Raw genomic sequence first — 55286 nt, 5'->3', positions numbered from 1 at the left:
GGCCCGGCGCGGCCGCGTGGCAACCCCCGGCGAGGGGCAATCCCCGTGCCCGGAGCGAGGGCGATGCCTGATGCGCCGCGTCGTGAGCGGGCCATGCTCGACCCGGCAGGGTTAACCGGGGCGCCTGGAACCGGTGCGCCGCCTTGCGATCCGCTGTCGCGCCGCGATCGATGCCGCTAGAATCGAAGCGTTCCCCACTATCGCGGCGCCCGCCGCCACCGACCGTGACCACCACCGTGGAACAGTTGAAAGCCGGCAAGCTCGCCGGTGCCCGGCAGTTGAAGCTCGCCGCCGGCCTCACCGAATTCCCGCGCGAGATCTTCGAGCTGGCCGACACGCTCGAGGTGCTCGACCTGTCGGGCAACGCGCTCACCAGCCTGCCCGACGACCTGCCCCGCCTGGGCCGCCTGCGCGTGCTGTTCGCCTCGAACAATCCCTTCACCGAACTGCCGCCGGTACTCGGCGAGTGCGCGCAACTGAGCATGATCGGCTTCAAGGCCAACCGGATCCGCTCGGTGCCGGGCGCGGCCCTGCCGCCGCGCCTGCGCTGGCTGATCCTGACCGACAACCAGATCGAGGCGCTGCCGCCCGAAATCGGCCGCTGCGCCGAGCTGCAGAAGCTGATGCTGGCCGGCAACCGGCTGGCCGCGCTGCCCGGGGAGATGGCGGCCTGCACGCGGCTCGAGCTGGTGCGGCTGGCGGCCAACCGCTTCGAGAGCCTGCCCGAGTGGCTGCTGCGGCTGCCGCGCCTGGCCTGGCTCGCGTATGCGGGCAACCCGTTCGCCGCGGCGCTGGAGGCCGAGGCGATGGCCGACAGCTCGGTGGCGACGATCGCCTGGCACACGCTCGCGCTCGGCCAGAAGCTCGGCGAGGGCGCCTCGGGCGTGATCTATCGCGCCACGCGCCTGTCGGCCGATCATCATCCGCAGCAGGCGGTGGCGGTGAAGCTGTTCAAGGGCGCGGTGACCAGTGACGGCCTGCCGGACCGCGAGATGGCCGCCTGCCTGCATGCCGGCATGCATGCCAGCCTGATCGGCGCGCTGGGCCGCCTCGGCGGCCATCCGATGCAGGAGCAGGGGCTGGTGATGCCGCTGGTCGAGCACGACTTCGAGAACCTGGCGGGACCGCCGAGCCTGGATAGTTGCACGCGCGACGTCTATGCCGAGGATCGACGCTTCAGCCTCGGCACCACGCTGCGGATCGCGCACGGCATCGCCTCGGCGGCCGCGCATCTGCATCGGCGCGGCATCGTGCATGGCGACCTGTATGCCCACAACATCCTGCACGACGGCGCCGGCCATGCGCTGCTCGGCGATTTCGGCGCGGCCTCGCTGTACGACACGCAGGACGAGGCGCGCCGCTTCGCCCTGCAGCGCATCGAGGTGCGGGCCTTCGGCTGCCTGCTGGAGGAGTTGCTGGAGCGTACCGAGGCGGGCCGCTCGGCCGCGCTCGACGAACTGGCGGCGCTCGCGGCCGCCTGCCTCGGTGGGGAGGTGTCCAGCCGCCCGAGTTTCGAGTCCATCGTCGAACGCTTGCGCGCGCACCTGAAATGAGCGGCCGGCCGGCCCGGCTTGCCGCTACAGCGTGCCGGGCCGCGGATCGGGCACGAAGCCGTCGCGATTCGGCATTCTGACCCGGGGCAGCGTGGTCGCGTCGAGCGTGGTGCCGTCCGGCACGATGCCGTTGCGGTTGAGCAGGTAGGCGCTGAGCGCATACACCTCGTCGGCGCTCAGCGAGCCGGGCGCGTTGTAGGGCATGGCGCGGCGGATGTAGTCGAACAGCGTGCTCGCGTAGGGCCAGTAGCTGCCGACCGTCTTCTTCGGCTCGCTGCTCGCCAGGCTGCCGATGCCGCCCACCAGCGGATCGCCGATGCCGCCTTCGCCCTTCGCGCCGTGGCACATCGCGCATTTCTGCTGGTAGATCCGGCCGCCGTGCGCAACGCTGCCCGAGCCGGGCGGCAGGCCCTGGCCATCGGGCGCGATATCGATGTTCCAGGCCGACAAGGCGGCTTCGGTCACGGGACGGCCCAGATGGTATTGATGCGCGGGCGTCGTCGCCGCCATGGCTGACGGCCCGATTCCGCCGCCGCTGCCGGTGCAGGCGCCGCCCAGCGCCGCGGCCGCCAGCGCGGCCAGCAGGGTCCGGATCGACACGCCGGGCCGGCTTGCTCCTTGGTGTTCAGGCATTGCGTACCTCGCCGCTCGCATCGACATGCCAGTTCTGGATGCCGTTGTAGTGATATTCGGAATTCAGGCCGCGCACGGCCACCAGCGCCTCGCGCGTCGGCTGCACGTAACCGGTCTCGTCGATCGCGCGGCTCTGCAGGTCGGCAGGGCCGCCGTCCCAGTTCCAGTCGGCCTCGAAGCGCGTCAGCGCGCGATCGTGCACGGCGCCGGTGAGCCGCGCCTCGCGCCATTGGCGGCCGCCGTCGGTCGACACCTCCACGCGACGAATCCGGCCGCGCCCCGACCAGGCATAACCGCTGACGGCGTAATAACCGCGCGCGCCCAGGCGATGGCCGGCCGAGGGGCGCGTGATCACCGATTTCGCATCCATCTCGAACACGAACTGGCGCGCGCAGCCGTTGGCCAGCAGGTCGGTGTACTTCGAGGTTTCCTCGCGCGTCATCTCGGGCGCCGCGATCAGCTTGAGGCGCCGCAGCCACTTGATGTTGGTATTGCCCTCGAAGCCGGGCACGATCAGCCGCAAGGGGTAGCCGTTCTCCGGGCGCAGCCGTTCGCCGTTCTGCGCGTAGACCACCAGCGCGCGATCGAGGATGCGGTCGAGCGGCAGGCTGCGCGTCATGGCCGCGCCGTCGGCGCCTTCGGCCAGCAGCCAGTGCGCCGAGGGATCGACGCCGGATTGGTCGAGCAGGGTGGCCAGCGGCACGCCGGTCCATTCGCAGCACGACAGCAGCCCGTGCGTGAACTGCACCGGCTGGCCGCTCGGGCCGCTCCATTCGCTGCGCGTGTTGCCCGAGCATTCGAGGAAGTGGATGCGCGTCTCGGAGGGAAAGCGCAGCAGGTCGTCCAGCGTGTAGAGCCGCGGCTCGCGCACCAGGCCGTGCACGGCCAGGCGATGCTGGTCGGGATCGATGGCGGGCACGCCCGCGTGATGGCGCTCGTAGACGAGGCCGTTCGGCGTCAGCGTGCCGTGCAGCTCGGCCAGCGGCGTCATCGACGAGCCGGAGCCCGGCATCGCGGCCGGCCGCGCGCTGCGCCGGATCACGTCGGCCTCGTGCCGGCTCGGCAGGCCATAAGGCGGCGTGAGCAGCGGCGCGCCCGGCTCGCGGGTCCAGGGCGCGACCTCCAGCGGCGCGGTGGCGGGCGCGGGCGGGATGGCCGTGCCGTCGCCGGCGGCGCGCGCCACGCCGGGCAGCAGGCTGGCCGTCATGGCGCCGGCGGTGGTCATGGCGAGCCGGCGCATGGCGCCGCGGCGCTCGGGCGAATCGAGCGCGCCGTTCGATGAGGCGTTCGGGTCTGGCATGTAGGGCGTCTCCGGGGCAGCGTGGGGCGGGTTTCGTGTTGTGGGTCTTGCCGATCGCAAGGCGGTGCAGGGCGTCGCTGCGTGCAGCGCTCGATTGTTATCGACGCGCCGATGCGCCGCAAACGAGGAATCGCGCTATGCAAAGCGCTTGGGGTGCGATGCCGGCGAGGTGGCATGGCGCGGCATCCGAGGCCGGCGCGCGAAGCGTGCGGCGACGGCCCGCAGCCGGCGATATGTGTTGCTGGATATGACGGACGAGGCGATTCCCATGCGATGCGGACCAGCAGCGAATGTGCCTGCGAGGCCGTGACGCGCGAGCTGGGCGACAAGGAAATGAAAGCGTGGGCGAGGTGCGCCACGTGACAGGAATTTCTGTCGATTCTCATATTTCTGTCGTTACAGAAATATGAGAATATTCGGCTCGTGTCCACCGCTTCGCACCTCGGCTGGACATCCCGTATCGAGGTGCCTGTCGACAAGGAATCCTGGTCATGACGCCCGCCGCGCTGGTGCTGTACTTCGATGGAAGCTGTCCGCTCTGCGTCGACCAGATGCGGTGCCTTCGAGGCTGGGACGCGCATCGCCGGCTGGGCTTCGTGGATATCGCCGCGGCGGGCTTCGATCCCGCGCCGCTGGGCATGGAGCTGGCTGCGATGAATCGCGAGATGCACAGCCGCACGGCCGACGGGCGCGTGCTGGTGGGGATCGACTGCATGCTGGCCGCCTATACGCTGGTCGGGCGCGGCTGGCGTGTGTGGCCCTTGCGCGTGCCGGGACTGCGCGGCGTGTTTGCGGCAATGTATCGCCTGCTGGCGCGCAATCGCCACGCCGTCTCCCGCCGCCTCGGCTATCGCCTGCCGCCCGCTTGCGACAACGGCGGTTGCGCGCTTCACGGCAATCCCTTCCTGAAGAACGAGGCGCCTGCCGGCGAGGCTTCCGGCATGGCGCCGCCTGCTGCCGTGGATCGGGGCCCGCGGCGCTCGAAACGCGATTGGATCGTGACCTGGATGTACGCCGCCGCGATCGCCCATCTGCTCGTCGGCGCGCTGCTGCCCTGGCTGGCCGGCAGCTCGCTGCTCGACGGCTACCGACAGGGCATCGAAGCGCATTTCTGGCCGGGCGCCGCGCCGGCCGAGGCGCGCCTGCAGCAGCAATGGTGGCTGGCCCTGTTCGGCGCCACCGTGCAATGCGCGGGCGTCTGGATGCTGGCGCTGGTCCATCTCGGCAACCGGCTGCGGCAGCGCGCGGCCTGGGGCTGGCTGCTGGCCGGGCTGCTGCTCTGGGCGCCGCAGGACATGCTGATCTCCTGGCAGGCGCGGGTCGGCTCGCATCTCGTGGCGGACGCGGCGGCGCTGCTGCTGATGGTGCCGCCGCTGCTATGGCTCTGGAAGGAGGACCACGCATGAACACCGTGCCCGCGCTCGACTGGGCCGTCGCCCTGCTGATCGTGCAGGGATTGATGGGCGGCTTCGATACGCTCTACCACCATGAATTCACCGAGGATCTCGCGCATCGCCCCAAGGCGCGCCTGGAGCTGGCGATCCATGCCGTGCGCGCGCTGCTGTATGGCCTGGCCTTCGCGTCGATCGCGCACCTGGCCTTCCTCGGCGCCTGGATGCTGGCGATCGCCGCGCTGGTGCTGGTCGAGGTGCTGCTGACCTTGTGGGACTTCGTGGTGGAGGACGGCAGCCGCAAGCTGCCCGCCACCGAGCGCGTGCTGCACACGCTGCTCGCGATCAACGGCGGCGCCGTGTTCGGGCTCTATGCGATGCAGCTGTGGCACTGGGCGTCCTTGCCCACGGCGTTGATGCGGCTCGAGCTGGGATGGCGAGGCTGGCTGCTGAGCCTGTTCGCGCTCGGCGTGGCCGCCTCGGGCCTGCGCGACGGGCTGGCCGCCTGGCGCATGGGGCGGCGCGCGCCGCCCGCCAATCCGTTCGCGGGGCAGGCGCATCGCAGCGTGTTGGTGACCGGCGGCACCGGCTTCATCGGCGAGGCGCTGGTCGGGCAACTGCTCGATGCCGGCCACCGCGTCACGCTGCTGACGCGCTCGCCCTTGCGTGCCGCCTATCAGTTCGGCGGGCGCGTGCGCTGCGTGACGGCGCTCGATCAGTTGCATGCGCACGAACCTGTCGACGTGGTGATCAACCTGGCCGGCGCGCCGGTGCTCGGGCCGCGCTGGAGCGCGAAACGGCAGGCGACGCTGCTGGCCAGCCGGGTGGGCGTGACCGAGGCGCTGCTGCGCTGGGTGGAGGGCGCCGCGCATCGGCCGGCGCTATGGATCCAGGCTTCGGCGATCGGTTACTACGGCGTGCGCGCGCCCGAGGAGCGGCTGGACGAGACCAGCCGGCCCGGCAGCGGTTTCATGTCGGAGCTGTGCCGGCGCTGGGAAGCCGCTGCCGCGCCGCTCGATGCCTGGCCGATCCGCAAGGTGGTGCTGCGGCTGGGGCTGGTGTTCGGGCCGGGCGGTGCCTTGCCGCCGATGTTGCTGCCCTATCGCGTCGGCCTGGGCGGGCGCCTCGGCGATGGCCGGCAGGTGATGAGCTGGATCCATCGCGACGACGTGCTGCGCCTGATCGCTGAAGCGATGCATCGCGACGCGATGCACGGCGTCTACAACGCCGTGGCGCCCGAGGCGCCGAGCCAGGCGGAATTCGCGCGCACGGCGGGGCGGGTGCTGCGACGGCCGGCGTGGTTCCGGCTACCGGCGGCGCCGCTGCGTCGGGTGGCAGGCGAGATGGCGGAGCTGCTGCTCGACGGCCAGCATGTCATGCCGGCGCGCCTGCAGCGCGAGGGTTTCGTGTTCCGTTTCGCCGGCCTGGAGGCGGCGCTGCGCGATCTCGTCGAGCGCTGATGCCGGGCCGGCTGGCCGATGCTCAGACCTTCGCGAGCAGGGCGATCAAGGCGATCGCGGCCGGCAGCGCCTGCACGAACAGGATGCGGCGGCTGGCGGTGGCCGCGCCGAACACGCCGGCGACGATCACGCAGGCCAGGAAGAAGAGCTTGAAGGCCTGCCCGTCGACGGCCGCCAGCCCGTAGATCAAACCGGCCGCGAGGAAACCGTTGTAGAGGCCCTGGTTGGCGGCGAGCACGCGCGTCTGCTGCGCGAATTCGGCCGTCAGCCCGAACACGCGCCGGCCCTTCGGCGTGGTCCAGAGGAACATCTCGAGCACCACGATATAGATGTGAATGGCGGCGACCAGGCCGATCAGGATGTTGGCGATCATTGTGTTATCGATTCGATGTTGTTGTGATTGGCGGTGAAGCGACGGCTCGCTGGCGCGGGCGTTGGCAGGGTAACACGGCGCACCCGGGCGCCGATCGACGAATCCCTCGGAAAAGCGGGCGTTCAGGACATACCCGTAAAGGGCGTGGATGGCGTTGACGGTTATTTTTGGCGGCCCTACATTCGAGCCCATGGTGATCGGGCAAGGCCCGGCCACCATCGCGGCAACGTTGCCGCGCCGAACATGGAAGGCTACGTAGCCCCCGAACTTGCGTGAGAACGCCGGTTCGGGGGCTTTTTGCTTTTGGAGAACGAATTGGACAAGCCATCACGCCTCGCCGAGGCGTCCAGCCATGCCTTGCCCCTGGTCGCCTGCGTGCAGATGGAGCCGCGCGTGGGCCATACGCGGGACAACGTCGAGGCATCGATCCGCTACATCGAGCAGGCCGACGCGCAGGGCGCCTCGCTCATCGTGCTGCCCGAGCTCGCCAACAGCGGGTACGTGTTCGCGAGCCGTGCCGAAGCCTTCGCGCTGTCCGAGCCGCTGGCCGACAGCGAGACGGTGCGCGCCTGGTCGGAGGCCGCGCGCCGGCTCGGCGTGCACCTGGTGGCCGGCATCGCCGAGCGCGAGGACCAGCGGCTCTACAACTCGGCCGTGTTCATCGGCCCGGCCGGCCTGATCGGCCGCTACCGCAAGCTGCATCTCTGGGGCCAGGAAAACCTGTTCTTCGAACCCGGCAACCTCGGCGTGCCGGTGTTCGACACCGCATTCGGGCGCGTGGCCGTCGCGATCTGCTACGACGGCTGGTTTCCCGAGGTGTTCCGGCTGGCGGCCGGGCAGGGCGCGGACCTGGTCTGCGTGCCGACCAACTGGGTGCCGATGCCGGCCCAGCCCGCCGATCGCCCGGCCATGGCCACGACGCTTGCGATGGCCGCCGCCCACAGCAATGGCCTGATGATCGCCTGCGCGGACCGGATCGGCTCGGAGCGCGGCCAGCTCTTCATCGGCCAGAGCCTGATCGTCGGTGGCGACGGCTGGCCGCTGGCGGGCCCGGCCCCGCAAGACCAGGCGACGGTCCTCTACGCGCCGCTCGACGTCGAGCGGATCCGCGCCGGCCGCGCACTCAATGCCTTCAACCACGTGCAGCGCGATCGCCGCCCCGAGGTCTACGACGCGCCGCCGTGCGCCGCGCCGGTAGCCAGCCGGCCTTGACCATCGGCGCCCCATATTCAGCAATCCGGATCAATACACGACTCATCCTCATCAAGGAGATCAGCATGTCTGCATTCACACTTCGCGGCATCGCCGCCGTGCTCACCGCTCTGGCCTGGTTCGGCAGCGCCGCGTCGGCCGCCGAGCCGATCCGCATCGGCGTGGCCGTCGGCCTGTCGGGCGCCAACAGCGTGGTGGCGCCGGCCGTCGTGCAGGCCTCGCAACTGGCCGTCGACGAGATCAATGCCGCCGGCGGCATCCTGGGGCGCAAGCTCGAACTGGAGATCGCCGACGACGCATCGGGCGCGGTAGGCGCGCAGAAGGCCTACGACACCCTGGTGTTCCAGAAGAACGTCGACGCGCTGATCTCGATGGAGACCAGCGCGGCCCGCAACGCGGCGCTGCCGGCGGTCGCCCGCGGCCGCAAGCCGCTGATCTACACTTCGTTCTACGAGGGACGCTCGTGCAGCCCCTGGATGTACGTGAACGGCTGGGTGCCCGAGCAGCAGGTCGCGCCGGTGGTGGACTACTTCATGAAGAACAAGGGCGCCAGGCAGTTCTACCTGGTCGGCAACGACTACGCGTTCGGCCGCGGCATGCTCGAGTTCACCAGGAAGACCATCGAGCAGCATGGCGGCAAGGTGGTGGGCGAGGAATACCTGCCGATCGACGGCACCGACTGGACGCCGATCCTCTCGAAGATCCGCGCCGCGCACCCCGACGCGCTGATCAGCGCCACGGCCGGCGGCGCGCCGAACGTCTCGCTCGCCAAGCAGCTGAAAAGCGCGGGGATGACGCTGCCCTACGGCAACCTGGCGATCGACGAGGCCACCGCGAAGAGCATGGGCGACGTCGCCGGCGGCATCTACATGGCGGGTTCCTATTTCACGAGCATCGATACGCCCGCCAACCACAAGTTCCTCGCGGCCCTGCAGCAGCGCTTCGGGCGCGAGCTGAAGACGCCGAACGAACTGTCGGAGCCGCAATACGAGGCGTTCTACCTGTACAAGGCGGCCGTCGAGAAGGCCGGCGGCACCGATCCGGCCAAGGTGCTGCAGGCGCTCGGCACGGTGAGCTTCGATGGTCCGCGCGGCAAGGTGAGCATGGATCGCAGCCACCACACGCCGCTCTCGATGCGGCTCGGCCAGATCCAGCCCGACGGCGGCGTGAAGATCCTGCAGACCTTCCCGAACGTCGATCCGGGCGCGCAATGCCCGAATCTCAAGCAATGACCTCCCGGAGGAAACGCTCATGGTCCTCGCTCTGGATGTCCTGACCACCGCCGCCTTGCTGTTCATCGTGACGGCGGGCCTGATGGTGATCTTCGGCGTGATGAAGATCGTCAATTTCGCGCATGGCGCGCTGCTCACGATGGGCGCCTATGCCAGCTTCATCGTCACGCAACTGAAGCTCGATCCCTGGTTCGGGGTGCCGCTGTCGCTGGCGGTCGGCGTCGCGGTGGGCATGCTGGTCGAAGCGGCGATCGTGAGGCCGCTCTACAAGCGGCCGCTCGACGCGATCCTGGCCACCTGGGGGCTCGGCATCGTGATCGGCCAGTTGATCGTGATGGGCTTCGGGCGCGAGGTGCAGTTCGTCGAGGCGCCCGTCAACGGCGCGCTGTCGGTGGCCGGCACCGCCTACTCGGCGTACCGGCTGCTGCTGGTGCCGATCGCGATCGTGCTGTGCGCCGCCTTGAGCGCGCTGCTGAACGGCACGCGCTTCGGCGTGAAGACGCGCGCCGTGATCATGAACGAGGACCTCGCGCGCGGCCTGGGGATTCACTCGGGGCGTATCCGCTTCATCACCTTCAGCCTCGGCGCCGCGCTCGGCTCGCTGGCCGGCATGCTGATCACGCCGCTGTCCAGCGTCGATCCGAACATGGGGCTGCCGTACCTGGTCAACGCCTTCATGCTGGTGATGGTGTCCGGCTATTCGATGCTCGGCCTGCTGTTGACCTGCCTGGTGTTCGGTGCCTGCCAGGTGCTGGTGAGCACCTTCGTCAGCCCGGTGCTCGGCGGCCTGACCATCGCGGTGCTGGCGGCGCTGACGCTGCGCGTCTTTCCCAAGGGGTTGTCCCATGCCTGACGTCAAGACCTGGTTTGCCGGGCGCGGCCTGGGCGAACATCGCGAACCGCCGGCGCCCGGGCGCAAGGGCGCGCTGCCGGGCGGCGCGCTGGCGCTGGCCGCGCTGGCGCTCGCGCTGCTCGCCGGCGGCCCCTTCCTGTTCGGCACCTACCTGCTCAATGTGCTGATCCAGGCCTTCTTCTTCTCGATGGTCGCGGTCACGGTCGACCTGCTGTGGGGCTACACGGGTTACCTGAGCTTCGGGCAGTCGGCCTTCTTCGGCATCGGCGCCTACGCGGCGGCCCTGGTGTTCACCCACGGCGGCTTCTCGCCGGGCTACGTACTGCTCGCGCTGGGCATCGCGATCGCGGCGGCGGCGCTGGTCGCGCTACTGCTGGGCTGGCTGTCCTTCTACCGGGGCGCCTCGCCGTTCTTCGCCACGGTCATGTCGCTGGTGCTGCCGATCGTGCTGAGCCAGCTGCTGTTGTCGGGCGGCGAGTGGACCGGCTCCAGCTCGGGCCTGACCGGCTACCCGATGTTCGACCTGTCGCTGTCGGCCTGGTACTGGATCGCGGGCCTGGGCCTGGCCGCGATCGTGCTGCTGGCCTGGGCCGTGGTGCGCAGCGACGGCGCGCGCGTGCTGCTGGCGATCCGCGATAACGAATCGCGCTGCGCCTACCTGGGCATCCGCACCTCGCGGGTCAAGATCGTGCTGCTGGTGGCGGCGGCGATCGTCGCCAGCGTGGCCGGCTTCGGCTACGCCAGCTTCAGCGGCGTGGTCGCGCCCGAGCTGACCGGCTTCGTGCTCGGCACGCAGCTGATCATCTGGGTGGCGCTGGGCGGGCGCGGCACGCTCTGGGGGCCGGTGCTGGGCGCCTTGCTGATCAACGTGGCGACCTCCTACCTGAGCGGCAGCATGCCGTTCGCCTGGCAGTTGATCCTCGGCGCGGCCTTCGTGCTGGTGATCGTGCTGCTGCCGCAGGGGCTGGTGCCGCTGCTGGCCTGGCCGTTCCGGCTCGATCGCGCCGCGCGCGCGCCGCGGCTGGTCGAGCGCGCCGCCGGCGCGGCGCGGGTGGCGGCGCCTGACGGCCCGGCCCTGCGCATGGCCGGCGTCGAGAAACGCTTCGGCAGCCTGAAGGTGTTGCAGGGGATCGATCTCGAGGCTCGCGCGGGCGAGCTGGTCGGCCTGATCGGCCCGAACGGCGCCGGCAAGACCACGCTGATGCGCTGCATGAGCGACGGCGCCGAGCGTTCGGCCGGCACCGTCGAGCTGTGCGGGCACGACATCCGGCGCCTGGCGCCCGAGCACGGCGTGCGCTTCGGGCTCGGGCGCAAGTTCCAGAACGCGAACATCTTCGAGACGCTGAGCGTGGCCGAATGCCTGCGGATCGCCGGCGCGCTGGTGGAGCGGCCGTCGCTGCTGCGCCGCGCGCCGACGCTGGCGCTGCCGGCCTATGCGCTGGAAGTGATGCGCGCCACGCAGCTGGACCGCAAGCTCGCGGTGACGGCCAGGGATCTCTCGCACGGCGAGCAACAGGCGCTCGAACTGGCGATGGTGCTGGCGCTGGAGCCGCGCATCGTGCTGCTCGACGAGCCCACCGCCGGCCTGACCAAGACCGAGCGCACCCGGATCGGCGCGGTGCTGGCCTCGCTCGCGCATCGCCATGGGCTGTGCTGCCTGCTGGTCGAGCACGATCTCGAGTTCGTCGAGGAGATCGCGACCCGCATCGTGGTGCTGCACCAGGGCCGCATCGTGATGGCGGGCAGCTTCGACGAGGTGGTCCATTCGGAGCTGGTGCGCACCATCTACGCCGGGACCGGCCAGCCGACCGGCGATGCCGGCGCGGCCACACAAGGAGATGACCGATGAGCGCCATGGCATTGCAGGTCGAGCGCGTGACCAGCGGATATCGCGCCTCGATCGTGCTGCGCGAGCTCTCGCTGTCGATCGCCGAGGGCGAGACGCTGGCGCTGCTCGGCAAGAACGGCATGGGCAAGACCACCTTGCTCAAGACGATCATGGGCTACCTGCCGAGCCAGGGCGGCGCGATCCGCCTGAACGGCAGCGAGATCACGCGGCTGCCGCCGCATCGCATCGCGCGGGCCGGGGTGGCCTACGCGCCGCAGGAGCATGCGCTGTTCCAGGACCTGTCGATTCGCGACAACCTGCGCCTTGGGCTGCCGGACCCCTCGGTGTTCGACGCGCGCTTCGAGGAAGTGGTCGAGGTGTTCCCGGTGTTTCGCACCCGGCTCGGGCAGCACGCGGGCACGCTCTCCGGCGGCGAGCAGAAGATGCTGCTGGTGGCGCGCGCCCTGATGATGCGCGCCTCGCTGATCCTGCTCGACGAGATCACCGAGGGCCTGCAGCCGTCGGTGATCGAGCGCCTGGCCGAGGCCTTGCGCTGGGAGCGGCAGCGCCACGGCACCACGCTGCTGCTGATCGAGCAGAACGTGCCGTTCGCGCTGGGGCTGGCCGATCGTTACGCAGTGCTCAAGCAGGGCGAGATCGTCGAGCAGGGCGCGGCGAGGGACCCGGGCGCGGCGGCGGCGATCTTCGAGCATCTGAGGGTGTGAGGCGATGGCGGACATGAACCCGTTCACCGGCACCGCCGACGCGCGGCAGTTGCCGGACACGCTGCCGCTGTGCGCCTGTTTCGCCACCGGCGGCACCATCGCGATGAAGCTCGATCCGGTGACGCGGGCGGCGGTTCCGGTGCTCTCCGGCGAGGACCTGCTGGCGAGCGTGCCGGCCATCGCCCGTGTCGCGCGCCTGGAGCTGAGCGAGTTGTTCAACCTGCCGTCCGACTACATGGGGCCGTCGCGCTGGCTTGCCTTGCACCAGGCGGTATCGGCGGCGCTGGCGCGCGAGGAGATCGCCGGCGCGATCGTCTCGCACGGCACCGACACGCTGGAGGAGACCGCCTGGTTCCTGGACCTGACGATCGCCTCGGCCAAGCCGGTGGTGTTGACGGGCGCCCAGCGCAATGCCTCGTTCCCCGATTCCGACGGCCCGCGCAACCTGCTGAACGCGGCGCGCGTGTGCGTGGCGCCCGAGGCGCGCGGGATGGGCACGCTGGTGGTGCTCAACGGCCAGGTCAACGCCGCGCGCGAGGCCACCAAGACCCATACGGCCGACGTAGAATCCTTCAAGTCGGGCGACCACGGCTGGCTCGGCAGCGTCGACGACGATCGCCTCGTGATGTCGCGCGCGCCGCTGCGCCGGCAGCATGTGCCGCTGGTGGCGGCCGAGCTGCCGCGCGTGGAGATCGTGCCGATGTACGCGGGCGCCGACGGCACGCTGCTGCGCGCGGCGGTGGCCGCGGGCGCGGCCGGCATCGTGGTGGCGGCGCTCGGCTTCGGCAACGTCAACCGGGAACTGTTCGTCGCGATCCGCGAGGCGCTGGCCGCCGGCGTGGCGGTGGTGATCGCCACCCAGGTGCCGAACGGGCGGGTTCGCCCCGCCTACGGTTTCGAGGGCGGCGGCGGCACGCTCGCGGCCGCCGGTGCCGTGCTCGCCGACAACCTGGGCGCCCGCAAGGCGAGAATCCTGCTGATGCTGGCCTTGCAGACCCCGAGCTGCCCGGCGGCAATCCAGGCCCTGTACGATCGATAGGACATTCGTATGACTACCAGCACCGCCTTGTCCGCCGAACCCGGCTGGCGAATCGGCGTCCTGTTCTCGCGCGCGGGCGCCACCTCGGCGACCGAAACCGAGCATTTCTACGGAACCGTGCTCGCGATCGAGGAAATCAACGCGGCCGGCGGCGTGGCGGGCGCGCCGCTCGATCCGGTGGTGCACGACCCGCGCTGCAGCCTCGACGAGTACCGGCGCCTGGCCGCCCACATGCTGCAGGAGGACGACGTCACGGTGATCTTCGGCTGCTCGACCTCGTCGAGCCGCAAGGCGGTGCTGCCGGTGATCGAGCGCAACAACGCGCTGCTCTGGTACTGCTCGATCTACGAAGGTTTCGAGTATTCGCCGAACGTCATCTACACCGGCGCGGTGCCGAACCAGAACAACATGCAGCTGGGGGCCTGGCTGCTGCGTCATCACGGTCGGCGTTTTTTTCTGGTTGGCGCCGACTACATCTATCCGCGAGAATCGAACCGGATCATGCGCGACGTGGTCGAGCAGAACGGCGGGGAGATCGTCGAGGAACTCTACCTGCCCAGCGATGCCGACGACGGCGCGCTGGCCGCGGTGGTCGACGAGATCCGCGCGCAGGCGCCCGACGTGGTGGTGTCGACGCTGATCGGCCGCGCGGCCCGCAGCTTCTACACGCTGTACCGGCAGCGCGGGCTCGATCCGCGGCAGGTTCCGATCGCCAGCCTGACCATGACGGAGGGCGAGATCGGCATGATCGGTCCCGAGCTGTGCGCCGGACATATCGTCTCCGCCAGCTACGTGAACACCCTGGAGAATCCGCGCAACCGGCGCTTTCTCGAATCCTGGCGGTCGCGCTTCGGCGACCAGCCGGCCAGCATGTGGTCCGAAATGGCATACAACCAGGTCCAGTTGTTCGCGCGTGCGCTCGAACGCACCCGCAGCCTCGACACGGCGCGTCTGGTCGAGGCGGTGCGCGAGGTCGAATTCGACTCGCCGGAAGGCCTGCTGCGGATCGACCGCGAGAACAATCACGCGATCGTCACGCCGCGCATCGCGGTCTGCCAGCCGGACGGGCGCTTCAAGGTGGTCTGGGAGAGCCGCCGGCCGGTGCGGCCCGATCCCTATCTCACCGCCTATGGCTTCGCGGATTTCTGGCTCGATGGAGAAACGTCATGAGCGCGGGGGCGCGCCGGCTGTTCGACGATCTGCGCACGCTGCGCGTGGTGGTGATCCATCCGCCCGGCGAGGATCGCGGCATCCTCGAGGAGCAACTGCATCGCATCGGCTGCCCGGTGCGGCCGGTCTGGCCGTTTCCCGCGCGGCTGCCGGCCGACGCGGACGTGATCCTGTTCCTGGTCGGGCCGGAATTGCGCAGCGCCGGCAACTGGTGCGCGGCCGATACCGACGCGACGCTGATCGCCCTGTCCGACTACGAGAACCCGACCGCGCTGAAGATGCTGGTCGATACCCAGGCGCACGGCGTCATCACCAAGCCGTATCGATCCTCCGGCATCCTCAGCACGCTGGTGCTGGCGCGCGCATCCTGCGGCTACCAGCAGCGCCTGCACGGCAAGATCGCCAAGCTCGAGGAGGCGATCAAGGCGCGCCGCCAGATCGAGAAGGCGATGCGCATCCTGATGGAGGCCCATCGCCTGAGCGAGAACGACGCCTACGAGCACATGCGCTCGAAGGCGACCAGCCTGCGCGTGACGGTGGGCGACATCGCGACCATGGTGATCGACGCGCACGAGGCGATGGACAAGCTCGGGCTCGGCAAGCTGACGAAATCGTAAGGCGGCCGGGCCGCTTCGAAGCAGGAACCACGCGGATCGGGGATCATGCCGGATTGGCCGGCGCGAGACCGAAGCTCGCCGTCGGCGCTCACCCACGAAACCGATCAGCGAGGTAGCAATGGAATACGTCAAGTTCGGGGCCACCGGCCTCGAGGTCTCGAAACTGGTGCTCGGCTGCATGACCTACGGCGATCCGGCGCGCGGCAACCACGCCTGGACGCTGCCCGAGGACCAGAGCCGCCCGTTGATCCGCCAGGCGATCGAGGCCGGCATCAACTTCTTCGACACCGCGAATACCTATTCGGACGGCAGCTCGGAAGAGATCGTCGGCCGCGCGCTGCGCGAGTACGCGCAACGCGACGAGGTGGTGATCGCCACCAAGGTGTTCAATCGCATGCGGCCCGGCGCGAACGGCGCGGGCCTGTCGCGCAAGGCGATCTTCTCGGAGATCGACCACAGCCTGAAGCGGCTCGGCACCGACTACGTCGATCTCTACCAGATCCATCGCTGGGACCCGGGCACGCCGATCGAGGAAACGCTGGAAGCGCTGCACGACGTGGTGAAGGCGGGCAAGGCGCGTTACATCGGCGCTTCGTCGATGGCGGCCTGGCAGTTCTCCAAGGCGCTCTACACCTCGCGCGAGCACGGCTGGACCGAATTCGTCAGCATGCAGAACCACCTGAACCTGCTGTACCGCGAGGAGGAACGCGAAATGCTGCCGCTCTGCGCGGACCAGGGCATCGCCGTGATTCCGTGGAGCCCGCTCGCGCGCGGCCGTCTCACGCGCAACTGGGACGAGAGCTCGGAACGCCAGGAAAGCGACAAGGTCGGCACGCGGCTCTACCAGGCCACCGCCGATGCGGACAAGGCCGTGGTGGAGGCGGTCGCCAAGGTGGCCGAGGCGCGCAAGCTGCCGCGTGCCCAGGTCGCGCTGGCCTGGGTGGCGCAGAAGAGCACGGTGACGGCGCCGATCGTGGGCATCTCGAAGCCGCATCATCTGAGCGACGCGGTGGCCGCGCTCGAGCTGAAGCTGAGCGAGGAGGAGATTGCCACGCTGGAGGCGCCTTACGTGCCGCACCGGGTGGCGGGCTTCACGGCCTGAGGAGGAGGACGGCTCCCGGGCGAGCGCTTCGCTGGCCGCTCGGGAGCCGGAGGTGACGTCAGCGCGAGATCAGGCCGACAGTTCTCTGCGGACGATTTCCGCGCCTGCGCTGAGCGCGTTCAGCTTGCCTCTCGCCACCTGGCGAGACAAGGGTGCCATGCCGCAGTTGGTGCAGGGGTAGAGCTTGTCGGCATCCACGAAGCGCAGCGCCTTGCGCAGGGTGTCGGCGACTTCCTCCGGTGTCTCGATGGTGTTGCTTGCCACGTCGATGGCGCCCACCATCACTTTCTTGCCGCGAACCAGCTCGATCAGGTCGATCGGGACATGGGAGTTGTGGCATTCCAGCGAGATCATGTCGATGCTGGATTGCTGCAGCTTCGGGAACGACTCCTCGTATTGGCGCCATTCCGATCCCAGCGTCTTCTTCCAGTCGGTATTGGCCTTGATGCCGTAGCCGTAGCAGATATGCACGGCGGTTTCGCACTTGAGCCCCTCGATCGCCCGCTCCAGGGTGGCCACCCCCCAATCGTTCACCTCGTCGAAGAACACGTTGAAGGCAGGCTCGTCGAACTGGATGATGTCGACGCCGGCCGCCTCCAGTTCCTTCGCTTCCTGGTTGAGGATCTTGGCGAATTCCCAGGCCAGCTTTTCCCGGCTCCTGTAATGGGCGTCGTAGAGCGTGTCGATCATCGTCATCGGGCCGGGCAGGGCCCACTTGATGGGCTGCCGGGTTTGCTGACGCAGGAACCTGGCGTCTTCCACGAATACCGGCTTCTGGCGACTCACCTCGCCGACCACGGTCGGCACGCTCGCATCGTAGCGATCGCGAATCCTGACCGTCTCGCGCTTTTCAAAATCGACCCCGTCGAGGTGCTCGATGAAGGTGGTGACAAAATGCTGGCGCGTCTGCTCCCCGTCGCTGACGATATCGATGCCCGCGTGCTGTTGCTCCTGCAGCGACAGACGCAGGGCATCGCGCTTGCCTTCGGACAATTCCTCGTCTTGCAGTTTCCAGGGCGACCAGAGCTTTTCGGGTTGCGCGAGCCAGGACGGCTTGGGCAGGCTGCCGGCAGTGGAAGTCGGGAGTCGTTTTTTCATGTCGAATGATTCCGTGAAGCTTGGTTGATCAGAGAGCGCAGCTGGAAGCCCATTGCTCGAGAATGTGCTTGTACGGCTTGATGAAGTGTTCTTCCGTGAATTTCCCCTGCTTGACGGCCAATTGGCTACGTTCTTCCCGGTCGTAGACAATCCGGGTCAGTGAATAATCGCGATGCTTCAGGCTTGGCTGATAACACTTCCCCGCCGCGGAATTGGCGTTGTAGATTTCCGGGCGGTAGATTTTCTGGAATGTTTCCATCGCGCTGATGGTGCCGATCAGCTCGAGATTGGTGTAATCCTCCAGCAGGTCGCCGAGAAAATAAAAGGCCAGCGGCGCGACGCTGTTCGGCGGCATGAAGTAGCGAACCTGCAGGCCCATCTTCCCGAAATACTGGTCGGTCGACGAAAGTTCGCTTTGTCGATACTCGACGCCCAGGATCGGGTGCTGATTCTCGGTTCGGTGATAGGTCTTGCTGGTCGAGGCGCTGATGCAGATCACCGGCGGCTTGCCGGAGATTTCCCGGTAAGCGCTCGAGTTCAGGAAGTGCTTGAACAGCTTGCCGTGCAGATCGCCGAAATCGTCCGGGATGCCGAATTCGGATTTGTCGTGGTTGTGCTCGGGCAGCAGCACGCTGAAGTCGTAATCGCGCACATAGGACGAGAAATTGTTCCCGGCAATCCCCTCGATGCGCTTGCCGTTCTTCTTGTCGATGATCTTCGTCTTCAGGATCTCGATCAGCGGAAACGCATCGATGCCGTGCCCGGCATCGATCTTCATCTCGACGGAAATGATCTCGAGATCGACGGAATAGCGATCCCCTTTCGGGTTGTCCCAATGCGCCAGTTCATTGAAGCGACTGTCGATCATCTTCAGGGTATTGCGCAGGTTCTCCTGGCGGCGCGTTCCCCGAGCCAGATTGGCGAAATTGGTGGTGATGCGCGTATTGTCCGATGGCTGATAGTTTTCATCGAAACAAATGCGCTTGATTTCAAATGTGAAATTGTTTTCCATGATGATCCGGCGAATGGATTGTCGAAAGGAAGGCTGAATCTCTTGGGCGGGTTCAGGCCGCGAGGACTTCCTCGGCGGCGGGTCTCGCGTGGCGGCTCAATTCGACCAGGGGCAAGGCCCGTTGCACCGCCAATCCGGCTCGCTCGATCAGGGCGTCGTCTTGCAGGCGGTAGTCGGCGAAATCCTTGTCGGTCGCGTAGACGCCCAGCGGCAAGGTGCGCGCCTGGAAGAAGCTGAACAGCGGCCGCAACTGGTGGTCGATCATCAGGGCGTGGCGCTCGCTGCCGCCGGTGGCCGCCAGCAGGACGGGCTTGTCGACCAGGGCGTCCTGGTGAATGAAGTCGAAGAAGTGCTTGAACAGTCCTGTGTAGGCGCCGCGATAGACGGGGGTCGCCACGACCAGGACGTCGGCTTGCTCGACCGCCGCGAGTTCCCGCTCCACCGCGTCGGGCAGCTGGGAGCGCCAGACCGCTCCGGCGAGCTGCGGCGCGAGCTGTCCCAGCTCGATGAGGCGCGGCTCGCACGACGCTTCATCGGCGATCAGGTCCAGCAGGTGGGTGGCCAGCGCTGCTGTCTTGGACGGGCGTTGCAGTCCGCCGGAAACCGCTACTACACGGAGTGGACGTGTCATGTTGGTTTTCAGATGGATGAAGGTGCGCGGCGCCGTGAAGCCCGCTTCGAAAAATACATACGAACAATGGAGCCGATGCTATCGATGGGAATCAATGAAGTAAAATGGTTTTATTTCACGATTCCATGAAAGCGGTTCATACATATGCTTGAGCGCATCCATCTGAGCATCGTCCAGCAGGTCGAGAAGCAAGGGTCCTTGACGGCCGCCGCGGGCGTGCTGAACCTGACCCAATCTGCCCTGAGCCACAGCATGAAGAAGCTGGAGCAGCAACTGGGCACGGACATCTGGCTGCGCGAAGGGCGCAGCCTGCGCCTGACGCAGGCCGGCCAGTACCTGCTGGCGGTGGCGAACCGGGTGCTGCCGCAACTGGACCTGGCCGAGGAACGGCTGGGCCAGTTCGCGCTGGGCGAGCGCGGCGCGCTGCGCATCGGCATGGAATGCCATCCTTGCTACCAGTGGCTGCTCAAGGTGGTGTCGCCGTATCTGGCGGCATGGCCCGACGTGGATGTGGACGTGAAGCAGAAATTCCAGTTCGGCGGGATCGGCGCGCTGTTCGGTTACGAGATCGACCTGCTGGTCACGCCCGATCCGCTGTTCAAGCCGGGGCTGAAGTTCGAGCCGGTGTTCGACTACGAGCAGGTGCTCGTGGTGGCCAAGGGCCATGCGCTGGCCTCCGCGACCTACGTGAAGCCGCAGCAGTTGACCCCGGAAGTGCTGATCAGCTACCCCGTGGACATCGAGCGCCTGGACATCTACAACCAGTTCCTGCTGCCGGCCGGCGTGACGCCCCGGCGCCACAAGGCCATCGAGACCACCGACATCATGCTGCAGATGGTGGCCAGCGGCCGCGGCGTGGCCGCCTTGCCGCGCTGGCTGGTCGAGGAGTACGCGGCCAGGATGGACGTGCTGCCCGTGCGGCTGGGCGCGCGCGGCATCGCCAAGCAGATCTTCCTGGGCGCGCGCGAGACGGACACCGCCATCGACTACGTGCGGGCCTTCATCGAACTGGCTCGCGAGCCCCGGGCGGTCTCGACGCTGGCGAGGGATTGAGGCCGGCGCGCCCGCCTCGCCGGATATCGCGCGCCGCCATATCCTTTCCATCCCCGCCTCATAACCTTCCGCGTATCCGTTATTGGATCGGCGCCGGGCCGGTTTTTATACTGGCTTCTGTCAGCACTCGCCCGATGCGAGTGCCAGATACCACGCCAACCATCACCAGAGGAACGCCCCGATGAGCCTTCGTCCGCTGCACGATCGCGTGATCGTCAAACGACTCGACCAGGAAACCAAGACGGCCTCCGGCATCGTGCTGCCTGACAGCGCGGCCGAGAAGCCCGACCAGGGCGAAGTGATCGCCGTCGGCCCGGGCCGGCGCGACAACGACGGCAAGCGGATCGAGCCCGACCTGAAGGTCGGCGACCGCGTGCTGTTCGGCAAGTACGCCGGCCAGACCGTCAAGGTCGACAGCAACGAGCTGCTGGTACTGCGCGAGGAAGATGTCGTCGCGGTCGTCAACGTCTGAACCTGAGAGAGTCCAACATGGCTGCAAAAGATATCGTTTTCGGCGACGTCAACCGCGCGAAGCTGATCGAAGGCGTCAACATCCTGGCCGACGCGGTGAAGGTCACGCTGGGCCCGAAGGGCCGCAACGTGGTGCTGGAGCGCAGCTTCGGCGCGCCGATCGTGACCAAGGACGGCGTGTCGGTCGCCAAGGAGATCGAGCTGGCCGACAAGCTGCAGAACATCGGCGCGCAACTGGTCAAGGAAGTGGCCTCGAAGACCAGCGACACGGCCGGCGACGGCACCACCACGGCCACCGTGCTGGCCCAGGCGATCGTGCGCGAAGGGCAGAAATACGTGGCGGCGGGCCTCAATCCGCTGGACCTGAAGCGCGGCATCGACAAGGCGGTGGTGGCCGCGATCGAGGCGCTGAAGAAGATCAGCAAGCCGACCACCACCAGCAAGGAGATCGCCCAGGTCGCGACGATCTCGGCCAACGGCGAGGAGTCGATCGGCCAGCGCATCGCCGAGGCGATCGACCGCGTCGGCAAGGAAGGCGTGATCACCGTCGAGGACGGCAAGTCGCTGGCCGACGAGCTCGACGTGGTGGAGGGCCTGCAATTCGACCGCGGTTATCTCTCGCCGTACTTCGTCAACAACCCCGATCGCCAGGTCGCGGTGCTCGACAGCCCCTACGTGCTGCTGCACGACAAGAAGGTGTCGAACATCCGCGATTTGCTGCCGGTGCTCGAGCAGGTGGCCAAGGCCGGCCGGCCGCTGCTGATCATCGCCGAGGACGTCGAGGGCGAGGCGCTGGCCACCCTGGTGGTCAACAACATCCGCGGCATCCTCAAGACGGTCGCGGTCAAGGCGCCCGGCTTCGGCGATCGCCGCAAGGCGCTGCTGGAGGACATCGCGATCCTGACGGGCGGCCAGGTGATCGCCGAGGAAACCGGCCTCACGCTGGAGAAGGCGACGCTGGCCGAGCTGGGCCAGGCCAAGCGCATCGAGGTGGGCAAGGAAAACACCACGGTGATCGACGGCGCCGGCGACAAGGCCTCGATCGAGGCACGCGTCAAGCAGATCCGCGTGCAGATCGAGGATGCGAGCTCCGACTACGACCGCGAGAAGCTGCAGGAGCGGGTCGCCAAGCTGGCGGGCGGCGTGGCGGTGATCAAGGTGGGCGGCGCGACCGAGATCGAGGTCAAGGAGAAGAAGGATCGCGTCGACGATGCGCTGCACGCCACGCGCGCGGCCGTCGAGGAAGGCATCGTGCCGGGCGGCGGCGTGGCCCTGATCCGCGTGAAGCAGGCGATCCGCGAGGTGCGCGGCGCGAACCCGGACCAGGACGCGGGCGTGAAGATCGTGCTGCGCGCGCTCGAGGAGCCGCTGCGGCAGATCGTGAGCAATGCCGGCGAGGAAGCCAGTGTGGTGGTGGCCAAGGTGGCCGAGGGCAGCGGCAATTTCGGCTACAACGCGGCGAGCGGCGAATATGGCGACCTGGTGGAATCGGGCGTGCTCGATCCGACCAAGGTCACGCGCACCGCGCTGCAGAACGCGGCATCGGTGGCGGGCCTGCTGCTGACCACCGATGCGACCGTGCACGAGCAGCCGAAGCCGGCCGCGGCCGGGGCACCGGCGGGCGCGCCGGGCGGCCCGGACCTGGGCTTCTGATGGAGGTTGGCGCGCAAGGGCGCCGACTGGGCCGCCAGTCGGCCCGGTGAACGGCTTGCAAGGCACCAGGCCCGGCGATTGCCGGGCCTTGTGTTTTTCAAGCATCCGGCGCGGCCGGCTTGTCAGGGCCGGCAGGCCTGGTCGAGATTGACGGGCGCGTCGAGCAGATGGGGCAGGCTGCGTTCGACGATTTCCAGCACCACGGCCCTGGGCTGCGCCCGGCGGACCAGCGCGCCGTCGACGCGGGTTCCGCGTTGCGTATACAGCCGATGGACGTCCTCGCCGAGGAAGGGAATCAGTTCGCCCGCGAACGAATCGCGATACAGCAGCAGGCTGCCCGTGGCGCCCGGGTTCTCGATGACGTTGTGGGCATCGACCGGGTCCGTCGGCCAGCCGGGCACCGTCACGCCATGCGCCTGGCGCGGCACGCGCGGCGTGAGCGACACGATGTAGTCGAGGAAGTAGCCCGGCAGGTCGAGCAGGTTCACCGCGATGTCGCCGCCCTCGAAGCGGGTCCGGCTGATCGCGTAGGCCTGGCGCTCGGCGCGCGGTGCAGCGGCCAGCACGCCGTCGTGCACCAGGCGCGAGGCGATGGCCTGGTAGCCGATGAAGGCGCCCAGGGTGTTCCAGTGGCTGTCGGTGCGCTTGTACAGGTCGTATTGCTCGGACGAGCGGGCGGCCTCGAGCGGCGCGCGCAGGTCGATGAAGGCCAGTTTCGGCGCCGCCCGGCCAAGCTCGGTGGCGAACTGGTCGGCCTGGGTGACCGTGCCGGCCGGCGGCGGCGATTGCAGCTTGTCGGCATAGACGCTCTGCTTGTCGGGCGCCAGCACCACGTAGAAGCCGATGCCGCAGGCGGCGAGATGCGTGCGCACGGCATCCAGGTTGCCGTTGATGGTTCGCAGGTCGGAGGCGGAGAAGGGCGCCTTTCCGTACAGGGAGGCGAAGTGCGGCTGGCCCGGCGTGTAGTACTCGTCGTAGAACAGCCAGCCGTCGCGACCGATCACGACGTTCGGGTTGCTGGGCGTGCCGGTGCGCGCCATCTGCAGGCGCGATCCGTAATACAGCAGCGCGTCGCGCATGCCGTAGCGGTCGCTGAACCAGCGCTCGAAGTTCTGGAACCAGAACAGCGAATAGCGCGGGAAGGGTTCCAGCCGGCGGTTTTCCTGCGCGGCCGGCACGAAGCCGGGGCGCCCGAACCACAGGATCGGCAGCGCCAGGATGGCGAAGAAGACGATGGCCACGGCCGCGCGGTTCAAGCCGCGGGCCAGCGAGCTGCCGGGGCGGTTGGAGGCGGCCTGGGGATCGGAGTGCTGCGTGCTCATGCCGTCAGAAGCGGAAATAGATGAAGGGGTTGTATTGGCCGAGCGCGATCGACATGGCGCTCAGGATCAGCGCGGGCGCGACCAGCGCGGCGCGCAGCCAGCCGTCGAGCGACAGCGCGGCGAGGCGCGCCCACATCGGCTGGAGACGGCGCTGCAGGAGCGGATACGCGCCGAGCGCGAGCAGCACCGCCACCACCAGCAGCACCAGCGTCTGCGTCGACCACAGCGATGGCAGCGTCACGCTCTGCTGCGCGGCGGGCCAGTGGCCGAGCAGCGCCAGCAGGTAATGCCTCGCCTGGGGCAGGGATTCCGTGCGGAAGAATACCCAGGCGAGCATCACCACCAGCATCGCGTAGAGCTGGGCGAGCGGCCTGGGCACCGGCAGCCCGGCGTTGCGCCCGAAGCGCTCCAGCATCAGGAAGAAGCCGTGCAGCGCGCCCCACACCACGAAGTTCCAGCTCGCGCCGTGCCAGATCCCCGTCAGCAGGAACACGATCCACAGGTTCAGCAGCGTGCGGCCCTCGCCGCGGCGGTTGCCGCCGAGCGGGATGTAGACGTAGTCGCGGAACCAGGTCGACAGCGAGATGTGCCAGCGCCGCCAGAAATCCTGGATCGAGCGTGCGCTGTAGGGATAGTTGAAGTTCTCCGGGAAGCGGAAGCCGAACAGGCGGCCCAGGCCGATCGCCATGTCGCTGTAGCCGGAGAAGTCGAAGTAGATCTGCAGCGTGTAGCACAGCAGGCAGAACCAGGCCGCCGCCGCGCCGAGCTGGTCGGCCGGCGCGTTGAAGCCGGTATCGGCGATCAGGCCGAGCTGGTTGGCGATCAGCACCTTCTTGGCCAGCCCCATGGTGAAGCGCAGGATGCCGGCGGTGATGTCGTCGAGCGTGCTGTCGCGGCGCGCCAGCTGCGTGTGGATGTCCTTGTAGCGGATGATCGGGCCGGCCACCAGTTGCGGGAACAACATGATGTAGAGGCTGTAGTCGACGATATTGCGGTTCGGCGTGGCGTTGCGCCGGTAGATGTCGACCAGGTAGGAGATCGCGTGGAAGGTGTAGAACGAGATGCCGATCGGCAGCGCGACGGCCTTGATCGAGATCGCCGACAGGCCTGCCGGCACCAGCAGCGCGTTGAGGTTGTCGAGCGCGAAATTGGCGTACTTGAAGATGCCGAGCAGCAGCAGGTTGAGGCCCACCAGGCCGCCCAGCACGCGCCGGCGCGCCCGGGTCCGGTCCAGCAGCCGGGCGCCCCAGAAGTTCATGGCGACCGAGCCCAGCATCAGGATCACGAAACGCGGCTCGCCCCAGGCGTAGAACACGATGCTGGCCAGCGCCAGCAGGGCATTGCGAAATCGGACGGGGGCCAGGTAGTAGGCGACGAAGGTCACCGGCAGGAACAGGCCCAGGAACACGATGCTGCTGAATACCACGAGATACCCTCGTCGACGTTGTGATTATGCGTGGCCATGGCGGCATGCCGGCCGTGAAGGGGCGGCGCGCCGGGCAGATGAATGCGTACGGGAGGGCTGGGCCGAAAGGCGCGTCGGCGGCGTGGCGCGACGTACCGCGGCGCGGCGGCCGTCGGCCGCGCGAGGCGCTGCCAGGCGGCGTGGCCCGCGCGCGGGTTGGTCAGTCCCGCGCGCGGGCCGGCCCGGGGCGCGTCGCCCCGGCCGTTCCCGCGGGCGACATTGTAGGCGGCAACGGGATTTGTCGATACCCGCGTGCGGCGGGCATCTTTGCGCGATCGCGGCGACCGGGGAGAGAATCGGGCTGCGCGGCCCCGGCGGCGCACCCGGCAAGCCGCGCCGGCCGGGGCTCAGCCCGGCTGGGCGAGCAGCCGGGCGATCTCGGCGTCGGTCTGCTCGTAGTCGCCCTCGCCGAAGTGCCGGTAGACGATCCTGCCCGTCTTGTCGATCAGGTAGACGGCCGGCCAATACTGGTTGTCGTAGGCGCGCCAGGTGGCGTAGTCGTTGTCCTGCGCGACCGGGTAGGTCAGGCCGAAGCGCTTGATCGCGTCGCGCACGTTCGAGGTGCTGTGCTCGAACGGGTATTCAGGCGTGTGCACGCCCACCACGGTCAGGCCTTGCGACTTGTATTTGTCGTACCAGCCCTGGACATGGGGCAGCGTGTGGATGCAGTTGATGCAGGTGTAGGTCCAGAAATCGACCAGCACCACCTTGCCGCGCAGCTTGTCGAGCGATTGCGGCGGGCCGTTCAGCCACTGGTTGATGCCGGTGAAGTCGGGCGCGGTGGTCGGGGCGCTCGCCTGGGCGGCGCCGGCGATGCCGGGCGGCTGGGTGGCGGCGATCACGGCGGCGCAGGCGGCAATGGTGCCGGCGGCGGCAAGCAGACGATAGAGCGGGCGCATGGTGGAGTGTCCATCGGTTTCGGTTGAGGGCCGCCGGCAAGCGCGGTGGGCGCCGCTGGCGTGCCGTCGGTCGGCGGGGCGGGATCGGCGGTGCGGGGCGCGCGAGGCGCGCCGGCCGGGCCGATCCGCCGGGCCGACCGGCGATGGAGGTATTGGAGCCCGCGCCCGTATCGCGGATGTTTCGGGCCGCCCGTGGGTGTGCAATGTTGTGTATCGACGGCGAATTCAGATACATTGCGACACAAATCAGGGACTGCAATCGGCTATAAAACCGTCATTCCATGACGACCACGGAGGGGCGCACGATGAACGCCGAGTCTTTTCAAGGTTCCTGCCATTGCGGAGCCGTCCGTTTCGAGGTACGCACGCCGCTCGTGCCCGCCGCGCGCTGCAACTGCAGCCTGTGCCGCCGCAAGGGCGCGCTGATGACGCCGGCCTTCGCCCGCGAGAACCTGACGATCCTGGCCGGCGAGGACGCGCTGACCGAATACCAGTTCAATACCCGCGTCGCGAAGCATTTCTTCTGCCGCCATTGCGGGATCTATCCGTTTCACCAGACTCGCGTGGACCCGCTGCGCTGGCGCGTGAACATCGGCTGCCTCGATGGCGTCGATCCCTACGCGCTGGAAGCGGCGGTGGCCAACGGCGCGAGCCTGTCCGTGGTGGAGGACGCATGAAGCCCGAATCGAAGCCGCGCCGCGGCCCGCTGCAGCGCCTGCTGGCGATCCTCGCCTTCCTGGCGGGCGGCGTGGCCAGCGAGCTGAGCCATCCCTTCGCCTGCACCACGGTGCCCTCGCGCGGCCCGTCGGCCGTGCGTCGCCGCGAGGAGCGTGCCTGATGAACAGCGAGCGTCCGGACCACGTGCTGATCGTCGACGACGATCGCGGCATCCGCGAACTGGTGGGCCAGTACCTGGAGAAGAACGGCATTCGCGTCTCGTTGGCCGCCAATGGCCGCGAGATGCGCGCCACGCTGGAATACGGCGCGCCGGACCTGATCGTGCTCGACGTGATGATGCCCGGCGACGACGGCCTGGTGCTGTGCCGCGAGCTGCGCGCCGGCAAGTTCCGCTCGGTGCCGGTGGTGATGCTGACCGCGCGCGACGAGGAAACCGATCGCATCGTCGGCCTGGAGATGGGCGCCGACGACTACCTGACCAAGCCCTTCGCGGTACGCGAGCTGTATGCGCGGATCCGCGCCGTGCTGCGCCGCGCGCGCATGCTGCCGCCCGGCATGCAGGTGACCGAGGCCGCGCAATGGCTGGCCTTCGGCGACTGGCGGCTCGATACCACCGGGCGCCACCTGCTCGACGAGGACGGCACCATGGTGGCGTTGAGCGGTGCCGAATATCGGCTGCTGCGCGTGTTCGTCGACCATCCGCAGCGCGTGCTGACGCGCGACCAGTTGCTGAACCTGACGCAAGGGCGCCAGGCCGATCCGTTCGACCGCTCGATCGACCTGCTGGTCAGCCGGCTGCGCCAGCGGCTGCGCGACACCGCGCGCGAGCCGCGCTACATCAAGACGCTGCGCAGCGAGGGCTATGTGTTCTCGGCGGCGGTTACCGTGATCGACGAGCCCACATGAGCGACAAGTCTCTCGCGCACTGGCCGCGCTCGCTGTTCGCGCGCCTGGCGTTGATCCTGTGCGTGGGCCTGGCGGCCGCGCAGATGCTGTCGTTCTGGCTGACGCTGACCGAGCGCGACCAGGCCACCACCACGCTGATGATGGGCTACATCGAGCGCGAGGTGGTGGCCTCCGTCGCGCTGCTCGACCACCTGCCGCCGAACGAGCGCGAGGCCTGGCTGCCCAAGCTGGCGCGCCGCAGCTACCGCTTCGAGCTGGGGCCGGGGCTGCCGGGCGGGCCGGTCGACGCGGAGCTGTCGGCCCGCGTCGAACGCTCGATCACCGACGGCATCGGCCGCGCCTACCCGGTCACGGCCAACGCGATTCCCGGCGACGCCGAGCATCTGCAGGTGCACCTGAAGCTGTCGGACGGCTCGCCGCTGACGATCGACCTGCATCCGATGTCGAGCGTGCCGCTGTCGGGCTGGCTGCCGGCGGTGCTGGTGGTGCAGCTCGCCTTGCTGGCGTTCTGCTGCTGGCTGGCGGTGCGCCTCGCCACGCGGCCGCTGCACGACCTGGCTCGCGCGGCCGATGCGCTCGGGCCGGACCTGAAGGGCGAGCGGCTGCCCGAGACGGGACCTTCCGAGGTGGCGCGCGCGGCGCGGGCCTTCAATGCCATGCAGGACCGGATCGCCACCTACACGGCCGAGCGCATGCAGATCCTGGCCGCGATCTCGCACGACCTGCAGACGCCGATCACGCGCATGCGGCTGCGCGTCGACGTGATGGACGACGACGCGCAGGCCGCCAAGCTGCGCCAGGACCTGACCGAGATGGGGCAACTGGTGAAGGAGGGCGTGGCCTACGCGCGGACCGTGCACAGCACCTCCGAGGCGCCGTGCCGGATCGATCTCGACGCGATGCTCGACAGCATCGTCTGCGACTACCTCGACGCCGAGCAGAACGTGACCTTCGCCAGGCGCGTCGACATCGCCGTGACGGCGCGGCCGCAGGCGCTGCGGCGCGTGGTCGGCAACCTGGTGGACAACGCGCTGAAGTTCAGCGGCGCGGCCGAGCTGGAGGTGACGCTCACCCCCGAAGGAGATGCCGAGGTGGCCGTGCTCGATCGCGGGCCGGGGATTCCCGAGGAATCGCTGGAGGCGGTGTTCGAGCCCTTCGTGCGGATCGAGACCTCGCGCAATCGTGGCACCGGCGGCACGGGGCTGGGGCTGGCGATCGCGCGGCAACTGACGCAGGCGATGGACTCCACGCTGGTGCTGCGCAATCGTGCCGGCGGCGGGCTGGAGGCGAGGTTGACGCTGAAGGTGCCGGGGGGGAGGAAGTAGGGCGGCGATCCGGCCGGGCTGCCGAATCGCGCCAGGCCGCGCCTGCCCGACGCGTCGATCTTGCGGCGGGAATTATTTTTTTGACGTCCAAACCGGTTTGATTTAGCATCCAAACCGGTTTGGACGTTTGTTTTTTCAAAAAGAATTTTTACGTTTCACGTGTGGCGATGATTGCCCTCGCCGGCGCGGCGGCGGGAACGGCCAGGGGAGGCGCAGGCGTGAAGGTGAGTTTGAAGGCGCTGTCGGAGGCGCTCGGACTGTCGCGCACCACGGTCAGCCGCGCCTTGAACGGTTATGACGATGTCAGCGAGGCCACTCGTGCACGTGTGGCGGCGGCTGCACGGGAGATGGGCTACGTTGCCGACTCGGCCGCGCGGCGACTCGCGACAGGCCGCGCCGACGTGATCGGAATGATCTATCCGTTTGGCGGAGAGGATCTCGGCGATGCGCGCTTCGGCGAGGTGGTGGCGGGGGTGACCGAGCGGCTCGCCGAGCACGAACTGGACTTCATCGTCGCAGCGGCACGCCCCGGTGCCGAACTCGAGACGTACCGGCGCCTGGTGGACGGCAAGCGGATCGATGGGCTGATCGTGGCGCGCACCCTGGTCGACGATCCTCGCATCGCCTATCTTCGCTCGCGGGCCTTTCCCTTCGTCGCATACGGCCGAACGAATATCGCGCAGCCGTATGCCTGCTTCGACTTCGACAACGAGGCAGGCGCCAGGCTCGCGGTGGGTCGATTGCTCGGTTTCGGCCATCGGCGAATCGCGATGATCAGCGCACCGCTTTCGTTTAGCTTCGCGGCGCAGCGGCGCGCGGGCTTTCTTGCCGGCTTGTCCGAAGCCGGCGTGCCGGCCGAGCCGGAACTGCTTGTCCAGTCCGCCTTGAGTCACGACGGCGGCATGCGGGCCGCACAATCGCTGCTCGCTCGCGAACCTCGGCCGACCGCGCTGCTGGTCGACAACAATATCGCGGGCGCGGGCGCGTTTCGGGCACTCGTCGACAGCCGGCTCGGCGTGGGCAGCGACATCTCCCTGATCGTCTACGACGGTGTGTCGAGCGATGCCGCGTTGCCTCGTCGTGTCACCGCCGTGATACAGCCGACGGGGCAGGAGACCGGCCGGCAGCTTGCCGAACTGATGCTCGAACGCCTCGTCGACGGGACGCTTTCGCAACGAATCAGGATGCCGCGAATCGAAGCCGGCGACACCGACGGCCCCGTGGCGAGCCGCGCATGACATCCTCGGTTCGCGACGAGACGGCGTCGAAAGACATTTCGTTCGGTGTGCGGAAAGATCGTCCTCGAGCGTAGTCGCGCATGGGCGGCGCGCCTCCCCTCGGCAGGGTGCGACAACCCGCCTCATCGCAAGGCGGCTCGCGCCGGCGATGCGACTTTGTTCGTTAAAAATGGCGCGTTACCATCCGCACACATCGGACCACGACGGGTTTATCCATGAAATACGAAAATGCGCTGCAGAAGGTGTTGAAGACGCGGCTCGAGCGAGCCATGGAGTTCGCCGAACTGTTCGGTCTGCTCGTCATCGGGATCGGCACGGCAATCGCGATGGGGCACCTGGTCTGGAAAATCGCCTATTCGGACGGGGTGACCCTGACCGATCTGCTGCTGATGTTCCTCTATCTGGAAGTGTTCGCGATGGTCGGGCAATACCTCAAGTCCGGTCAGTTGCCCGTGCGTTTTCCCCTGTATATCGCCATCGTTTCCATCGCGCGTGACGTGATCCTGCGTTCAGGTTCGAACACGGAGCTGCATCTGCTGGCATCGGCCGGCGCGATCGTGCTGATCGCGGTCGGCGTGCTGCTGATCCGCTATGGCCAATACCGATATCCCAGCGACCGGGACGACGCCGGGCAGGCCAGAACCCCGGGGCAATGAGCTCGTTGCGGGAGCGTCGGCAATCGCAGCGTCGTGGGGGACGGGAGCCTCGGGGAGCGAGCGTGGACAAGGGCATGATTCGATGCGGCATGGACGAGGGATGGCGTTGCGGTTTCTAGGAAGTCCGACATGCGCGCGTTCCGTTCGGCAAGCATAGGCAGGCGGCTGTGGTGGCGGGCGATCCTGGCTATCCTGCTCGTTGCCGCCCTCGCGATACTGGCGCTGGGCCAGGTCTACGAGGCGTTTTCCCAGGCACGTCACCACGCCAGGCTACTGCGCGAGTTGCGCGTCTTGCTCGATGTCGCCAACGACATCTCCTCCGAACGGGCCCCGTCGAATGTCGTCATGACGGACTCCGGCCATGCCTCGTCGGCCGCCGTCGCCTGGCTGGCGCGAGGTCGCGCGAAGACGGATCGCGACCTCGACGCGGCAAGTGCCCGATATCTCTCCTCGTCGCAAGCAGCCCGGGTGAAGCGCCGGCTCGCCGAGGCGCGTCGGCTGGTTGATCTGCGCGCCCGGCAGGTCGATCCGCCAGGCGTGGACGTGCAGGACTCGATCGACGCCATGTTCGCGGCTTACGACGCGATGCACGACGTGGTGGCGGCCCACGCAGCGAACACGATCACCTCGACGCCGTCTCTTCAAGGCGCCGTCTTGCAGGCCATGGCGCTGGCGGAGGTGCGTGACGCGGCCGGGCGGCTGGGTTCCTGTCTCGTGGCCTCGATGGCGACGCACACGCCGCTGTCGGAACGCAACCTCGAGAACATTGATCGACTGTCGGAACGGATCAGGGTGTTCTGGTGGCAGTCCGGCCTGGACGAACGATCCGCGGAGATCGCGCGGCGTCGCGCCGAGGCATGGGGCGCATTCGCGAGAGACGGCTTGCCCCTGATCGACAGCCTGACCCATGCCGGGCGCCGCGCTCGCCTCGACACGATGACGGTGGCCGACTTCACTGCGCGTTATGTCCAGGCGCTGCGTCCGCTCGAAGACATGCGTCGTCACTACCTCGAGACATTGGTCGATGCCTATGTCGAGCAGGAGCGAGACCGGCTGGTGCTGCTGGTCGTCGCGGCGCTTCTCGCGCTTGTCGTCGTCGCGCTGGTCGCCGGACTGATGTCGATCATGCACTTTCGCGTGCTGCGGCCGCTGCTCGAGGTCAGCGAAGCCGTCATCACGCTGGCCGACGAGACGAGGATGCCCAAGGGATTGCGGCGCAACAGCGCCAGGGAACTGCAGGTGTTGTTCGATGCATTCGATATTCTCGAGTCCAGGATGCGCGAGCGAGCCAGCCTGGCCGAAAAACTGAAACGGCAGGCGCAGACGGATGCGTTGACGAAGTTGTTCAATCGACGCGCATTCGAGACATTCGGCCAGATCAAGCTGAGGGGGGCGGACGCGGCCGGGCAGCCGTTTCTCATCCTGCTGGACCTGGACCACTTCAAGTCGATCAACGACCGGTTCGGACATCCCGTGGGCGACGGCGTGCTCGTGAAGGTGGCCGATGCCCTGGCGAGCCAGGTCCGCCCGGGGGACCTGGTGGCCCGAATCGGCGGCGAGGAGTTCGTGGTCCTGCTTCATGCGGCCGACGTCGCGGCCGCGCTGTCGCTGGCGGAGCGCCTGCTCGCGGCAATCCGGGCCGTGGCGGTGTTCGCGGCCGATGGGACCGCGGTGCCGGTCACCGCCAGCCTGGGCGTGGCCAGCGGATCCCAGCTGAGCTTGCGCCAACTGCTGTCCCATGCCGACCTGGCCCTGTATGAAGCCAAGCGTCTGGGCCGCGACCGCATCCGGATGTTCGGCCTGCCCGCGCCGGCCTGAGGGCGGCGCGGACCAGGTCCCTGCGGGATTGCCGGACTTGCGTTAAGTTAATGGCCCGGCGCCGACGCGACGCGTCACCGCCGCTGTTTCGCGAATGGATCGATACAGGCATCGACGCATGCATGCGAGGCGTCCATCGCGTCGTCGGTGCGGCGGCCGCGGTGCCGGCGATCGCGTTCGCGACCCTCCACCTTCTTTCGGGAATTGGCATGGAATATCGACATCTCGGCGCATCAGGTTTCAAGGTCCCGGTACTGAGCTTCGGCACCGGCACGTTCGGCGGCAAGGGCGAGCTGTTCCAGGCATGGGGCGAGACCGACGTCGCCGAGGCACGCAAGCTGGTCGACATCTGCCTGGATTCGGGGCTGACCATGTTCGACAGCGCCGACATCTATTCGGGCGGCGCCTCGGAATCGATCCTCGGCGAGGCGCTCAAGGGGCGCCGCGACAAGGCGCTGATCTCGACCAAGGCGACCTTCCGCTTCGACGACGGCCCCAACAACGTGGGCTCGTCGCGTTTCCACCTGATCCGCGCCGTCGACAGCGCGCTCAAGCGCCTGCAGACCGACTACATCGACCTGTTCCAGCTGCATGGCTTCGACGCCAGGACGCCGGTACAGGAAGTGCTCTCGACGCTCGACGACCTGGTGCGCGCCGGCAAGATCCGCTACACCGGCGTGTCGAACTTCTCGGGCTGGCACCTGATGAAGTCGCTCGACGTGGCCGACCGCTACGGTTATCCGCGCTACGTGGCGAACCAGACCTACTACTCGCTGATCGGCCGCGACTACGAATGGGAGCTGATGCCGCTGGGCATCGACCAGGGCGTGGGCGCGGTGGTCTGGAGCCCGCTGGGCTGGGGGCGCCTGACCGGCAAGATCCGTCGCGGCCAGCCGCTTCCGGAACTCAGCCGCCTGCACAAGACGGCCGATTACGGCCCGCCGGTGCCGGACGAGTACCTGTATCGCGTGGTCGACGCGCTGGACGAAGTCGCCGCCGAAACCGGCAAGACCATCCCGCAGATCGCGTTGAACTGGCTGCTGCAGCGCCCGACCGTGGCGACCGTGCTGATCGGCGCGCGCAACGAGGAGCAGTTGCGGCAGAACCTCGGCGCGGTGGGCTGGAACCTCACGCCCGAGCAGGTCGCCAGGCTGGACGAGGCGAGCCGCGTGCGGCCGGTGTATCCCTATTGGCACCAGGAAGGGTTCTCGGAGCGCAATCCGTCGCCGGTTTGAGCCTGCGTGTCACGCCGATGCAAGGCGGCAAAGCCGCCGCGCATCGGCACGCAAGGGATCAAGCCGCCGCCGAGGCGCGGCGCGATTGGCAGAAGTGCTCGGTGATGGTGGCCAGTTCGCGCACGAACAGCCTGAACGGCCGGCAGATCGCCGAGAGATTGATCGGCTGGCCGACGCGGATGATGGTGTCGCAGAAGTGGAAATTGGTGCGGGCGAAGCTCGTGTCGGGTTCGCCGCTGTCCGCGAAGTGGTCGTGGCGGAGAAAGCCGCCTTCCTCGTAGCTCTTGTAGACGCGGGCGGTGGTGATGCCCAGCCGGTGGACGTGCTGGTTCCTGAGGATATGGCAGAAGGCGATGAACTTCAGCGCATCTTCCTCGAACAGCGCGAAACAGCGCAGGATGCGCGGATCGATCTGGTCCAGCGCGAAGCCGAGCACCTCCTGCAAGCCCTTGTCGCGGATCATCTTGAAGGCTGCCAGCTTGCTCAGCCCGACGACTTCCGTCAGCAGGCTCTCGACATAGGCCTCGAGATAGGAGAACACCGAGATGAATTCGAGCTTGTAGAGCTGGCCCGCCACGAAGGACATGTCCTTCGAGAAATTCAGCCGCGCTTTCGTTTCGTTCACGGCCTGCCTGATCTCGTCGGCTTCCTCCTTGCCCATCGGCATGGAATCATCGAGGCCCGGGTGCCGGAAATAACGTTCCGGGATCGTGGTCTGGAACGCGTCGTAGCCGGTCGTTTCCAGGCGGCGGTCCTCGCCGTGCATCAGGTTCTCGAAGACGTGCGCGGCCAGCAGGGTCGAATTGAACTGCTCGGCGAACAAGGCATAGGACTCGGTGTCGATATCGGGCCGGGTCGGCAGCCTGCCGGTGTTCATCGATTCCAGCAGGGTCAGCTTCGTGTCGCCCAAGCGGTCGCCCGAGATCGATTCATAACGATCGCGCAGCGCACGCGGTACCTCATCCCAATTCATTGATCAGCCCCGTCGATTCAATTGTTTTCATGCCGCCCGCGTTGTGCGGCGCAAAACATTATATCGACGCGAGGCCTGGCCGGAACACGCAAACCGCCCGTGGCAGGCACGCTGGAATAATCCTCGGCCCCGGTTTGTTTACACGAAGACGAAAAACGCGCGGCGCCGCCGAAAGCCGGCGAAACCGCGTCGTCGCGAATCTGTCAAATACGCGCAAGCCGAGATGCAGGTCCATCGCCCCGGCCCGAAGCGATCCGCCACGATCCGAATCCGCCATGAAAACCATCCGCCAAACCCTGATTCGCACCCTGCTGGTTTCGGCGCTGGCCGCCTCGGCCAGTCCCGCGTTCGCGTTCAACGAGGAGGCCAACTACAACGCCTGCATCCTGCGCTCGCTCTCGAACACCTGGAACCGCAACGTGGTGGAGATACTGCGGGCCTCCTGCGATCGGCTCTATCGGCAATGGAGCATGCTGTCGCCGTCGGACAAGGCCTTCAACGAATGCCTGTTGCAGAACCTGCCCGGCGTGCAGAGCTCGGCCGCGATCGGGCCGGTGATGTCGGCCTGCCGGCGCCAGAGCGCCGATTCCATGCATTTCGATTGAGCTGCCCCGGCGCCCGGCTCGTCAGGCTTCGAAATCGCTGCCGGCCTCGCGCAGCCGACGCAGCGCGCTGGCCAGATGCGCCCGCGCGCTGTCCTCGTCGCCGAGCCGCATCTGCTCGTAGGCGCGCTGCGCGATCTCGTGCGGCACCGGCTTGAGCGGCCGGCCGCTCTGCATCGCCTTCAACTGCACCTCGGCCGCGCGTTCGAGGTAGTAGAGATCGTCCCAGGCTTCGGCGATGCTGGCACCCGCCACCATCACGCCGTGATTCTTCAGGAACAGCACGTCGGCATCGCCCATCGCGCGCGCGATCCGGTCGCCTTCGGCGCCGTCCAGCGCGAGCCCGTTGTACTGCTCGTCGACGGCCGTGCGCCCGTAGAACTTCAATGCCGTCTGCCCCAGCCACAGCAGGGGCGGCCCTTCGAGCAGGCACAGCGCGGTGGCGTTCGGCATGTGCGTGTGGAAGGCCGCCTTCACGCGCGGCATGGCCTGGTGCAGGCGCGCGTGGATGTGGAAGGCGGTTGCCTCGGGCTGCCCCTCGCCGTCGATCACGCGGCCTTCGTAGTCGCAGATCAGCAGGCGCGATGCGGTGATCTCCGAGAACGCGTAGCCATAGGGATTGACCAGGAACAGGTCCTCATGCCCCGGCACCACCGCCGAGAAGTGATTGCAGATGCCTTCCCCCAGGCCGTGCAGCGCGGCCAGCCGGAAGCAGGCGGCCAGTTCGACGCGGGCGGCCTGCACCGCATCGGCGTCGAGCCCCGCGCGTCGCGCGCGCCCGGTCGATGCGAAATCGAGTTGATGTGCCATGTGGGTGGTCTCCGTGGATGCGTTCGCGTTTCGCCACCTTACCAGCCCAGCGCGGCGAACAGCGCCGGCACCTGGTCGAGCGTGGCAAGCGTCGCGTCGGGGCGATAGTCGGGCAGCAGCGCGCGGCCGGTGCCGCGATCGATCCACACGCAGCGAAAGCCGAGCTCGCGCGCGGCGGCGTGGTCCAGGTGCGGGCTGGCGCAGATGTGCACCACCTGCTCGCGTGTCACGCCGAGCTCGCGATGCGCATGCTCGAAGATCCGCCGGCTCGGCTTGTAGGCGCCGGCCTGCTGGGCGGTGACCACGCGATCGATGGTGCCGCCGAGCTGGGCGACGTTGCCGGCGATCACGTCGTCGTCGGTGTTCGAGACGATGCAGAGCCGGTAGCCGGCCGCCTTCAGCGCGCGCAGCGCCTCGACCACTTCCGGGAACGGCGGCATCGCCGAGATGCTGTCGGTCAGGCGTCGCGCGTCGGCGTCGTCGGCGTCCAGCCGCCATTCCCGCAGCGCGAGCTTCAGCGCCTCGCCCGACAACTCGCGGAACGAGCGATGCGGCGGGGTCTGCTCGAGCGCGTGTTCGTGGCGGTCGTAGACGGCGATCAGCTCGGCGCTCGACACGGCATGCGCGCCCTTGCCGGCGAGGATGTCGCCGACCGCGGCCTGCAGGCCTTCGTCCCACTGGATCAGCGTGCCGTAGCAGTCGAAGGTGAGCCATTGGGGGCGGGGCGTATGGGAAAGCGACATGGTGGGTCCTGGCGGGATCGTGGTTCGAATCGATAGCCTAGGGCCCGCTTGCTCATTGGGGAAATTAAATTAAAATCTCTTCCTCAGTTGAGAATCGAATAACGGGAGCCGATCATGCTCGACCTCGAACTGCTCAATTCGCTGATCTGCGTGGTCGACGAAGGCAGCTTCACGCGCGCGGCCGAGCGCGTGCATCGCACGCAATCCACCGTCAGCCAGCAGGTCAGGCGCCTGGAGGAGATGGTCGGCCATACCTTGCTGCTGCGCGATCGCACCGGCAACCAGGTGACGCCGACCGAGCATGGCGAGCTGCTCGCGCAATACGCGCGGCGCCTGCTGGCGCTCTCGCAGGAGGCGCAGGACGCGCTCGCCAGCGGGGTGCGCCGCACGCCGATCCGGCTCGGCGTGCCCGAGGATTTCGATGCGCGGCGCATGGCGGCGATCCTGTCGGGCTTCGTGGCGGCGCGCCCCGATGCGCGGCTGGAGACGGTGGCGGGGATGAGCACGGAGCTGCGCCGCAAGCTGGCCGCCGAGGAGATCGAGATCGCGCTGATCAAGCGCGAGCCGGACAGCGGCGATTGCCTGGCCGCCTGGCCGGAGCGGCTGGTCTGGGTGCAAGGCCGGCACGCGGTGCCGCCGGAGGCGGGGAGCGGGGAGCCGATTCCGCTCGCGCTGTTTCCGCAGGGCTGCCTGTACCGGCAGCGGGCGATCCGCGCGCTCGACCAGGCGCAGCGGCGCTGGCGCGTGGCCTTCGGCAGCCACAGCCTGACGGGCATCCAGGCGGCCGTGGCCTCGGGCTTGGGCCTGACGGTGCTGCCGAGCACGGCCTTGCTGCCGGAGCACGAGGTCGGCGATGCGCTGCCGGCCTTGCCGCCGACCGAGCTCGCGCTGGTCAGCAACGGCCAGGCCCTGAACGACACGCAAACGGCCCTGGTGGATTTCCTGCGCGAGGTGCTGGCCGAGTGACGGCGGCCTGGGGCGATCAGCCGTGCCCCGCGCCCTCGATCGGCCCGGCCAGCGAGAGCAGGTCGGCCGGCACGCGAAACACCGCTTGCGGCTGCGTGCCGAGCAGCGCCTCCAACTGCGTGTAACCCCAGGCGACGGCGCCATAGGCCAGGCCGACGCCGCGCGCCGCTTGCGCGTCGCGGATCTCGTCGCCGACATAGATCGCCTGCTCGGCGGGTATGCCGGTCTTGCGCAGGATGCCGCGCAGGCGATGCGACTTGCCGAACAGCGACGAGCTGCATTCGATGGCAGCGAAGCGCGCGATCAGGCTGTCGCCGAGCACGGCGCACACGTTCTCGGGCGAATTCGAGGTGGCGACGGCCACCGCCACGCCGCGATCGATCAGCGCATGCAGCGTCTCGACGATGCCGGCGAACGGCGCCACCTCGTCGATCCGCTCGCGCATCAGCTTGCGCGCGTCGCCGAGCACGGCCGGCACCTTCCACAGCGGCAAGGCCAGTTCGCGCAGCACCTCGGTGGCGCTCAGGCCGCGCAAGCGCTGCTGCGTATCGGCGTCGGTGTGCCGGAAGCCGTGGCGCGCGGCCAGCTCGTTCAGCGCATCGGCGAACAGCGGATAGGAGTCGGCAAGCGTGCCGTCGAAATCGAACAGGGCGAGTCGGGGTGTCATCGGAAGCGGGCGAGGGCGGCGCGCCCTGCGCGGGAAGGCGAGGGCAGGGGCGAAAGGCAGCATCTTCGATGGCCCGCCGACCAGCGTCAAGCCCGTGGCCGCGCGCGAACGCTGGCCGGGCGCGGGCAAATCCGCGACAATCGGCGCTCCGGCGCGGGCGGACCCGCGCGGCACCGCGTGCCGCCGGCGGCCCGGGCCCCGTCTTCCCCGGAGGTTCCTTGGATTCATCGCGCCGCAGCGCAGGCGTCGACCTGCTGCGCGGCATTGCCATCCTGGCGGTGCTGTTGCTGCATTTCCACCTGACTTACCGGCTCGACGTGCTGCCCGTCGAGCTGCCCTGGCTGTCGAACGCGATCCGCGCCGTGTCCCGCAACGGCAACTACGGCGTGACGATGTTCTTCGTCGTGTCGGGCTACCTGATCACCGCCACCTCGCTGCGCCGTTTCGGCTCGCTCGGCGCGATCCGTCCCGCCGCCTTCTACCGGATCCGCGCGGCGCGCATCCTGCCCTGCCTGCTGTTGCTGCTGGTGATCATCGTGATGCTCGGCGCGCTCGGGCTGCGCTCCTTCGTCAACAAGCCCGATACCGCGAGCATGCCGCTCGCCGTGCTGTCGGTGCTGACGTTCTGGCACAACCTGCTGATGGCGCGCGTCGGTTACTTCAACTACAGCATGAACATCCTCTGGTCGCTGTCGGTGGAGGAGGTGTTCTACCTGGCGTTTCCGCTGCTGTGCCTACTGCTGAAACGGCGCCGCCTGATCCTGCCGCTGCTCGCGGTGCCGGTGCTGCTCGCGCCGGTTTGGCGCTACCTGCATGCGAACGACGAGATCGTCGCGCTCTACGGCTATCTGTCGTGCTTCGATGCGATCGCGATCGGCTGCGGCGTGGCGCTGCTGCCGGCGCGGCCGATCTCGCGCGAGGCGTTCCGCGCGCTCGCCTGGGGCGCCGGGCTCGCGATCGCGGCCACCTGGCTGGCCGGGCCGATCATGCGCAACGTGGTGTGGAGCGTGTCGGTGGTCGCGCTGGGCACCGGCGCGCTGTTGCATGGCATCGCGAACCGCGAGCCGGTTTCGCCGCCCGCCGTGTCACGCACGGGGCTGCGCCCGTTCATCGCTTTCTTCGGTGAACGCAGCTACGAGCTCTACCTGTTCCATATCGTCGTGCTGGGCCTGCTGCGCGAGTACCTGACGCGCGAGAACATCATCGCGGCCTGGAAGCCGGTCTGGCTGGTGCTCTATCTCGCCGTCGCGGCGGTGGTGGCGCAGGTCGTCTACCGGCACATCTCGACGCCGCTGAATACGGTCCTGCGCCAGGGCCGCAAACGCGTCGCGACGCGCTGAACGGGGTCGCCCGCCGCTTCGTCGCGCGCGTTCGCGCCGTGCCTCACACCGCGCCGGATACGCGCGTCGAATACACCGGCGTGAGGCCCTGGATCGGATCGCGCATCGCCGCGTCGAACGGGTTCATCTGCGGCCCGATCAGCTCGGCCTGCCGCTTGAGCAGTTGCACCACGGTCGGCAGGCGCTCCTCGGTGAGCCGCGTCGAGAGCGTGCCCACGCTCAGCGCCGCCACCGCCACCTGGTTGCGATCGAGGATCGGCACCGCCACCCCGGCCATGTCCTCCAGCACGCCGCTGTTGCGGCCGGCATAACCGAGCGCGCGCACGCGGTCGATCTCGGTGCGCAGGTAGACCTCGTCGAGCACGCCCTGGCCGCGCATGCGCGGCACGTTGAAACGGATGATCTCCTCGCGCTCGTCCTCGGGCTGGAAGGCCAGGATCGCCAGGCTGCCCTGGCCGACGCCCAGCGCCACGCGCCCGCCGATATTGCCGGTGAAGGAGCGGATCGGGAACGGCCCCTCGCAGATGTCGAGGCAGACCGCGTCGAAGCTGCTTTTCACCATCAGGAAGATGGTGTCGCCCAGGCTCGCGCACAGCCGCAGCAGCGCCGGGCGGCACAGCGTGCGCATCCCGTTGGGATTGCCCGCCTGGGCCGCCATCGCGAAGAAGGCCACGCTGAGCCGGTAGCGCTTGGTGCGCTCGTCCTGCTCGACCACCTGCTCGGCGATCAGCCCCTGCAGCAGCCGATGCACGGTCGCCTGGGTCAGCCCGACCGCCTTGGCCAGCATCGTCACGCGGCTGCCCTCGGCCTGGTTCTCGCCCAGCGCGCGGATCAGCGCGAAGGAGCGCTGCAGCACGCCGGGGCCGCAAGGGTTGTCGCCGGGCTGCTCGCCGGACATTCCGTTTTCCTGTTTTTTACCCGCCACTTTTCCTCTCGGTATTCCATTCAACGGAATCTTGGCCCGGCCGCGCCGGGACGCCCTCGACTCTACCGCGCCGCGCTCCGGCGCGCATCCCTCTGCACTATCAGGGAAGTCCCTGAATCCGGTGGGCGAAACGAGATCGACTCAATCGATGCCTGAGATTCTATTCAACGGAATAACTGAAAAATTAATGTCGCTCTCCGGAATTGCGCGTTGACGTCGAAAAATTTGGCCGGATAGAGTCGGCGCATCGGAAACAGGAAGGCCACAGCATGACGTTCCTCACGTTGACGGATGTGTCGAAATCCTTCGGTGACCTGCACGCCGTCACCGGCATCAACCTGTCGGTCGAGAAGGGCGAGTTCGTCTCGCTGCTCGGTCCCTCGGGCTGCGGCAAGACCACCACGCTGCAGATGATCGCGGGCTTCGTGGAGGCCACGCGCGGCAGCATCACGCTGGACGGCCGCGATATCACGCGCATGGCGCCCAACAAGCGCGGCCTGGGCATCGTGTTCCAGAGCTACGCGCTGTTCCCGCACATGAGCGTGGAGCAGAACGTCGGCTTCGGCCTCGAAATGCGCGGCGTGGGCAAGGCGGAGCGCGCCCGGCGCGTCGGCGATGCACTCTCGCTGGTGCGGCTCGACGCCTATGCGCAGCGCTTTCCGCGCGAGCTGTCGGGCGGCCAGCGTCAGCGCGTTGCGATCGCACGCGCGGTGGTGATCGCGCCGCCGGTGCTGCTGCTCGACGAGCCGATGTCGAACCTCGACGCCAAGCTGCGCGAGGAGATGCAGTTCGAGCTGCGCGAGATCCAGCGCAAGCTCGGCACCACCACCGTGATGGTCACGCACGACCAGGCCGAGGCGCTGTCGATCAGCGATCGCGTGGTGGTGATGGAGGCCGGCCGCATCACCCAGGTGGACACGCCGTATCGCGCCTACGAACATCCGGGCAGCAGCTTCGTCTCGCAGTTCATCGGCAAGACCAACCTGCTCGACGGCAAGGTGGTGACGCTCGAGGGCGGGCGCATCCAGGTCGATCTCGGTGCCCGGCTGCACGAGGCGGGCGCGACCGGCCAGCTCGACATGCAGACGCTGCGCGCGGGCGACGCCGTCACGCTCTGCATCCGCCCCGAGAAGCTCACGCTCGGCGCGCCCGGCACCGGGCGCCTGGCCGGCCGCGTGACCAGCCGCTTCTTCCTCGGCAGCCAGTGGCTGTACCGGCTCGACAGCGAGGCCGGCGAGATGCTGGCCTGCTGCCAGAATGAGGGCGGCGAGCCGCTGGTGGAGGGCGCGCCGGTCGGGATCGACTGGCGCAGCGAGGCGATGCGCGTGATGCCGCGGGAGGCCGCCCGTGGATGAGGTCCTGAAAGCGGCGGGCGGCGAGGCGGGTGGAGCCGCAGGCGGACAAGCGCGCGACACCGGCGGCGCGCCGCGGCCGGCCTCGCGCCCACGCTGGCGCGCCTGGCTGCCCTTGTGGCTGATGAGCGCGCCGGCCGCGCTGCTGTTCAGCGCGCTGGTGCTGGTGCCGCTGGCCATGACGCTGGCGCTGTCGTTCTATCGCTTCGATCCCTCGGTCGGCCCGATCGCCGCCTTCGACGCGCATTACTACCTCGAGGTGCTGAGCGAGTCGTACTTCCATACCATCTTCCTGCGCACCTTCGGCATCGCCGCGCTGACCACCCTGCTGTGCATCGCGATCGGCACGCCCGAGGCCTACATCCTGTCGCGCATGCGCGATCCGTGGCGCTCGTCCTTCCTGCTGGTGATCCTCGCGCCGCTGCTGGTCTCGGTGGTGGTGCGCGCCTTCGGCTGGAGCATGCTGCTCAACACCAACGGCCTGGTGAACCAGTTGTTCGGCCTGTTCGGGCTGGGCCCGTTCAAGCTCGAATACACCACCTTCGCCATCGTGATCGCGCTGGTCCACGTGATGCTGCCGTTCATGGTGATCCCCGTCTGGACCACCCTGCAGCGGCTCGATCCGCAGACCGAGAACGCCGCGCTGTCGCTGATGGCCTCGCCGGCCACGGTGCTGCGCCGCATCGTCCTGCCGCAACTGATGCCGGGCATCCTGTCGGGCAGCCTGATGGTGTTCGGCCTGTCGGCCAGCGCCTTCGCGATTCCCGGCCTGCTGGGCGGGCGCCGGCTCAAGGTGGCCGCCACCGCCGTCTACGACCAGTTCCTCAGCTCGATGAACTGGCCGCTGGGCGCCGCCATCGCGATCCTGCTGCTGGTCGCCAACCTGGTCGTGATGCTCACCTACTACCGCGTGCTCGAACGGCGCTACACGCGCAGCCTCGGCTGAGGCCGGCCTCAGCCGCCATTCGCTGCCATTCGCTGTCATTCGCCACGATCCCAGCCGCCCACGAACCCCCAGCCCGCCACCTCGTCATGCGCAAAAACGGCCCGCTCGCCCTCGCTTTCCACACGCTCGTGATCCTGTTCATGCTCGCGCCGCTGGCGATCGTGGTGCTGGTCGCGTTCACGCCCGACGAAACCCTCACGCTGCCCACGCACGGCGTGTCGCTGCGCTGGTTCCGCGCGATCCTCGACTATCCCGACTTCATCTCGGCGTTCGCCAACAGCCTGAAGCTGGCGGTGCTGTCGGCCAGCTTCTCGCTGGTCGTCGCGCTGCCGGCGGGGCTGGCGATCGGCCGCGCGCGCTTCCCCGGCCGGGAGTTCCTCAACGCACTGCTGCTCTCGCCGCTGGTGATCCCGGGCCTGGTGCTGGGCATCGCGCTGCTGCGCTTCTTCGCGCTGATCGGCGCGACCGGCTCGTTCGCCTGGCTGGTGGTGGCGCACATGATCATCGTCACGCCCTTCGTGATGCGCCTGGTGCTGGCCTCGGTGGCAGGGCTCGACCGCAGCGTCGAGCACGCCGCCGCCTCGCTCGGCGCGAGCGTGTGGACCACCTTCCGCCGCGTCACGCTGCCGATGATCGTGCCCGGCATCACCGGCGGCTGGCTGCTGGCCTTCATCAACAGCTTCGACGAACTGACCATGTCGATCTTCGTCACCTCGCCGCAGACCGTCACGCTGCCGGTGCGCATGTACATGTACGCCACCGAATCGATCGATCCGATGATGGCCTCGGTCTCGACCCTGGTGATCGCGATCACGGCCGGCGCGATGCTGATCCTCGATCGCGTCTACGGCCTGAACCGGATCCTGATCGGTCAGCACTGACGCGAGCCTTCGCCGCCCGTTCGTCGTCTTGTCCAACTTCATGCCCACCGCGCCCCGCGCCCGATTTCGATGACCCATCGTTTTCCGCTTTCCCCGCCGCAACTGATCCGCGTCGCCGAGACCCGGCGCGCCAGCCTGTCCTTCGTGCTCGACGGCGTCGCGGTCGAGGCGCTGGCCGGCGACACGCTGCTGACCGCGATCCTCACGCAGCAACGGCACCTGCGCGTCAGCGAGTTCGGCGACGGCCCGCGCGCGGGTTTCTGCCTGATCGGCGCCTGCCAGGATTGCTGGGTGCGCGACGAGGGCGGCGCGCGGCTGCGCGCCTGCTCGACGCCCGTGCGCGAGGGAATGCGGGTGGTGACGGGCAAGCCTCATCCGACTGCGGCTGCCTGCTGCGCCAACCCGGGAGGCGAGGCATGAGCGAGGCAGGCAAGGCCGCCGTCGATGTCCAACGGGACGAGGACGGCACGCGCGTGGTGATCGTCGGCGCCGGGCCGGCGGGGATCCGCGCCGCGCAGACCCTGGTCGCCGCCGGCCTGCGGCCGATGGTGATCGACGAGAACGCGCGCTGGGGCGGCCAGATCTACCGGCAGCCGCCCGAAGGCGCCGGTTTCGTGCGCGAGAAATCGGCCTTGTACGGCTTCGAGGCGGGCAAGGCCGATGCGCTGCACCGCTGCATGGCCGAGCTGCTGCCAGGGCTCGACTACCGGCCCGACACGCTGGTCTGGTCCTGCGAGCCGGGCACGCTCGACGTGCTGCGCGCCGGACGCGAGGCACGCCTGCGCTGGAGCCACCTGATCATCGCCAGCGGCGCGACCGATCGCGTGATGCCGGTGCCGGGCTGGACCCGGCCCGGCGTCTACACGCTCGGCGGCGCCCAGGTCGCGCTGAAGGCGCAGGGCTGCGCGATCGGCCGGCGCACAGTGTTCGCGGGCACCGGGCCCTTGCTCTACCTGGTCGCCTATCAATACGCGCGGGCCGGCGCCGAGGTGGCCGCGGTGCTCGATACCAGCCCCTACGCACGGCAGGTGGCGGCCACGCCCAAGCTGCTGCGACAGCCGGGCACCTTCGCCAAGGGCCTCTATTACCTCGGCTGGCTGCGCTCGCACGGCGTGCGCGTCGAGCGCGGCGTGACGCTGGACGGCGTCGATGGCGGGCCGGCCGTGCAGGCGGTGCGCTGGCGCTCGGCCGACGGCGCCCAGCATCGGATCGATTGCGATGCGCTCGGCCTGGGTTTCGGCCTGCGCCCCGAAACGCAGCTGGCCGACCTGGCCGGCTGCCGCTTCCGCTTCGACACGCTGAACCGCTGCTGGCTGCCGGAGCGCGACGCGGCCGGGCGCAGCTCGGTGCCCGGCGTGTACCTGGCCGGCGACGGCGCCGGCATCGCCGGTGCCGATGCGGCCGAGCTGGCCGGCCGGCGCGCCGCGCTGGCGCTGCTGGAGGAACTCGGCCTGAAGGCCGGGCGCGACGACGCGGGCCCCGACGCGGCCGCGATCGAGCAGCGCCTGGCGCGCATCGGCGTGTTCCGCGCCGGCATCGAGCAGGCCTTCGCGCCACCGCCGACCGAGGCGGCCCGGCACTGGCCCGACGACATGATCGTGTGCCGCTGCGAGGCCGTGACGGTGGGCCAGTTGCGCGGCTGCATCCGCTCCGGCATGGCGAGCGAGGTCAACCGCCTCAAGGCGCTGACGCGGATCGGCATGGGCCGCTGCCAGGGCCGCATGTGCGGCGAGGCGGCGACGGTGCTGCTGGCCGCGGAAACCGGGCGCGCGCTCGACCAGGTGGGCCGCCCGCGCGGGCAGGCGCCGATCAAGCCGATCCCGATCTCGCCGATGCTGTTCGAGGACGGCGTCAGCGTGCTCGAGGAGGAGGCCCATGATGAGTGAGATCCGGCATGTGACGGTGGCGATCGTCGGCGGCGGGCTGGTGGGGGCTTCGGCGGCGCTGGCGCTGGCGCGGCAGGGCGTGGACGTGGCCCTGTTCGAGCGGCGCTGGTGCGGTGCCCAGGCCAGCGGCGTGAACTACGGCGGCGTGCGCACCCACGGCCGGCCCGAGGTGCAACTGCCGCTGGCGATGCGCGCGCGGCGGATCTGGAACCGGCTGCCCCAACTGATCGGCTGCGACGGCGAGTTCGTCGTGTCGGGGCACCTGCGGCTCGCGCGGCGCGACAGCGACATGGAGGTGCTCGACGCCTGGGCGGCGATGGCGCGCGGCCACGGCGCCAGCTCGACGCTGATCTGGGGCGAGGCGTTCCGCCGTCGTTATCCCTGGCTCGGCGCGGCGGCGATCGGCGGCGCGCTGTGCGAGAGCGACGGCCATGCCAATCCGCGGCTGGTCTCGCCGGCCTTCGCGGCGGCCGCCCGGCGCGAGGGCGCGCAGGTGTTCGAGCAGACCGAGCTGAGCGAGATCGATTACGACGGCCGGCGCTACCAATTGCGCGCCGGCGAACGCCGCTTCAGCGCCGACTGGCTGATCAACTCGGCCGGCGCCTGGGGCAATACGCTGGCCGGCCGCTTCGGCGAGGCGGTGCCGCTGCGCGCGATCTACCCGAACATGTGGGTCACCGAACCCTTGCCGCCCTTCATCGAGCACAACCTCGGGGTGGTCGGCGGCGGCATCTATGCGCGGCAGGTGGCGCGCGGCAACTGCGTGATCGGCGGCGGGCGCGGCCATGGCGACGGCGAATACGCCCAGCCCTCGACCGAAACCACGCGCGCGGTGATGCGCGATGCCTGCGCGCTGCTGCCGGCGCTGCGCGAGGCGCTGCTGATCCGCACCTGGAGCGGCGTGGAGGGCGAGACGCCCGACAACCATCCCGTGATCGGGCCGAGCGGGACCACGCCGCAACTGCTGCACGCCTTCGGCTTCTCGGGCGGCGGTTTCCTGCTCGCGCCGGGCGTGGGCGAGGTGCTGGCCGACCTGGTGCTGCGCGGCGAGACCGAGACGCCGATCGAGGCGTTCTCGATCGCGCGCTTCGCCGCGCAGGCCGGATCCACGCAAGCGGTCGCGTCACCCAGTTCCGGCGGCTCGCTTGCTTCGTCGGGTTCGCCTGATTCCGCCGCCGCCGCATCGGCGCGGGCTTCCGCCTGAGCACGGCCTCGCATCGATATCGATTCCCATCCCCAGTCCAATACCCGGAAAGCCACAAGGAAGATCCACGATGAAACTGTCACGCACCCTCGTTTCGCTCGCGGCGCTGTTCGCCGTCGGCCTTGCCTCGCCCGCCTGGTCGCAGACCAAGACCCTCTACATCGGCATGAACGGCGGGCCGATGGAGAAGGCCTACACCAGCCAGGTGCTGCCCGATTTCGAGAAGGCCAACAACGTGCACGTGGTGGTGGTGCCGGGCACCTCGTCGGACGTGCTGGCCAAGCTGCTGGCCAATCGCAACAATCCGCAGATGCACGTGGTGTTCCTCGACGACGGCGTGATGGCGCGCGCGGTCAGCCTGGGCGTGTGCGAGAAGCTCGACGACGCGCCGGTGCTCAAGGAGCTCTATCCGTTCGCGCGCATGAAGGGCGATATCGGCGCGGGCGTGCAGCTCGGCATGACGGGCATCGGCTACAACACCAAGCTGTTCGCCGCCAAGGGCTGGGCGCCGCCGACCTCCTGGATGGATTTCGCCGATCCGAAATACAAGGGCAAGGTGGTGTTCCAGTCGGCCTCGAGCAGCACCTTCGGCCTGCACGGCTTCCTGGCCATCAACCGCATCCTCGGCGGCAGCGAGACCAATGTCGAGCCCGGCTTCACGAAGTGGGCCAGCACGGTGGGACCGAACGTGGTCGAGTACATCCCGAACTCGGCCAAGCTCTCGGAGATGGTGCAGACCGGCGAGGCGGCGATCTTCCCGCTCACGCCCACCGCCGTGGGCGACCTGAAGGACAAGGGGCTGCCGGTGGCCTATGCCTCGCCCAAGGAGGGCGCGGTGCTGCTGCTGGTGGACGTCTGCGTGGTGAAGAACAACCCCGATCCGCAACTGGCGCAGAAGCTCGCGCAGTTCCTGCTCTCGGCGCCGGCGCAGACCAAGGCCGCGGTGGCCGGCAAGCAGATTCCGACCAACCGTCAGGCCAGCATGCCCGCCGACATGCAGAAGAGCCTCGGCGATCTGGACCAGCTCGTGAAGAAGGTCACGGTGGTGGACTGGGATGCGATCAATGCGCGTCGCGCGCAATGGGATTCGCGCTGGAACCGCCAGATCGAGCAATGAAGGACGGCGAGCCGGCGCGTGTCGCCTCCGGCTCGCTCAACCCGGGTCAGGCGCCGCGGTTCGGTTCCACCAGGAATTTCTCGCCGGTCGCGCGCCGGGTGTAGCGCCGGATCGTCTCGGGCTCGACCAGTTGCGCCAGCGTGATCCGCTCGCCGTAGCGGCTGGCGAAGGTGGTGTCCAGCTCGGCGACGATCCGTTCGCGCATGCGTGCCGCCGCGGCCTCGCCGAATTGGCGCAGGCGCCAGGTCAGCAGCCAGCCGCCCACGCCCCAGGCCAGGCCCGAGCGCCGGGTCAGGATCGTCGGGCTCGGATCGAGCGTGCCGTAGAGATAGACCTGGCGATGCGTCGACGAGCCGTAGCGGTCGTAACGCGTCATGCGGCGCGTGGTGACCACGCCCATCGCCGTCAGCAGGCGCTCGGCCATGTCGCCGCCGCCGATCGCGTCGAACGCCAGCGTCGCGCCGGTGGCCTCGATCGCCTCGACCAGCGCGCTATCGAAATCGGCGGCGCTGCTGTCCAGCACGTATTGCGCGCCGAGTTCGCGCAGCAGGGCCACCTGCGAGGCGTTGCGCACCACGTTGACCAGCGGCACGCCGTCGGCCGCGCAGATCTTCACCAGCATCTGGCCGAGATTCGAGGCGGCCGCCGTGTGGATCAGCGCCGTGTGGCCTTCCACGCGCATCGTCTCCAGCATCGACAGCGCCGTCATCGGATTGATCTGCGCCGAGGCGCCCGCTTCGGGCGCCGTGCCTTCGGGCAGCACCAGCACCTCGGCGGCGGCCACCGCGCGGTATTGCGCGTAGGCGCCGAGCGGGCTGCGCAGCGCCACCGCGCGGCCGAGCAGGTGGCGCGCCCGGTCGCCCGCGGCCACCACGATGCCGGCGCCCTCGTTGCCGAGGCTGAGCGGCAGGTCGTGGCGCGCGGCCGTCGAGGCCAGCAGTTCGGCCGGCACGTCGGCGGTGGTGACGGGCGGCTGCGCGGCCGCATCGCGGGCCAGCGTGGCGATATCGGCCGGCCCGAGCAGGCCGAGGATGTCGGAGGGATTGACGGGCGCGGCCTCGATGCGCACCAGGATTGCGTCGTCGGCCGGCGCCGGCACGGGCGCCGTTTCGAGCCAGAGGCGCAACTGGCCCTGCGAGGTGATCAGCGAGCGGAGTTCGAGTGCGGAGGTCGGGACCTGGGTCATGTCGGCGTGTATCCATGGGCAGCATCGGATCCGCCAGTGTCCGCGCTCGACCCGCAAAGAACAACGGGGAAAATGCCGTCGATTGATCTGGAAATCCGATCGATCGGCGCATCGATGCGCGACGTCCGCCGCGGCGTCAATCGCGCGGTTTCGGCAGCGTGCAATAAGTGCGCGCCAGGCGCAGCAGCAGCGCGTTGAGCTCGCCGATCAGCGGGCGGTGGTCGTCGCGGCGCCAGACCAGGGCCGAGGCGATCGGCGGCAGGTCGATCTCGGCGAAGCTGATGCCGGGCGTGGCGTAATAGCAGGCGGCCCGGCGCGTCAGCATCATCAGGCCCTGGTGCGCGGCGACCGCGGCCATCGCCTCGCGCAGCGTGCGGATCACCGGGCCGTCGCCGATCGGCGCGCCTCGCGGCGTGAAGCGAGGCAGATGGAAGTCGAGCCATTCCTCGCTGGCCACGCCGGGCACCATCCGCACCAGCGGCTCGCCGGCCAGCGCCTCGCCCGACACGCGCTCGCGCCGGGCCAGCGGATGATCGTTCGGCACGCACAGCATGCGCCGATCCTCCATCAGCACCGGGCCGTGCATCAGGCTCGGCGCGCCGAGCGGCAGCCGGCAGATCGCCACGTCCACCTCGCCGCGCGCCACGGCCAGGAAATGATCGAGGAAGGACAGCTCGACGAATTCGAGCTCGATGCCGGGAAAGCAGCTACCGAATTCGGCGACCAGCGGGCGATGCAGCTCGTAGAGGCCGCCGCCCAGGAAGCCGAAGCGCAGCTTGCGCGCCTCGCCGGCCGCCGTGCGCCGGCAATCGGCGAGGGTGGTCTTGAGCGACATGTAGGCGGCCTCGGCGCCTTCGCGCAATGCCTGGCCGAGCGGCGTGAGCGCCACGCGGCGGCTGGTGCGATCGAACAGCGGGGCGCCGACGGTTTTCTCCAGCGCGCGGATCGATTCCGATACGGATGACTGGCCCATGTGCAGGCGCTCGGCCGCGCGGCCGAAATGCAGCTCCTGGGCGAGCACGAAGAAGCATTCGAGATGACGGAAATCCATGCGGGCCTCGGGCGGTGAAGGACACGACCGGGGCGCGACCGGGCGCGATGGCCATGCCTCGATCGATCGACGATGCCGATGGATTCTACGGAAAGCCGGGGCCGCTTGCCGGCGGTGCGCGCGTGCCGGATGCGCCGCCGTGCAGCCTGTACGCGCGACGAGGAATTGCGGCCGATCGATGATGGGCAAGGCGCGCGCGATGCCCGACCATCTCCTGAGCGAGCCGGCCATGTCGACCGGCTCCGCCAGCACACAGGAGAAATGCCCATGTCATCCCAGCAGACCCCGATCGATTCCGGTTTCGATGCGAACCACGCCGCGCGCGAGGTGATCGCCGGCATCGACCTGAGCGGCAGCACCGCGATCGTGACGGGCGGCCATTCGGGCATCGGCCTGGAGACCACGCGCGCGCTGGCCGGCGCCGGCGCCACGGTGATCGTGCCGGCCCGCGATCCGGCCAAGGCGCGCGAGGTGTTGCGCGAGGTGCCGCGCACCGAGGTGGCCCGGCTCGACCTGCTCGATCCGGCGTCGATCGATGCCTTCGCCGCGCAGTTCCTGGCCAGCGATCGCGCGCTGCATCGCCTGGTCAACAACGCCGGCATCATGGCCACGCCCTTGCAGCGCGACGCGCGCGGCTACGAAGGCCAGCTCGCGGCGAACCATCTCGGCCCGTTCCAGCTGACCGCGCGTCTGTGGCCGGCGCTTGCGCGCTCGGGCAAGGCGCGGGTCGTCAACCTGTCCTCGGGCGCGCATCGCCGCGCGCGCTTCGATTTCGACGATCCGAACTTCGAGCGGCGCGACTACGACAAGTGGATCGCCTACGGCCAATCGAAGACGGCCAACGTGCTGTTTACGGTGGAGCTCGACCGGCTGGCCAGGGCGCATGGCGTGCGCGCCTTCGCCGTGCATCCAGGGCGGATCGAGACCAACCTGCAGCGCTCGCTGACGATCGAGGAACTGCAGCGTGCCGGCTTTCGCGACGAACACGGGCAGATTCCCGCATCGCAGCGCGGCCTGTACAAGACGCCGGAGCAGGGCGCCTCGACCACCGTCTGGTGCGCGACCAGCCCGGCGCTCGACGGCATCGGCGGCGTGTATTGCGAGAACAACGAGGTGGCGCGGGCGGTGCCGGCCGACCACCAGCCGCTCGACGGGGTGCTGCCCTGGGCGATCGACGAGGCCGAGGCGGGCAGGCTGTGGACGCTGAGCGAGCGGATGACGGGCCTGAGGTTCGCGATCTGAGGGGCGCGATCTGAGGTTCGCGACGGGCAGCAAGCCGACGGGGAGAGGATGTGCGGGCCGCCGCGCCGGCCCTTCCAGGACGGCGCGGCGGCCGCGAGCCTCAGTGGCCGGCCGCAGCTGCCGCCGCCACCGCATCGGCGCCGGCGGGGATCCGCATCGGCGCGGCCGGATCGGTCACCGCGCGCCAGACCGCCTCGGCCACGTCGCTCGCCTGCGTGGTCGGCGTGCTGGTGTCGCGCACCGAGGCGAACACGCGATCGCGAAACGCCGCATACGGCGCCGGCACGTCGTCGCCCATCAGGCGGCGCGCATTGTCGCCGAAGCGCGTGGTGGGCGCGCGCCCGGGCAGTACCAGGCGCACGCGCACCTCGAAGGGCGCCAGCTCCAGCGCCAGCGATTCGGTGAAGGCGTTGATCGCGGCCTTGCTGCCCGTGTAGACGGCCAGCAGCGGCAGCGGGCGCAGCGTCACGGTGGACGTGACGTTGACGATCACGCCGGCGCGCCGCTCGCGAAACTGCGGCAGCACCGCCTGCGTCATCGCGATGGTGCCGAGCACATTGGTCTCGAACACCTCGCGCACGCTGGCCGGATCGGTGCCTTCGAGCGGCGCGAGCAGGCCCACGCCGGCATTGTTGACGAGCGCGTCGATCGGGCCGGCCGCCGCGAGGCAGCGCGCGATGCTGTCCGCGTCGGTGATGTCGAGCGGCAGCACGCGCAGCCGCTCGGAGGCGGGCAGCAGGTCCTCGCGCGGGGTGCGCATGGTGGCCACCACGCGCCAGCCCTGCGCGAGGAAGTGGCGCGCGATATCGAGGCCGAAGCCCGACGAGCAGCCGGTGACGAGAACGGTGGAAGCTTGGGACATCGTGAACTCCAGCGGGTTGGGATGCCCTCCACGATAGGCGCCTATTCGCGGACGAACTATACTTCCGAATCCATGAATTTGTAGAGATCGTCCGGAATGTCTGTCGACCCGCTCGCCGAAGTCGTGTCCTTGCTACAGCCTCGCGCGGCCTTCTCCAAGCAGGTGATCGCCTCGGCGCCCTGGGCGGTGCGCCGCGCCGAGACGGGGCGTCCGGTCTATTTCGTGGTGCTGGAAGGGCGTTGCCGGCTGCGCGTGGACGGCCCTGGCCAGGACGAGACGATCACGCTGGAGGAAGGCGATTTCGCCATGATTCCCGCCGCGCGCGGTTTCGCCACCTCGAGCCTCGATCGCGAGCCGCCGCGCGAGGGCGAGCCCATCACCACGCCGATCGTGCCGATGCCGGGCGGCGCGCGCGTGGGCGATCCGCACGGCGCGGTGGATGTGCGGATGCTGGTGGGCGTGTGCCTGTTCGGCTCGCCGGACGCGGCGCTGCTGGTGTCCCTGCTGCCGCGATGGATCTGCGTGCGCGGCGAGCGCCGGCTCTCGACCCTGGTGCAGATGATCGGCGACGAGTCGCGCGCCGAGCGGCCCGCGCGCGAGATCGTGCTGGAGCGGCTGCTGGAGGTGCTGCTGATCGAGGCGCTGCGCTCGACCTCGGGCACGGCCGCCTCGCCGGGGCTGGTGCGCGGGCTCGGCGATCCGAAGCTGGCCGCCGCGCTGCGGCGCCTGCACGAGCAGCCGGCCTCGCGCTGGAGCGTGGCCGAGCTGGCGCGCGAGGCGGCCATGTCGCGTTCGGCCTTCTTCGAGCGCTTCAGCCGCGAGATCGGCATGGCGCCGATGGAATACCTGCAGGCCTGGCGCATGGCGCTGGCCAAGCAGTGGTTGCGGCAGGGGGAGCTGTCGATGGCCGAGATCGCCGAGCGTAGCGGTTACGGCTCGGTCAGCGCGTTCGGGGCGGCCTTCACGCGGCTGGCCGGGATGTCGCCGGGGCGGTATGCGCGCGGGGAGGGGGAGGCGGCGGCGGGCCCGGCGTAAGCGACACTCAAGCGGCGAGCGCCCCCTCCCGCCTGCGTCGCGCGTTGCGATAACGCCCCGGGCTTTCCCCCGTGCTGCGCTTGAACGCGATGCTGAAGGCCGTATCCGACAGATAACCGACGCGCTCGGCGATCCGCGCGAGCGGTTCGTCGGTGTCGGCCAGCGCCGTCATCGCCAGCGACATCCGCCAGGCCTGCAGGTATTCGAGCGGCGCGCTGCCCACGCGCTGGCGGAACCGTTGCGCGAAGGCAGTGCGCGACATGCCGACCTCGCCGGCCAGCGTGTCGACGGTCCAGCGCTCGCCGGGCGCCGCGTGCATGCGCGACAGCGCGCGGCCGATGCGCGCGTCGGCCAGCGCGCCGAGCCAGCCGGCCGGCGCCTCGCTGGTGGCCAGGTAGGTGCGCAGCGCGTGCACCAGCACCAGGGTGGCCAGGCTGCCCTTGGCGACATCCGAGCCCGGCATCTCTCCCTCCGTTTCGGCGCGCATCAGCGCGAGCACGTGGCCGAGCGCGTGCGAGGCCACGTCGGCCGCGCGCAGATGGATCAGCGGCGGCAGGTGCGCGAGCAGCAGCGCCGACAATTCGTTCTCGAAGGTGAAACGCCCGCTCGCGAGGCTGACCAGCGGCAGCTCGCCCGGGCCTTGCCAGCGCACCACGCCATCGGGGCCGCGCGCGGCGCGATAGTGGAGCGGGCCGTCGAGGGTCTCGCGGCTCGGGTCGCTGGCCGCGCAGAAGCTCGCGCCGTCGGTCAGCAGGTAGAAATCGCCTTCCTCCATGCGGTAGCGCCGCGTCTCGCCGACCATCCACAGATGAAGGCTGCCCTGCAGCACCGAGCCGAATTTCACGTGCTGGTAAGCAGGGAAATGAAAGGCCCAGGCGCCGCGTCCCTCGAAACGCGAGGACAGCGCACTGGAGACGCGCAGCATCGACAGCACTTCCGACAAGGCATCCATGAATGTACGAATGAATAGGAATATCGACCGGAGGATTATACAAACAACCGTTTGAGGCGGGGATCATGGTGTCTGTCCATTCAGCCGTCAAAAGGAGAAACCCATGAAAGCCTGGCAACTCGACCGCCTCGGCGGCGCCCTCGCGCTCGTCGATCGTCCCGTGCCCGAGGCGCGGCCCGGCAGCGTGGTGGTGCGCATGCAGTGTTCGGTGCTGATGTCCTACATGCGCGATTACGTCGAGGGCAGGCTGCCCGTCTACCGGGCGCCGGCGCGGCCCTTCGTGCCGGGCGGCAACGGCGTCGGCACGATCCACGCGGTGGGTGCCGGGGTCTGGCATCTGCAGGCGGGGCAGCGCGTGGTGATCTCGCCGCATCTGGTCGCGCCGGAGAACGTCGTCGATCCGGCGCAGATGCTGCTCGGCGTCACGACCGTGAACGAGGCCGGCCTGCGCATGCAGCAGGACTGGCCCGACGGCACGCTGGCGGAATATGCGCTGCTGCCCGCATCGGCGGTGACGCCGGCCGATGCGGTGCCCGATCTGGACGCCCGCGCGCTCGCCACCAGCATGCGCTACACGGTGCCTTACGGCGGCCTGCTC

Annotated in this window: 54 protein-coding genes (1 of these 54 running past the window's edge); 36 read left to right on the top strand and 18 right to left on the bottom strand. The window is 68.9% G+C overall.

Annotated features, from left to right (window positions below; all coding sequences use genetic code 11):
* The first annotated feature begins 224 nt into the window (after positions 1-224).
* Complete coding sequence (locus FB600_RS01175; RefSeq protein ID WP_145756087.1) at positions 225-1553, top strand: leucine-rich repeat-containing protein kinase family protein; 1329 nt, start codon at positions 225-227, stop codon at positions 1551-1553.
* Positions 1554-1577: 24 nt separating this feature from the next.
* Here FB600_RS01175 and FB600_RS01170 read toward each other — a convergent pair whose 3' ends face one another.
* The gene (locus FB600_RS01170; RefSeq protein ID WP_374941978.1) at positions 1578-2147 is read right to left on the bottom strand and encodes a c-type cytochrome; all 570 of its coding nucleotides are present in this window, start codon (positions 2145-2147) and stop codon (positions 1578-1580) included.
* A 31-nt stretch (positions 2148-2178) separates the two neighbouring features.
* Complete coding sequence (gene soxC / locus FB600_RS01165) at positions 2179-3486, bottom strand: sulfite dehydrogenase (RefSeq protein ID WP_145756086.1); 1308 nt, start codon at positions 3484-3486, stop codon at positions 2179-2181.
* A 491-nt stretch (positions 3487-3977) separates the two neighbouring features.
* Between soxC and FB600_RS01160 the strand changes: the two genes are divergently transcribed.
* Positions 3978-4892 carry a thiol-disulfide oxidoreductase DCC family protein gene (locus FB600_RS01160; RefSeq protein ID WP_145756085.1) on the top strand — a complete coding sequence of 305 codons (915 nt, stop codon included), beginning with the start codon at positions 3978-3980 and terminating at the stop codon, positions 4890-4892.
* Positions 4889-6337 carry a TIGR01777 family oxidoreductase gene (locus tag FB600_RS01155; protein ID WP_145756084.1) on the top strand — a complete coding sequence of 483 codons (1449 nt, stop codon included), beginning with the start codon at positions 4889-4891 and terminating at the stop codon, positions 6335-6337. The genes FB600_RS01160 and FB600_RS01155 overlap by 4 nt, the downstream gene beginning before the upstream one ends.
* A 22-nt stretch (positions 6338-6359) precedes the next feature.
* On the opposite strand, the gene FB600_RS01150 is transcribed toward FB600_RS01155, so the two are convergent.
* On the bottom strand, positions 6360-6710 hold the full coding sequence (locus FB600_RS01150) for a DUF1304 domain-containing protein (protein WP_013690396.1): 351 nt from the start codon (positions 6708-6710) through the stop codon (positions 6360-6362).
* A gap of 381 nt (positions 6711-7091) precedes the next feature.
* On the opposite strand from FB600_RS01150, the gene FB600_RS01145 reads away from it, so the two are divergent.
* From FB600_RS01145 to FB600_RS01105, 9 genes are all read left to right on the top strand, one after another.
* The gene (locus FB600_RS01145) at positions 7092-7922 is read left to right on the top strand and encodes a nitrilase family protein (protein WP_145756232.1); all 831 of its coding nucleotides are present in this window, start codon (positions 7092-7094) and stop codon (positions 7920-7922) included.
* A 65-nt stretch (positions 7923-7987) separates the two neighbouring features.
* Positions 7988-9154 (top strand): substrate-binding protein, encoded by a 1167-nt coding sequence (locus tag FB600_RS01140; RefSeq protein WP_096752862.1) that lies wholly within the window; start codon positions 7988-7990, stop codon positions 9152-9154.
* Between the two features lie 19 nt (positions 9155-9173).
* Positions 9174-10007 (top strand): branched-chain amino acid ABC transporter permease, encoded by an 834-nt coding sequence (locus FB600_RS01135; RefSeq protein ID WP_017918249.1) that lies wholly within the window; start codon positions 9174-9176, stop codon positions 10005-10007.
* Entirely contained in the window at positions 10000-11856 is a 1857-nt protein-coding gene (locus FB600_RS01130) for an ABC transporter permease subunit (RefSeq protein WP_098152470.1), read from the top strand. Before FB600_RS01135 ends, FB600_RS01130 begins: the two co-directional genes overlap by 8 nt.
* Positions 11853-12560, top strand: coding sequence for an ABC transporter ATP-binding protein (locus FB600_RS01125; RefSeq protein ID WP_025101304.1), 708 nt, complete (start codon positions 11853-11855; stop codon positions 12558-12560). The genes FB600_RS01130 and FB600_RS01125 overlap by 4 nt, the downstream gene beginning before the upstream one ends.
* A 13-nt stretch (positions 12561-12573) precedes the next feature.
* The gene (locus tag FB600_RS01120) at positions 12574-13599 is read left to right on the top strand and encodes an asparaginase (protein ID WP_051078695.1); all 1026 of its coding nucleotides are present in this window, start codon (positions 12574-12576) and stop codon (positions 13597-13599) included.
* Positions 13600-13608: 9 nt separating this feature from the next.
* A complete protein-coding gene (locus FB600_RS01115) occupies positions 13609-14769 on the top strand; it encodes a transporter substrate-binding domain-containing protein (RefSeq protein WP_098152468.1) in 1161 nt (386 codons plus the stop codon).
* On the top strand, positions 14766-15386 hold the full coding sequence (locus FB600_RS01110) for an ANTAR domain-containing response regulator (RefSeq protein WP_017918254.1): 621 nt from the start codon (positions 14766-14768) through the stop codon (positions 15384-15386). Before FB600_RS01115 ends, FB600_RS01110 begins: the two co-directional genes overlap by 4 nt.
* A 118-nt stretch (positions 15387-15504) precedes the next feature.
* Entirely contained in the window at positions 15505-16488 is a 984-nt protein-coding gene (locus FB600_RS01105) for an aldo/keto reductase (protein ID WP_098152465.1), read from the top strand.
* A gap of 69 nt (positions 16489-16557) precedes the next feature.
* Here the strand turns inward: FB600_RS01105 and FB600_RS01100 are convergent, their stop codons facing one another.
* The 3 genes from FB600_RS01100 to msuE are packed head-to-tail and all read right to left on the bottom strand — an operon-like array spanning position 16558 to position 19229.
* The gene (locus tag FB600_RS01100) at positions 16558-17586 is read right to left on the bottom strand and encodes a methionine synthase (protein WP_145756083.1); all 1029 of its coding nucleotides are present in this window, start codon (positions 17584-17586) and stop codon (positions 16558-16560) included.
* A gap of 28 nt (positions 17587-17614) precedes the next feature.
* A complete protein-coding gene (locus FB600_RS01095; protein WP_145756082.1) occupies positions 17615-18598 on the bottom strand; it encodes a DUF1852 domain-containing protein in 984 nt (327 codons plus the stop codon).
* Between the two features lie 52 nt (positions 18599-18650).
* Entirely contained in the window at positions 18651-19229 is a 579-nt protein-coding gene (gene msuE / locus FB600_RS01090) for an FMN reductase (protein WP_145756081.1), read from the bottom strand.
* A gap of 144 nt (positions 19230-19373) precedes the next feature.
* Between msuE and FB600_RS01085 the strand changes: the two genes are divergently transcribed.
* The 3 genes from FB600_RS01085 to groL all read left to right on the top strand — a co-directional run bounded on the left by FB600_RS01085 (position 19374) and on the right by groL (position 22406).
* Positions 19374-20282 (top strand): LysR family transcriptional regulator, encoded by a 909-nt coding sequence (locus FB600_RS01085; RefSeq protein WP_145756080.1) that lies wholly within the window; start codon positions 19374-19376, stop codon positions 20280-20282.
* Between the two features lie 181 nt (positions 20283-20463).
* Positions 20464-20754 (top strand): co-chaperone GroES, encoded by a 291-nt coding sequence (gene groES, locus FB600_RS01080; protein ID WP_013690384.1) that lies wholly within the window; start codon positions 20464-20466, stop codon positions 20752-20754.
* A 17-nt stretch (positions 20755-20771) separates the two neighbouring features.
* Complete coding sequence (gene groL, locus FB600_RS01075) at positions 20772-22406, top strand: chaperonin GroEL (RefSeq protein ID WP_036029253.1); 1635 nt, start codon at positions 20772-20774, stop codon at positions 22404-22406.
* Between the two features lie 122 nt (positions 22407-22528).
* On the opposite strand, the gene FB600_RS01070 is transcribed toward groL, so the two are convergent.
* The 3 genes from FB600_RS01070 to FB600_RS01060 all read right to left on the bottom strand — a co-directional run bounded on the left by FB600_RS01070 (position 22529) and on the right by FB600_RS01060 (position 26092).
* A complete protein-coding gene (locus tag FB600_RS01070) occupies positions 22529-23728 on the bottom strand; it encodes an alginate O-acetyltransferase AlgX-related protein (protein WP_145756079.1) in 1200 nt (399 codons plus the stop codon).
* 4 nt (positions 23729-23732) lie between these two features.
* The gene (locus tag FB600_RS01065) at positions 23733-25154 is read right to left on the bottom strand and encodes an MBOAT family O-acyltransferase (RefSeq protein WP_145756078.1); all 1422 of its coding nucleotides are present in this window, start codon (positions 25152-25154) and stop codon (positions 23733-23735) included.
* Positions 25155-25540: 386 nt separating this feature from the next.
* Positions 25541-26092, bottom strand: coding sequence for a thioredoxin family protein (locus FB600_RS01060; protein WP_046581023.1), 552 nt, complete (start codon positions 26090-26092; stop codon positions 25541-25543).
* 305 nt (positions 26093-26397) lie between these two features.
* On the opposite strand from FB600_RS01060, the gene FB600_RS01055 reads away from it, so the two are divergent.
* The 8 genes from FB600_RS01055 to FB600_RS01025 all read left to right on the top strand — a co-directional run bounded on the left by FB600_RS01055 (position 26398) and on the right by FB600_RS01025 (position 33948).
* Positions 26398-26769 carry a GFA family protein gene (locus FB600_RS01055; protein WP_036056147.1) on the top strand — a complete coding sequence of 124 codons (372 nt, stop codon included), beginning with the start codon at positions 26398-26400 and terminating at the stop codon, positions 26767-26769.
* Positions 26766-26930, top strand: a complete 165-nt coding sequence (locus tag FB600_RS37040; protein WP_017918263.1) for a hypothetical protein — start codon at positions 26766-26768, stop codon at positions 26928-26930. Before FB600_RS01055 ends, FB600_RS37040 begins: the two co-directional genes overlap by 4 nt.
* Positions 26930-27676 carry a response regulator gene (locus FB600_RS01050; RefSeq protein ID WP_017918264.1) on the top strand — a complete coding sequence of 249 codons (747 nt, stop codon included), beginning with the start codon at positions 26930-26932 and terminating at the stop codon, positions 27674-27676. Before FB600_RS37040 ends, FB600_RS01050 begins: the two co-directional genes overlap by 1 nt.
* Positions 27673-29001 (top strand): ATP-binding protein, encoded by a 1329-nt coding sequence (locus tag FB600_RS01045; RefSeq protein ID WP_096751208.1) that lies wholly within the window; start codon positions 27673-27675, stop codon positions 28999-29001. Before FB600_RS01050 ends, FB600_RS01045 begins: the two co-directional genes overlap by 4 nt.
* A 167-nt stretch (positions 29002-29168) precedes the next feature.
* Entirely contained in the window at positions 29169-30239 is a 1071-nt protein-coding gene (locus FB600_RS01040; protein ID WP_145756077.1) for a substrate-binding domain-containing protein, read from the top strand.
* 215 nt (positions 30240-30454) lie between these two features.
* A complete protein-coding gene (locus tag FB600_RS01035; protein WP_013690375.1) occupies positions 30455-30895 on the top strand; it encodes a phosphate-starvation-inducible protein PsiE in 441 nt (146 codons plus the stop codon).
* A 129-nt stretch (positions 30896-31024) separates the two neighbouring features.
* Positions 31025-32713: a sensor domain-containing diguanylate cyclase gene (locus FB600_RS01030; protein ID WP_145756076.1), complete on the top strand. Its 1689-nt coding sequence runs from the start codon at positions 31025-31027 to the stop codon at positions 32711-32713.
* 209 nt (positions 32714-32922) lie between these two features.
* Entirely contained in the window at positions 32923-33948 is a 1026-nt protein-coding gene (locus tag FB600_RS01025; protein WP_043216221.1) for an aldo/keto reductase, read from the top strand.
* A gap of 58 nt (positions 33949-34006) precedes the next feature.
* Here the strand turns inward: FB600_RS01025 and FB600_RS01020 are convergent, their stop codons facing one another.
* Entirely contained in the window at positions 34007-34921 is a 915-nt protein-coding gene (locus tag FB600_RS01020) for a hypothetical protein (RefSeq protein ID WP_098152448.1), read from the bottom strand.
* A 275-nt stretch (positions 34922-35196) separates the two neighbouring features.
* Between FB600_RS01020 and FB600_RS01015 the strand changes: the two genes are divergently transcribed.
* Complete coding sequence (locus FB600_RS01015) at positions 35197-35526, top strand: VF_A0006 family four-cysteine protein (protein WP_096751203.1); 330 nt, start codon at positions 35197-35199, stop codon at positions 35524-35526.
* Between the two features lie 21 nt (positions 35527-35547).
* On the opposite strand, the gene FB600_RS01010 is transcribed toward FB600_RS01015, so the two are convergent.
* The gene (locus tag FB600_RS01010; RefSeq protein WP_145756075.1) at positions 35548-36333 is read right to left on the bottom strand and encodes an aldolase; all 786 of its coding nucleotides are present in this window, start codon (positions 36331-36333) and stop codon (positions 35548-35550) included.
* Between the two features lie 38 nt (positions 36334-36371).
* The gene (locus FB600_RS01005; protein ID WP_096751201.1) at positions 36372-37076 is read right to left on the bottom strand and encodes a haloacid dehalogenase type II; all 705 of its coding nucleotides are present in this window, start codon (positions 37074-37076) and stop codon (positions 36372-36374) included.
* A 114-nt stretch (positions 37077-37190) separates the two neighbouring features.
* Here FB600_RS01005 and FB600_RS01000 point away from each other — a divergent pair, with 114 nt between their 5' ends.
* Complete coding sequence (locus FB600_RS01000) at positions 37191-38042, top strand: LysR family transcriptional regulator (protein WP_145756074.1); 852 nt, start codon at positions 37191-37193, stop codon at positions 38040-38042.
* Between the two features lie 16 nt (positions 38043-38058).
* Here FB600_RS01000 and FB600_RS00995 read toward each other — a convergent pair whose 3' ends face one another.
* A complete protein-coding gene (locus tag FB600_RS00995; protein ID WP_145756073.1) occupies positions 38059-38709 on the bottom strand; it encodes an HAD hydrolase-like protein in 651 nt (216 codons plus the stop codon).
* A gap of 218 nt (positions 38710-38927) precedes the next feature.
* Here FB600_RS00995 and FB600_RS00990 point away from each other — a divergent pair, with 218 nt between their 5' ends.
* Positions 38928-40049 (top strand): acyltransferase family protein, encoded by a 1122-nt coding sequence (locus FB600_RS00990; RefSeq protein ID WP_096751199.1) that lies wholly within the window; start codon positions 38928-38930, stop codon positions 40047-40049.
* Between the two features lie 43 nt (positions 40050-40092).
* On the opposite strand, the gene FB600_RS00985 is transcribed toward FB600_RS00990, so the two are convergent.
* Positions 40093-40947 (bottom strand): IclR family transcriptional regulator, encoded by an 855-nt coding sequence (locus FB600_RS00985; protein ID WP_025098563.1) that lies wholly within the window; start codon positions 40945-40947, stop codon positions 40093-40095.
* 296 nt (positions 40948-41243) lie between these two features.
* Between FB600_RS00985 and FB600_RS00980 the strand changes: the two genes are divergently transcribed.
* From FB600_RS00980 to FB600_RS00950, 7 genes are all read left to right on the top strand, one after another.
* Positions 41244-42329 carry an ABC transporter ATP-binding protein gene (locus tag FB600_RS00980; protein WP_105857890.1) on the top strand — a complete coding sequence of 362 codons (1086 nt, stop codon included), beginning with the start codon at positions 41244-41246 and terminating at the stop codon, positions 42327-42329.
* A 121-nt stretch (positions 42330-42450) separates the two neighbouring features.
* On the top strand, positions 42451-43272 hold the full coding sequence (locus FB600_RS00975) for an ABC transporter permease (protein ID WP_230676468.1): 822 nt from the start codon (positions 42451-42453) through the stop codon (positions 43270-43272).
* An 86-nt stretch (positions 43273-43358) separates the two neighbouring features.
* Positions 43359-44153: an ABC transporter permease gene (locus tag FB600_RS00970; protein WP_036029209.1), complete on the top strand. Its 795-nt coding sequence runs from the start codon at positions 43359-43361 to the stop codon at positions 44151-44153.
* A gap of 69 nt (positions 44154-44222) precedes the next feature.
* On the top strand, positions 44223-44573 hold the full coding sequence (locus FB600_RS00965; RefSeq protein ID WP_013690361.1) for a (2Fe-2S)-binding protein: 351 nt from the start codon (positions 44223-44225) through the stop codon (positions 44571-44573).
* Complete coding sequence (locus FB600_RS00960; RefSeq protein ID WP_145756072.1) at positions 44570-46039, top strand: NAD(P)/FAD-dependent oxidoreductase; 1470 nt, start codon at positions 44570-44572, stop codon at positions 46037-46039. Before FB600_RS00965 ends, FB600_RS00960 begins: the two co-directional genes overlap by 4 nt.
* The gene (locus tag FB600_RS00955) at positions 46032-47243 is read left to right on the top strand and encodes an NAD(P)/FAD-dependent oxidoreductase (RefSeq protein ID WP_254227804.1); all 1212 of its coding nucleotides are present in this window, start codon (positions 46032-46034) and stop codon (positions 47241-47243) included. Before FB600_RS00960 ends, FB600_RS00955 begins: the two co-directional genes overlap by 8 nt.
* 70 nt (positions 47244-47313) lie before the next feature.
* Positions 47314-48360: an ABC transporter substrate-binding protein gene (locus FB600_RS00950; protein ID WP_098152437.1), complete on the top strand. Its 1047-nt coding sequence runs from the start codon at positions 47314-47316 to the stop codon at positions 48358-48360.
* A 46-nt stretch (positions 48361-48406) separates the two neighbouring features.
* On the opposite strand, the gene FB600_RS00945 is transcribed toward FB600_RS00950, so the two are convergent.
* Positions 48407-49546 carry a zinc-binding dehydrogenase gene (locus tag FB600_RS00945; RefSeq protein ID WP_145756070.1) on the bottom strand — a complete coding sequence of 380 codons (1140 nt, stop codon included), beginning with the start codon at positions 49544-49546 and terminating at the stop codon, positions 48407-48409.
* Positions 49547-49682: 136 nt separating this feature from the next.
* Complete coding sequence (locus tag FB600_RS00940) at positions 49683-50597, bottom strand: LysR family transcriptional regulator (RefSeq protein ID WP_145756069.1); 915 nt, start codon at positions 50595-50597, stop codon at positions 49683-49685.
* 267 nt (positions 50598-50864) lie between these two features.
* Here FB600_RS00940 and FB600_RS00935 point away from each other — a divergent pair, with 267 nt between their 5' ends.
* Positions 50865-51839, top strand: coding sequence for an oxidoreductase (locus FB600_RS00935; RefSeq protein WP_145756068.1), 975 nt, complete (start codon positions 50865-50867; stop codon positions 51837-51839).
* Between the two features lie 100 nt (positions 51840-51939).
* On the opposite strand, the gene FB600_RS00930 is transcribed toward FB600_RS00935, so the two are convergent.
* Positions 51940-52701 carry an SDR family oxidoreductase gene (locus FB600_RS00930; protein WP_096751190.1) on the bottom strand — a complete coding sequence of 254 codons (762 nt, stop codon included), beginning with the start codon at positions 52699-52701 and terminating at the stop codon, positions 51940-51942.
* A gap of 96 nt (positions 52702-52797) precedes the next feature.
* Between FB600_RS00930 and FB600_RS00925 the strand changes: the two genes are divergently transcribed.
* The gene (locus tag FB600_RS00925; protein ID WP_060002993.1) at positions 52798-53736 is read left to right on the top strand and encodes an AraC family transcriptional regulator; all 939 of its coding nucleotides are present in this window, start codon (positions 52798-52800) and stop codon (positions 53734-53736) included.
* A 7-nt stretch (positions 53737-53743) separates the two neighbouring features.
* Here the strand turns inward: FB600_RS00925 and FB600_RS00920 are convergent, their stop codons facing one another.
* Positions 53744-54688 carry an AraC family transcriptional regulator gene (locus tag FB600_RS00920; protein ID WP_145756067.1) on the bottom strand — a complete coding sequence of 315 codons (945 nt, stop codon included), beginning with the start codon at positions 54686-54688 and terminating at the stop codon, positions 53744-53746.
* A gap of 103 nt (positions 54689-54791) precedes the next feature.
* Here FB600_RS00920 and FB600_RS00915 point away from each other — a divergent pair, with 103 nt between their 5' ends.
* Positions 54792-55286, top strand: partial view of a zinc-binding dehydrogenase gene (locus FB600_RS00915; protein WP_145756066.1) — the 5' portion only. It continues 585 nt past the right edge of the window; only the first 495 of its 1080 coding nucleotides appear in the window; the start codon lies at positions 54792-54794; its stop codon lies off the right edge, out of view.

The sequence above is a fragment of the Burkholderia sp. SJZ089 genome, assembly GCF_007828315.1.
Lineage (GTDB): Bacteria > Pseudomonadota > Gammaproteobacteria > Burkholderiales > Burkholderiaceae > Burkholderia > Burkholderia gladioli.
Note: the sequence above shows the minus strand (reverse complement) of the source record. Positions and strands in the feature narration are given on the sequence as shown.

Excerpts from the sequence above, each read along its gene's own strand:
- FB600_RS01130 (WP_098152470.1), top strand. The coding sequence starts at position 10,000 with ATGCCTGACGTCAAGACCTGGTTTGCCGGGCGCGGCCTGGGCGAACAT.
- FB600_RS01140 (WP_096752862.1), top strand. The coding sequence starts at position 7,988 with ATGTCTGCATTCACACTTCGCGGCATCGCCGCCGTGCTCACCGCTCTG.
- FB600_RS37040 (WP_017918263.1), top strand. The coding sequence starts at position 26,766 with ATGAAGCCCGAATCGAAGCCGCGCCGCGGCCCGCTGCAGCGCCTGCTG.
- FB600_RS00950 (WP_098152437.1), top strand. The coding sequence starts at position 47,314 with ATGAAACTGTCACGCACCCTCGTTTCGCTCGCGGCGCTGTTCGCCGTC.
- FB600_RS01155 (WP_145756084.1), top strand. The coding sequence starts at position 4,889 with ATGAACACCGTGCCCGCGCTCGACTGGGCCGTCGCCCTGCTGATCGTG.
- FB600_RS01105 (WP_098152465.1), top strand. The coding sequence starts at position 15,505 with ATGGAATACGTCAAGTTCGGGGCCACCGGCCTCGAGGTCTCGAAACTG.
- FB600_RS01100 (WP_145756083.1), bottom strand. The coding sequence starts at position 17,586 with ATGAAAAAACGACTCCCGACTTCCACTGCCGGCAGCCTGCCCAAGCCG.
- FB600_RS01010 (WP_145756075.1), bottom strand. The coding sequence starts at position 36,333 with ATGGCACATCAACTCGATTTCGCATCGACCGGGCGCGCGCGACGCGCG.
- FB600_RS01115 (WP_098152468.1), top strand. The coding sequence starts at position 13,609 with ATGACTACCAGCACCGCCTTGTCCGCCGAACCCGGCTGGCGAATCGGC.
- FB600_RS00955 (WP_254227804.1), top strand. The coding sequence starts at position 46,032 with ATGAGTGAGATCCGGCATGTGACGGTGGCGATCGTCGGCGGCGGGCTG.
- FB600_RS00920 (WP_145756067.1), bottom strand. The coding sequence starts at position 54,688 with ATGGATGCCTTGTCGGAAGTGCTGTCGATGCTGCGCGTCTCCAGTGCG.
- FB600_RS01000 (WP_145756074.1), top strand. The coding sequence starts at position 37,191 with ATGCTCGACCTCGAACTGCTCAATTCGCTGATCTGCGTGGTCGACGAA.
- FB600_RS01160 (WP_145756085.1), top strand. The coding sequence starts at position 3,978 with ATGACGCCCGCCGCGCTGGTGCTGTACTTCGATGGAAGCTGTCCGCTC.
- FB600_RS01025 (WP_043216221.1), top strand. The coding sequence starts at position 32,923 with ATGGAATATCGACATCTCGGCGCATCAGGTTTCAAGGTCCCGGTACTG.
- FB600_RS01085 (WP_145756080.1), top strand. The coding sequence starts at position 19,374 with ATGCTTGAGCGCATCCATCTGAGCATCGTCCAGCAGGTCGAGAAGCAA.
- soxC (WP_145756086.1), bottom strand. The coding sequence starts at position 3,486 with ATGCCAGACCCGAACGCCTCATCGAACGGCGCGCTCGATTCGCCCGAG.
- FB600_RS01125 (WP_025101304.1), top strand. The coding sequence starts at position 11,853 with ATGAGCGCCATGGCATTGCAGGTCGAGCGCGTGACCAGCGGATATCGC.
- FB600_RS00940 (WP_145756069.1), bottom strand. The coding sequence starts at position 50,597 with ATGGATTTCCGTCATCTCGAATGCTTCTTCGTGCTCGCCCAGGAGCTG.
- FB600_RS01110 (WP_017918254.1), top strand. The coding sequence starts at position 14,766 with ATGAGCGCGGGGGCGCGCCGGCTGTTCGACGATCTGCGCACGCTGCGC.
- FB600_RS01040 (WP_145756077.1), top strand. The coding sequence starts at position 29,169 with ATGATTGCCCTCGCCGGCGCGGCGGCGGGAACGGCCAGGGGAGGCGCA.
- groES (WP_013690384.1), top strand. The coding sequence starts at position 20,464 with ATGAGCCTTCGTCCGCTGCACGATCGCGTGATCGTCAAACGACTCGAC.
- msuE (WP_145756081.1), bottom strand. The coding sequence starts at position 19,229 with ATGACACGTCCACTCCGTGTAGTAGCGGTTTCCGGCGGACTGCAACGC.
- FB600_RS00935 (WP_145756068.1), top strand. The coding sequence starts at position 50,865 with ATGTCATCCCAGCAGACCCCGATCGATTCCGGTTTCGATGCGAACCAC.
- FB600_RS01135 (WP_017918249.1), top strand. The coding sequence starts at position 9,174 with ATGGTCCTCGCTCTGGATGTCCTGACCACCGCCGCCTTGCTGTTCATC.
- FB600_RS00965 (WP_013690361.1), top strand. The coding sequence starts at position 44,223 with ATGACCCATCGTTTTCCGCTTTCCCCGCCGCAACTGATCCGCGTCGCC.
- groL (WP_036029253.1), top strand. The coding sequence starts at position 20,772 with ATGGCTGCAAAAGATATCGTTTTCGGCGACGTCAACCGCGCGAAGCTG.
- FB600_RS00925 (WP_060002993.1), top strand. The coding sequence starts at position 52,798 with ATGTCTGTCGACCCGCTCGCCGAAGTCGTGTCCTTGCTACAGCCTCGC.
- FB600_RS01030 (WP_145756076.1), top strand. The coding sequence starts at position 31,025 with ATGCGCGCGTTCCGTTCGGCAAGCATAGGCAGGCGGCTGTGGTGGCGG.
- FB600_RS01055 (WP_036056147.1), top strand. The coding sequence starts at position 26,398 with ATGAACGCCGAGTCTTTTCAAGGTTCCTGCCATTGCGGAGCCGTCCGT.
- FB600_RS01070 (WP_145756079.1), bottom strand. The coding sequence starts at position 23,728 with ATGAGCACGCAGCACTCCGATCCCCAGGCCGCCTCCAACCGCCCCGGC.
- FB600_RS01035 (WP_013690375.1), top strand. The coding sequence starts at position 30,455 with ATGAAATACGAAAATGCGCTGCAGAAGGTGTTGAAGACGCGGCTCGAG.
- FB600_RS01095 (WP_145756082.1), bottom strand. The coding sequence starts at position 18,598 with ATGGAAAACAATTTCACATTTGAAATCAAGCGCATTTGTTTCGATGAA.
- FB600_RS01005 (WP_096751201.1), bottom strand. The coding sequence starts at position 37,076 with ATGTCGCTTTCCCATACGCCCCGCCCCCAATGGCTCACCTTCGACTGC.
- FB600_RS01050 (WP_017918264.1), top strand. The coding sequence starts at position 26,930 with ATGAACAGCGAGCGTCCGGACCACGTGCTGATCGTCGACGACGATCGC.
- FB600_RS00970 (WP_036029209.1), top strand. The coding sequence starts at position 43,359 with ATGCGCAAAAACGGCCCGCTCGCCCTCGCTTTCCACACGCTCGTGATC.
- FB600_RS01120 (WP_051078695.1), top strand. The coding sequence starts at position 12,574 with ATGAACCCGTTCACCGGCACCGCCGACGCGCGGCAGTTGCCGGACACG.
- FB600_RS01020 (WP_098152448.1), bottom strand. The coding sequence starts at position 34,921 with ATGAATTGGGATGAGGTACCGCGTGCGCTGCGCGATCGTTATGAATCG.
- FB600_RS01060 (WP_046581023.1), bottom strand. The coding sequence starts at position 26,092 with ATGCGCCCGCTCTATCGTCTGCTTGCCGCCGCCGGCACCATTGCCGCC.
- FB600_RS00975 (WP_230676468.1), top strand. The coding sequence starts at position 42,451 with ATGAGCGCGCCGGCCGCGCTGCTGTTCAGCGCGCTGGTGCTGGTGCCG.
- FB600_RS00985 (WP_025098563.1), bottom strand. The coding sequence starts at position 40,947 with ATGTCCGGCGAGCAGCCCGGCGACAACCCTTGCGGCCCCGGCGTGCTG.
- FB600_RS00960 (WP_145756072.1), top strand. The coding sequence starts at position 44,570 with ATGAGCGAGGCAGGCAAGGCCGCCGTCGATGTCCAACGGGACGAGGAC.
- FB600_RS01145 (WP_145756232.1), top strand. The coding sequence starts at position 7,092 with ATGGAGCCGCGCGTGGGCCATACGCGGGACAACGTCGAGGCATCGATC.
- FB600_RS00980 (WP_105857890.1), top strand. The coding sequence starts at position 41,244 with ATGACGTTCCTCACGTTGACGGATGTGTCGAAATCCTTCGGTGACCTG.
- FB600_RS01045 (WP_096751208.1), top strand. The coding sequence starts at position 27,673 with ATGAGCGACAAGTCTCTCGCGCACTGGCCGCGCTCGCTGTTCGCGCGC.
- FB600_RS00995 (WP_145756073.1), bottom strand. The coding sequence starts at position 38,709 with ATGACACCCCGACTCGCCCTGTTCGATTTCGACGGCACGCTTGCCGAC.
- FB600_RS00930 (WP_096751190.1), bottom strand. The coding sequence starts at position 52,701 with ATGTCCCAAGCTTCCACCGTTCTCGTCACCGGCTGCTCGTCGGGCTTC.
- FB600_RS01150 (WP_013690396.1), bottom strand. The coding sequence starts at position 6,710 with ATGATCGCCAACATCCTGATCGGCCTGGTCGCCGCCATTCACATCTAT.
- FB600_RS01015 (WP_096751203.1), top strand. The coding sequence starts at position 35,197 with ATGAAAACCATCCGCCAAACCCTGATTCGCACCCTGCTGGTTTCGGCG.
- FB600_RS00945 (WP_145756070.1), bottom strand. The coding sequence starts at position 49,546 with ATGACCCAGGTCCCGACCTCCGCACTCGAACTCCGCTCGCTGATCACC.